The following is a 57,671-nucleotide window of genomic DNA, read 5'->3' as shown; positions in this document are numbered from 1 at the left end:
CCGGGCCGATGGCATCCGTCCCCACCCGCCGGGCGTTGGCGACGATGCCCTCGCTCTCCATCGCGTCGAGGGCGGCGACGATGGATGCCGCGGCCAGCGGATGACCCGAGTACGTGAGTCCGCCGGGGTAGACGTGGTCATCGAAGGTCGCCGCGATCGGCTCCGAGATGAGGACGCCGCCGACCGGCACGTAGCCGGAGTTGACGCCCTTCGCGAAGGTGATGAGGTCGGGCACGACGTCGTGGCCGTCGAACGCGAACCAGCGGCCGGTGCGCCCGAATCCGGCCATCACCTCATCGAGGATGAGCAGGATCCCGTAGCGGTCGGCGAGGGCGCGCACGCCGGCGAGGTAGCCGGGCGGCGGCACCAGGATGCCGGCGGTGCCGGGGATCGACTCCAGCAGCAGGGCGGCGATGGTCGACGGTCCTTCGGACTGGATCACCCGCTCGAGATGGTGCAGGGCCCGCTCGCACTCCTCTTCGGGCGTCGTGGCCCAGAACTCGGTGCGATACAGGTACGGCCCGAAGAAGTGCACGTGGCCGCGCGCGTACTGGTTGGGCATGCGCCGCCAGTCGCCGGTGGCGACGATGGCCGCCCCGGTGTTTCCGTGGTACGAGCGGTACGTCGAGAGGATCGTGTCGCGGCCGGTGTGGATCCTCGCCATGCGGATGGCGTTCTCGATCGCGTCGGCGCCGCCGTTGGTGAAGAAGACCTTCTGGAACCCCTCGGGGGCGTGCGACAGGATGCGCTCCGCGGCGCGGCCGCGCGTGAGGTTGGCCGTCGCGGGACCGATCGTCGCGAGCTCGGCCGCCTGCGCGCGGATCGCCTCGACGACGGCGGGATGCTGGTGCCCGATGTTGACGTTGACCAGCTGGCTCGAGAAGTCGAGCATGCGGCGGCCGGCGTGATCCCACACCACGGTGCCCGACCCGCCCGCGATGACGGGCAGGTCGAGACCGGCCTGCGCGGACCACGAGTGGAACACGTGCTCGCGGTCGAGCTGCTTCGCGAGGGCGTCGAGGTCTTCTGTCATGTCGCAACGTTCCCTGTTCTGCGTCGCCGGGTCAACCCCCGGTCGTTGAGCGAGCGGAGCGAGACGAAACCGTCTGGACACGAGGTTGTCCGTGCGTTCGGGGCGTTTCGTCTCGCTCCTTCGTCGCTCGCTCAACGACCGGAGGGCCCCGGCTACTGGCCGCCCTCGGTGAGGACGACGTCGATGGGCGTGTACTCGCCGCTCACCTCGACGCCCTCGTCCTTCAGCTGGTCGAGGGCCTCCTGGATGTACTCGTTCGAGTAGGCGGAGTCGGCGGGCTCGGTCGTGATGAGCTCGAGGTCGTCCTGGTTCTTCGCCGAGAGGGCTCCCTTGACGGTCTTGTCCCACGCGGCCTCGTCGACCAGACCGAAGTCGGCTCCGGTCCAGATGAGCTTGTTGACCTCGTTCATCATCCACTGCTGGTGCACCGGGCCGACCGGGAAGGCGGCCTCGGCGTTGGACGCGATGTCGTAGACGATGGACGCCGACTCCTCGGCGTTGTCGCGCGCGTACACCCAGCCCTTCGTGATGGCCTTGAGGAACCGCACCGCGGCGTCGGCGTACGCCGGGTCGTTCTTCAGGCGCTCGGTGTCGGCCCACACCGCGTCCTGCAGCATGGCGCCCTCGGTGTCTTCGTACGACACGACGTCGAAGTCCTCGGGCTGGTACAGCTGGCCGGTCTCGGGGTTCTTCACCTCGAGGATCTGCGCCCATTCGTTGTAGGTCATCGCCTGCGCGGCGTCGACGTCACGGTCGAGCAGGGCGTTCATGGAGAAGTCCTGGGTCGTGATCGACACCGTCGTGGAGTCGAGGTCTTCCGCGGCCATGGCGGCGAAGATCTCCCACTCGTTGCCGAAGCCCCACGAGCCGATGCGCTTGCCCTCGAAGTCGGCGACCGACGTGATGCCGTCGCCCTTCCACGACACCTGCAGCGTGCCCGACTTCTGGAACACCTGCGCGATGTCGGTGAGCTCGACGCCCGTGGCCTCCAGTGTTCCGAGCACCTTCGGCACCCACGCGATCGCGAAGTCGACGTCGCCGTCGACGAGGGCGTCCTGCGGCACGATGTCGCCGCCGGACGGGATGATCTCGACGTCGTCGAAGCCCTCCTCCTCGAAGAAGCCCTTCTCCTGCGCGACGTAGTAGCCGGCGAACTGGGCCTGCGGCAGCCACTGCAGCTGCAGCTTGAGAGAGGTGATCGGCTCGAAGTCGTCGCTGTCACCGGTGCCGGACGCATCGGGCGTCCCCGAGCACGCGGCGAGTGCGAGGGCGGCGACGGTGAGGGCGGATGCCGCGAACAGGCCTCGGCGCATGCCCGGGCCCCGCGAATGCTGCTGTGTCATTGCGTTCCTTTCGTTGGTGCTGCTTTTCCCCTTGAGGTCGGTGAGATCAGGCCGGCGACCTCCGCGTCGCCAGACGCTCCAGGAGCGAGGTCACGAGGTAGAACGCGAGGCCGATGAGGATGCCGCCCAGGACGTACGCCCAGGCGAGCGCGGCGCGGCCGGACTTGGCGTACGTCGCGATGGCGGTGCCGATGCCGTCGGCCGGGCCGCCGAAGTACTCGGCGACGAGCGCCGCGATGACGGCGAGGGAGCTCGCGATGCGCAGGCCGGTCAGCAGGTAGGGGAGGGCGGTGGGCAGGGTCAGGAAGCGGAAGGTCTGCCAGCCCGACGCGGCGGATGCGCGCAGCACGTCCCGGTGCACGGGCCGCGTCTGCCGAAGGCCTCGCAGCACGTTGACGAACACGGGGATGAACGCGGCGATGGTGGCGACGGCCTGGCGCCCGAACTGGCTCGACGCGCCGAACATCGTGTTCAGGATCGGCGTGATCGCCACGATCGGGATCACCGCGAGGGCGGCGACCAGCGGTGCCAGCATCCCGTCGATCGGACGTGCGGCGGCGGCGAGGCCCGCGAAGACCACCGCGATCGCCGATCCGACCACGAGGCCCACGAGCGCGTTGGTCGCAGTGATCGTCATGTCCTGCGCGATGATCGGCCACCGCTTGACGAACTCCGCGAGGATCGCGAACGGGCTCGGGAGCATGCGCGGCGCGGTGCCCAGGACGTCGACCCAGAACCACCAGACCACGACGATGAGCGCGCCGACGACGATCGGCGCGACCCAGCGCAGCCACCCGGGCAGGCGGCCCTCGCCGGGAGCCGCGGCCGGAGGGCGCCCGACGGGGTGCGTGGGACCGGGAAGAGTGGTGGTGACCGCGTCGGTCATGACTCGCTCGCCCTCGTGACCGGGGTGCCGTGCAGGGCCTCGCGCACGGCGGTGACCCGGTCGAAGAACTCGGGCGACTCGCGCAGCGCCTCGGACCGATCGTCGCCGAGGCCGACGTCGACGACCTGCGTGATGCGCCCGGGGCGCGGGCTCATCACGACGACGCGGTCCGACAGGAACACCGCCTCGGGGATGGAGTGGGTGACGAACACGACGGCGGCGGCCGTCTCGGCGGCGATGCGCGTGAGCTCGGTCTGCAGCCGTTCCCGCGTCATCTCGTCGAGCGCGCCGAACGGCTCGTCCATGAGCAGCAGCTTGGGCCGTGCCGCCAGCGCGCGGGCGATCGCGACGCGCTGCTGCATGCCGCCCGACAGCTGGTCGGGGTAGCGGTCGACGAAGTCCGTGAGCCCGACGAGCTCGGCGAGTTCAGCGACCCGCCCCGCCCGCTCGGCCTTGCCGGTGCCGTGCAGCTCCAGCGGCAGCGCCATGTTGGCGCCGACCGTGCGCCACGGGAGGAGCCCCGCCTGCTGGAACGCGATGCCGTAGTCCTGGTCGGCGCGGGCCCGCTTCGCAGGCTTGCCGAAGATCTCCAGCGTGCCCGCGCTCGCCTGGTCGAGGTCGGCGATGAGGCGCAGCAGCGTCGACTTGCCGCAGCCCGACGGGCCGATGAGCGCGACGAACTCGCCCGCCGCGACCTCGAGGTCGACCTCCGACAGCGCGGAGACATCGCCCGTCTTCGTCGCGAACACCTTGCTCACGCCGGCTGCCCGCACGGCCGGGGCGGCGGAGGCCGCCGGCGCGACGGCATCCGTCCGCTCGCTCTGATCCGGGGCGTCAGTCGTCATGCCGCCTCTCCTCTGCGGTAGTTCGCCAGCCCGAGCCCGATGAGGGCGACGGAGCCGGCGGCGATGAGTCCCAGTGCGATCGAGCCGAACGTCGGACCCCATGGCGCGGCGGGGTCACTGGAGGCTTGACCTGCGAGCTGGATGAGCATGCGGCCGATGCCTCCGCGCATGCCGATCGAGACCTCGGCGACGACGGCGCCGAGCACGGCGTTGGCGGCGGCGAGGCGCAGCGCGGGCAGGAGGTGCGGCACCGCGGCCGGAAGCCGCAGCCGCACGAGCGTCGGCCAGTAGCCGGCGGCATAGCTGCGCATGAGATCGAGATGGATGCGGTCGGGCGACGCCAGGCCGCGCAGCATGCCGATCGCCACGGGGAAGAAGGCGAGGTACGACGCGATGACCGCGACCGACAGCCACTGCGGCCACGTGCCGCCGCCGCGGTCGATCTGGTTGCCGATCGCGTTGACGACCGGCGCGAACGCGATGAGCGGCACGATCTGGCTGACGACGATCCAGGGGAGGAGGCCCCACTCCAGCAGCTGCCAGCGCTGCATGACGAGCCCGAGCGCCGCCCCGACGATCACGCCGATGAGCCAGCCGATCGCCGCGATGCCGAGGGTCACCAGGGCCGCGCCCGCGACCGACACCCACAGCGGCGGGGTGTCGCCGCCGCTCGTCGGGGCGAACAGGCGCGCCGCCATGTCCCAGACGTGCGGCATGGCGCGGTCGTGAGTGCGGGGCAGAAGCATGACGCCTGAGCCGGCCTCACCCGGCACCGAGCCGACCACGACGCCTTCGGCGGGGCCGAGGAACTTGTACAGCTCCCACAGCACGAGCACCGCCAGCACGCCGAGCGCGCCCCAGCCCGCCGCGACCCATCCCCGCAGCTCGCTCTGCCGCTTCGCCGACCAGCCGACCGCCCTCATGCGCGCGCCGCCGTCACCGGGTCAGGCCTTCGCCGTCAGGTGGGTCTGCAGGGCCGGGATGACGGTCTCGCCGTAGACCCGCAGCGTCTCTTCCTTATTGTCGTGCTGCAGGTAGCCGGCGAACTGCGTCACGCCGAGGTCGCGCAGCGCCTCGAGCTTGGCGATGTGATCGGATGTCGTCCCGAGGACGCAGAACCGGTCCACGATGTCGTCGGGCACGAAGTCCACGTGGTCGTTGTCGGCCTTGCCGTGCGTGTTGTAGTCGTAGCCGCTGCGGCGCTCGATGTAGTCCGTGAGCGACTCGGGCACGCCCTCGCCGTGGTGCCCGTACTTCGCGACGATGTCGGCGACGTGGTTGCCCACCATGCCGCCGAACCAGCGGCACTGGTCGCGCATGTGCTTCCAGTCGTCGCCGATGTACATCGGCGCGGCGACGCAGATCGCGAGCGACTCGGGGTCACGGCCGGCGGCGGCCGCGGCATCCTTCACCGTCTTGATCATCCACGCGGCGATGTCGAGGTCCGCCAGCTGCAGGATGTACCCGTCGGCGACCTCGCCGGTGAGCTGCAGCGCCATCGGCCCGTAGGCGGCCACCCACACGTCGAGCTCCGACCCGCGGCTCCACGGGAACTGCAACGTCGCGCCGTGGTACTCGACGGGGCGCGAGTTGGCGAGTTCGCGGATGACGTGGATCGACTCGCGCAGCTCGGCCATCGTCGTGGGCTTGCCGTTGGTCACCCGCACCGCCGAGTCGCCCCGGCCGATGCCGCAGATCGTGCGGTTGCCGTACATCTCGTTGAGCGTCGCGAAGACGGATGCCGTGACCGTCCAGTCCCGTGTCGCCGGGTTCGTCACGAACGGGCCGACGACGACGCGGTTCGTGGCGGCGAGGATCGCCGAGTGGATGACGTACGGCTCCTGCCACAGCAGATGCGAGTCGAACGTCCACACGTGGCTGAACCCGTGCGCCTCGGCCAGCGCGGCGAGCTGCACCGTGCGCGCCGCGGGCGGGTTGGTCTGCAGGACGACGCCGAAGTCCATGCTCACACCTTCCGGTCGTTGAGCCCGCGAGGAACGAGCCAGACGAAACGCAGCATCGGGATCACACCAGGTACTGCGACAGGCCGCGCTTGAGGAAGCGTCCGTCGCCCTTCGAGCCGAGGTAGGTGCCGCCGTCGACGACGACCTTGCCGCGTGAGATGACGGTGTCGACGTGGCCGTCGATCTCGTAGCCCTCCCACGCGGAGTGGTCCATGTTCATGTGGTGCGTGCGGCCCTCGCCGATGCCGATCGAGGTGTGCCCGTTCGGGTCGTACACGACGACGTCGCCGTCGGCGCCGGGCTGGATCACGCCCTTGCGTCCGTACAGGCCGAACATGCGGGCCGGGGTCGTCGACGTCAGCTCCACCCAGCGCTCGAGCGTGATCTTGCCGGTCACGACGCCCTGGTACATGAGGTCCATGCGGTGCTCGACCGAGCCGATGCCGTTGGGGATCGCCCGGAAGTCGTCGAGTCCGAGGTCCTTCTGGCCCTTCATGCAGAACGGGCAGTGGTCGGTCGAGACCATCTGGATGTCGTTGGTCCGCAGCGCCTGCCACATGTGGTGCTGGTGGCCCTCCTGACGAGAGCGCAGCGGTGTCGAGCACACCCACTTGGCGCCCTCGAACTGCCCCCACTCCTCGCTGAAGCCGCCGAGCTGCTCCTCGAGCGACAGGTACAGGTACTGCGGGCACGTCTCGCCGAACACGTTCCAGCCCTGGTCGCGCGCCCACGCGAGCTGATCCACCGCCTGCTTCGCCGACACGTGGACGACGTACAGCGGGGCGCCCGTGAGGTTGGCGAGCATGATGGCGCGGTGCGTGGCCTCCTCCTCCATCTGCCAGGCGCGCGCGATGCCGTGGTAGTACGGCGCCTTCTTGCCGGCATCCGCCAGCTGCTGGGCGAGCACGTCGATCGCGGGGCCGTTCTCGGCGTGCATCATCGTGAGCAGGCCGGTCTCGTTCGAGACCTGCATGGCCTTGAGCACCTGCGCATCGTCGGAGTAGAACACGCCGGGGTAGGCCATGAAGAGCTTGAAGCTCGTGATGCCCTCGTCGACGAGCCCGCGCATCGCGGCCAGCGAGTCCTCGTCGACGCCGCCGATGATCTGGTGGAAGCCGTAGTCGATCGCGCAGTTGCCGGCGGCCTTCTCGTGCCACGCGGCCAGGCCGTCCTGCACGCGCTCGCCGTAGCGCTGCACGGCGAAGTCGATGATGGACGTGGTGCCGCCCCACGCGGCCGCGCGGGTGCCGGTCTCGAACGTGTCGGAGGCCTCGGTGCCGCCGAAGGGCAGCTGCATGTGCGTGTGGGCGTCGATGCCGCCCGGGATCACGTACTTGCCGGTCGCGTCGATGACCGTGTCGACGGAGGACGCGATGTCGGTGCCGAGCAGCTGCGAGCCCGGCGCGAGCACCGCCGCGATGGTCTCGCCGTCGATGAGCACGTCGGCGTCGCCGCGGCCGGTCGCCGAGACGACGGTGCCGCCGGTGATGAGTGTGGTTGTCATTGCTTCTCCCTGGATCCCGGTCGTTGAGCGAGCGAAGCGAGACGAAACGTGTCGTCCGTGCGCTCGGGGCGTTTCGTCTCGCTCGTTCCTCGCTCGCTCAACGACCGCACTTCGGTCACGGCTTCGCGATCTTCGTGTACGAGTCCGGCCGGCGGTCGCGGTAGAACTGCCAGTCGTCGCGCATCTCGCGGACCATGTCGAGGTCGAGGTCGCGCACCAGCAGCTCCTCGTGAGTGCCCGAGCCGCGCTCGCCGACGAAGTTGCCGCGCGGGTCGATGATCTGGCTCGTGCCGTAGAAGTCGACCGCGAGGTCGCCGTACTCGTTGTCCTCCCGGCCGACGCGGTTGGGCTGCAGCACGAAGTAGCCGTTGGCCACGGCGGCGGCGGGCCCCTCGACCTCCCACAGCCGGTTCGAGAGCCCGGGCTTGGTGGCGTTCGGGTTGAACACGATGTGCGCGTCGTTCAGGCCCAGTTCGCGCCACCCCTCGGGGAAGTGACGGTCGTAGCAGATGTACATGCCGACGCGGCCGACGGCGGTCTCGAACACGGGGTACCCGAGGTTGCCGGGACGGAAGTAGAACTTCTCCCAGAACCGGTCGAGGTGTGGAAGGTGGTGCTTGCGGTACGAGCCGAGGACCGTCCCGTCGGCGTCGACCAGCACCGCCGTGTTGTAGTACACGCCGGTCTCGGCCTCTTCGTAGATCGGCAGCACCATCACGGTGCCGAGCTCCTTCGCGAGCGCGGCGAAGCGCTGCACGATCGGCCCGTCGACAGGCTCCGCGAAGCGGTAGTACTTCTTGTCCTGGGTGATCCCGAAGTACGGGCCGTAGAACAGCTCCTGGAAGCACACCACCTGCGCGCCCTGGCTTGCGGCATCCCGCGCGAAGCCCTCGTGCTTGTCGAGCATCGACTGCTTGTCGCCCGTCCAGGTGGTCTGCGAGATCGCCGCGCGTACCGTCGTCATTCGTCTCTCCGTTCCTGAGCGGGCCGTGCGCGCTCTGGTCCCTCGGGTGAAGGACCGACGGGTCCGATCGGGCGAGCACCCCTGCTGCCCGATCCTGTCGACTCGACGTTTCCCGTCGGTTTCGGTCTGTGACGCGACAGTAAAGCCTCACCGGGTGCGGCGCAATGGTGGGTCCAGCAGACCTTTCCGCGGGTTCGTCGTCGGCACGGATACATCCCACGAAGGATGCCGCGGCCGCGGGTTACAGCGTGCGACGGATGCCGCGGCGGCCGATCCTCCCGTAGCGTGAGACGGTGTTCCGCCGCCTGAAGACGTCCCAGCTCGTGGTCGACGTCACGCTCGCGGTCGTCTTCTTCCTGATCGCCTGGCCGGTCGAGACGGCCCTCGTCCAGACCGGCGCCTTCGGACTGGAGTACCTCCTCGGCCCGGCGGGCCAGGTGCTCGTCGGCGGCGTCATCGCCGCCCTGTTCTCGTGCGCGCTCGCCGTGCGACGCCTCTCGCCGCTGCTGGCGCTGGGCCTGGCGTGGGTGGGTGCCCTCGTGCAGATGGGCCTCGGGCGGCCGCCGAGCTTCAGCGACGTCGCGATCTTCGGTGTGCTGTTCGCCACCGCCGCCTACGGTTCACGGGCGGCCTACTGGGCGGGATTCGCCTCGGCCCTGGTGGGCGCGCTCGTGATCACGGTGTACCTCTTCGCCGGACCGTCGTTCGCCGGCGGCGGGCTCACATGGCAGACGCTCCCGCTGGCGCTCATGACGCTCGTGGCGGCGGCCTTCGCGCTCGGCCTGTCGTGGACGATCGGCGCGCTCGTGCGTTCCGCCATCCGCACCCGTGAGACGCGTGCGGCGCAGCAGCGGGCCGAGGCCGAGACCGCGGCCGAGCAGGAGCGCGTGCGCATCGCCCGCGACATGCACGACGTGGTGGCGCACTCGCTCGCGGTCGTGATCGCGCAGGCGGACGGGGCGCGCTACGCCGCGGCATCCGATCCCTCCGTCGCGACCGAGGCGCTCGCGACGATCTCGACCACGGCCCGCTCGGCGCTCGCCGACGTGCGCCTGCTGCTCGGCCAGCTGCGACATCGGCAGGGCGACGGGCCGCAGCCGACCATCGCCGACCTCGAGGAGCTCTACGCCCAGGTGCGGGCGGCGGGCGTCCCGCTGCGCGTCGACGTCGACCCCGTCCCGCCCGGCGAGCCGCCTGCCGCCGTGCAGCTCGCGGTGTACCGCATCCTGCAGGAGGCCCTCACCAACGCGCTGCGCCACGGCGCCACAGGAGGCGCCGTCGACGTCGGCCTGGCCTGGCTGCCCGACCGCGTCGAGCTGTCGGTGCGCAACCCGGCAGCGCCGCCGCCGCCCGGAGCCCGTCCGGGGCATGGCCTCATCGGCATGCGCGAACGCGCACAGCTCGCCGGCGGCCGTCTCGACGCCGCAGCCGAGGGCGGCGACTTCGTCGTCCGCGCCGCCATCCCCATCGGAGGACCCGCATGATCCGCGTCGCGCTCGTCGACGACCAGGCGCTGTTCCGCGCTGGCATCCGCATGCTCGTGGACTCGCAGCCCGACCTCGAGGTCGTCGGCGAGGCGTCTGACGGCCGGGAGGGCGTCACGATGGTGCGCGCGACCCGGCCGGACGTCGTGCTCATGGACATCCGCATGCCCGTCATGGACGGCCTCGCCGCGACCGGTGAGCTACTGTCGGACCCTGAGCCGCCGCGCATCGTCATGCTCACGACGTTCGACCTCGACGAGGCGGCCGCGCGTGCGATCCGTCAGGGCGCGAGCGGCTTCCTGTTGAAGGACGCCGACCCCGAGTTCCTGCTCGCGGCAATCCGCACTGTGCATTCCGGATCCGCCGTGATCGCGGCATCCGCCACTCGGGAGCTGTTCGAGAGATTCGCGGATGCCGCACCCCGGCCGGTGCCGCCCGCCTACGGCGAGCTCACCGACCGCGAGCGCGAGATCTTCGCGCTGGCCGCGCGGGGGCTGTCCAACGCCGAGATCGCGGCGCGCGAGTTCCTGTCGGAGGCCACGGTGAAGACGCACATCAGCCGCATCCTCACGAAGCTGGGGCTGCGCGATCGCGTGCAGCTCGTCGTGTTCGCTTTCGAGCACGACCTCGCCTAGCCGCGTGTCGGCGCCGGGCGGCAGAATCGGCGCCATGGAACTGCAGCTCAGCATGGTGGTGCTCGAAGTGGCCGACCTGGAGGCGTCCGTCCGCTTCTACCAACGCCTGGGGCTCGACATCCCCGATGTCGAGCCGGGCGGGCGTCCGGTCGTCGCGCACCGCATGGGCAGCGGCGTCACGCTGCTGATCACGACGGCGTTCGCGTCCGTGTACGACCCGACGTGGTCACGGCCGTCGGGCGGCGGATACTCGCAGATGCTCGAGTTCTATGTCGGAGAGGATGCCGTCGTCGACAGCCGCTGGGCGGAGCTCCTCGACGCCGGCTATGTCGGGCGCATGCCTCCCACGCAGACCGCCGGTCCGTACGCCGCGATCGTCGAGGACCCCGACGGCAACGTGGTCCTGTTGACCTCCGACGAGGCTGCGTCGCCCGAGGCCTGACACCGTGCTTGCGTGACGAAAGCCCGCGGGTCTGGTTTCCCGTCGCCTGCTCGTTGAGCGAGCGGAGCGAGTCGAAACGCAGTGAGCCGCTCGTCGGACCCGACCACGCGCCCGCAACGTCTGCGTCGGGCCGGGTTCTCGAATGCGTCGTGCGGCGTTTCGTCTCCGCTCGTTCCTCGCTCCGCTCAACGACCAGCCCGGCGACGGGGATCATCCTCGCGATGTAGCGGGATGCCTCTCCCGGCCGACGCGCGCGGCCCCGGGGCGTCCATACCGTCGGAGGCATGGAACTCTCATCGACCGACCTGGGCCTCGCTGCCCGGGTGCAGCAGCTCACCAAGACCTACGGCTCCGGCGAGAGCACCGTCCACGCGCTCGACGACGTGAGCGTCGGCATCCGTCGCGGCGAGTTCACCGCGATCATGGGCCCGTCGGGCTCGGGCAAGTCGACGCTCATGCACATCATGGCGGGCCTGGATGCGCCCACGTCGGGCCGCGCGTGGATCGGCGACACCGACATCACCGGCCTGTCGGACCTCGAGCTCACGATCCTTCGCCGGCGCCGGGTCGGCTTCGTCTTCCAGGCGTTCAACCTCGTCCCGACCCTCGATGCGCTGGGCAACATCATGCTGCCGTTCGACCTCGACGGCCGCCGGCCCACTGCGCTGGAGCGCGCCCGCATAGACGGTCTCGTCGAGCGGCTCGGGCTCTCCAGCCGTCTCGGCCACCGCCCGCACCAGCTGTCGGGCGGCCAGCAGCAGCGCGTCGCGATCGCCCGCGCGCTCGCGACGGCGCCGGACCTGCTGTTCGCCGACGAGCCCACCGGCAACCTCGACTCGCGCTCGGGTCGCGAGGTCCTGGCGCTCCTGGCTGCCGCTTCGCGCGAGCAAGGCCAGTCGATCGCGATGGTGACGCACGATCCCGTGGCGGCCTCGCACGCCGACCGGGTGCTGTTCCTGGGCGACGGCCGCATCGTGGCCGACAAGCCGCGCCAGAGCGCCGAAGAGATCTCGGCGTACATGCTCGCCTCCGAGCTCGGCACCGCGGCGCACACCACGGCCGTCCCGGTCGCTGCCGCCGCGACCGCGCAGGTGGCGTCATGACCACTATGGCGCAGACCCCGACCGGCCGGATGCCGGGGGCCGCGGCATCCACCCGTTCCCCGCGCACCGCGCGCCTGGCCTGGCTGCGCGAGCGCGGCATGGGGGCCAGCATCCTGGTCGCGGCGATCTCGAGCGCGTTCGGCGCGATTCTGCTGAGCGCGACCGGGTTCATCGGGGCGATGCTGAAGGCGAACCCGTACATCGGCGACAGCGAGACCCTCGCCGCCGTGACCGTGATCCTGAGTTTCCTGCTCATCGGCGTCGCGGTGTACGTGGCGTCGATCGTCACCGCCAACACCTTCGCCACCGTCATCGCCGGACGCACCCGTCGCATCGCGCTGCTGCGCCTCATCGGGGCGTCCGCGCGGTCGCAGCGCGAGGAGGTCGGGCGGCAGGGCCTTGTCGTCGGCGTGATCGGCGCGGCGATCGGACTCGTCGGCGGCACGCTCGTGTCGTGGGCGGGCGTGGTGCTGGCCACACAGCTGCTCGAGCTCGACGGCGTGGACTACGCCGTGCTGCAGCCGGTGCTCGTGCTTCCGGCGGTGGTGGTGGCGCTCACGACGTGGGCGGCCGCGTGGGCGGGATCGCGACGCGTGCTGACGGTGACGCCCCTGCAGGCGCTGGGCGGCTCGGTCGAGACCTCGCACGAGGCGGTCGCGCGCCGCGGCGGACGCAACGGCGTCGCGATCACGCTCTTCGTGATCGGCGCGGCGCTGCTGGCGCTCGGCATCCTGTTCGGCCTGATGTCTCCGCTCGGCGTGATCGTGGCGTTCTTCGGCGGCATCTTCTCGTTCACGGGACTCGCGCTCGGGGCGACGCTCGTCATGCCGCCGGTGCTGCGCCTGGTGGGCCGCGTGTTCGAGGGGTCGGCGACGGCGCGCCTGGCCGCCGAGAACGCGCTGCGCTACCCCGAGCGCTCCAGCCGCATGGCGATCGGCGTGGTCATGGGGGTCACCCTCGTCACGATGTTCGCCGTCGCACTGGAGACCGTGAAGGCCGTCATGGTCGCCTCGGGCGGCGGCGAGGCCCCGGCCGAGATGACGACCCTGGTCGACACGTTCGCCGCGATCATGATGGGCCTCGTCGCGGTCGCCGCCGTCATCGCGGCCGTGGGCCTGGTGAACCTGCTCACGATCGGCGTGGTGCAGCGCCGGCGGGAGCTCGGCCTGCTGCGCGCGCTGGGCGTGTCGACGGGCCAGGTGCGTCGCATGGTGCTCCTGGAGGCGGCGCACATCACGATCGCCGCGACCGTCACGGGCCTCGTGCTCGGCATCGCGTACGGCTGGGCCGGGGCGCAGTCGCTCCTCGGCTCGGTGGCGGTGCCGCCGTCATGGTCGTCGCCGACGCTCGTCGCCCCGGCGGTGCCGTGGCTGCCGGTCGTGATCATCGTCGCGGCCACCGCCGTGCTGACGCTGGTCGCCGCCGTCATCCCGACGCGCCTGGCGACGCGCGTTGCGCCCGTCGAGGCGCTCGCCGATTGAGACGAGGGATGCCGTCGTGCAGGCTTCGCGCGACGGCATCCCTTCTCTATCTCGTGCTCTATCTCGTGCGCCGTCCCCCGCTGGTCGTTGAGCGGAGCGAGGAACGAGCGAAGACGAAACGCGGCGAGACGCTCTCCAGGCGCGGCCCCGCGCATCCGCTGCGTCGATGGTCGGATGCCAGCAGCGCCTCGCGGCGTTTCGTCCCGCTTCGCTCGCTCAACGACCGGGCGGCGGCACGAAGCGGAACGGGCCGCCCTTCGCCACCTCGGCCTCGACCTCGAGGTAGGCGGCGTCGGCGTGCGCGTCGTCGTCGCTGGAGTAGAGGGTCGACACCTCCTTCAGCGCGCTCACGAGGTTGTCCTGCGGCACCGCGGTGTCGACGGCCTTGCCGTGCACGCCGCGGCGGGTCGACATGAGGGTCGTGAGCCGGGGCGTCCCGTCGGGGCGGTCCTTCCACAGGGCCCACAGCGTGCGCGGCGTCGCATTGCGGCTGCCGTGGTGGCCGACCTTGTACAGGTCGATGCCGGCGAGCCTCGCGCGCAGCGCGGGCTCCTTCGCGAAGCGCTTGAGCGTGTGCTGCCAGTTCTCGATCTGCGCGTCGCCGGGGAACAGCAGCGAGAGGCCGCCGATCTCGAACAGCAGCAGCAGGCTCGTGTTGTTGAGCGCGTCGTCGAGGTTGCGCACGAGGCGCAGCAGCGAGTGCGTGCGCTGCGCCGTGAGGTTGTCGATCAGCCACCGCACCGGTCCCGGGCCCACCGGCACCTCGTCGGCCGTCGTCTGCCCCGACTCCGATGCGGCGACCGCGGTCGACAGCGCGAGCGACGCGTCGAGCGCCGTCAGCCAGTACTCGCCGTCGTCCTCGGCCTGACGCGTGACGTCGGGTTCCTGGTCGGGCGTCGGCGGCCCCAGCACGGTCGTCACCAGTCCGGGCACCAGGTCGGCGAGGCCCGCGTCCGCGCCGGCGTACAGGTAGCGTCCGCGCCGGTCGGCCGACAGCTCGTCGAGCAGCGCGACGGCCTCGGCGTTCTTCAGCTGCTCCTCGGCGGCAGCCGCGACGAGCCTGTCGTGCGCGGCGAGTCCCGCCAGCGCTCCGGCATGCTCCTGCGCTGCGCCGAGCAGTCGTGCGAAACGGAGGGATGCCGGTCCCACGTGGCCGTCGCCGAGGGCCGGGGCCGCGGGTGCCGCGGCCAGGGCGGCCCCGCCCGCAGGGCCCCCGGCATCCGCCGCCAGAGCCGGGTCCTCGGTCCAGGACCGCAGCACGACCTTCGGCGCCAGGCGCCGCATGATCTCGGCGCCCGCGGCGACCTCGAACCCGCGCAGGTGGTCGCGGTGGCGATGGGTGACGGCCAGCACGTCGAGCACGCCGTGCGTGTGCTGCTCGATGAGCGCCGCGACATCGGCCATGCGACCGCGAACGAACCCCTGGCGCGGCGAATGACTCGTGCCGTAGTCGATGAGGATGTGGCGTTCGGCGCGGCCGTCGGCGAGCGGCTCGTCGTACTCGACCGAGATCAGGAGGCAGTCGCCGAACCCGACCTGGTACATGCGGACGCGGACGCAGACCGGCGTGCTCACCATGCCTCCCCCGAGCTGAGATCCGTGCTGTGGAGCGCGGCGAACGCCTGCCCGCGCGAGCGGCCCTCCGAGAACCCGAGCCGGCCCTGGGTGTCGCGCCGCCCCGTGCTGTCGAGGTACGTCAGTCGGCGCACCTGCCGGCGCCAGTCGTCGATGCGCTTGTAGACGTGCAGCTTGAGGCGGCCGAACTGGTCGAACACGAGCGTCCCGCCGCCGAAGAACTGGACGGGTGTGGCGTCGTCGATCCCGTCCGGCAGCGGCAGCTCGCACTCGCGGGCGAACTCGCCGGCCGACATGTCGACCATCTGCACGTACGTGGCGACCGACTCCGGCACGATGAGGCCGTCGGGTCCGATGCGCTGCGTCGGCAGCACCGACTCGACGATCGTGTAGAAGCGCGTGCTGACGCCCAGCCGCGGCGCGTTCTGCCACAAGAAGCGGAACACCTCGTCGCGGTCGCTGCGCAGGCTGGCGTAGTTGATGCCGAGGTAGCGGGGCGTGAGCTCCGCCTCCAGGACGTCCGCGTCGCGATCGGGACGATGGATGCCGGCGGCCTCGAACCGCCGGGCCAGCAGGTCGCGGTAGCCGAGGTCGTCGTCGGGCACGACCTCCGCGTCGGCCAGGAGGACGGCATCCAGCAGGTCCTCGAACTCGAACTCCACCGGCGGCAGGTAGTCCAGCCCGCGGATGAGCATCGTGAGCAGCTGGGATGCCGCCTTCACGCCCTCCTCGGCGGCGCGGGTGCGGTCGACCGTGACGTCCTTCGCCTTCGAGCCGGGTCGCGAGAACAGCGCCTGCAGGCGCATCGACCAGATGTCGATGAGCACGTCGAGCACGACGGCGACGAGCACCTCGCCGCGACGGTGCGGCTCGTCGTACTGGCGCAGCTCGGCCCAGTCTGCCGGCGGAGGCTTGAGCGCCGCGGCCCGCAGTGCGCCGCGGCCGTGCGTGAGCGTGCGGCCGATCTGCTCGGCCACACCGGTCAGCACGCCGTGCCGCAGGCGCCGGGGATCGACCCGGTCGCGCGAGATCCGGCCGTCCTTGTCGGCGCGGCCGAGGGCCTGTTCGACGACGGGCCGCATCGAGAACACCGACAGCAGCGCGACGATGTCGGCGAACCCCTCGTGGAAGGCCGCCTGGTCGGGCAGGCTCGGCTCGAGGAACCGGTGGCGCAGCCCGTCTAGCACGGCATGCGTGGTCTCGTGCACGACCACGTCGTGGCTGAGACACGTGTACACCGGCCGCCGGCCGGGAACGCTCGCCGGCACGTAGCCGAACAGCAGCGCGTGATCGTCGTCGGAGTAGAACGCGTTCGCCTCGGCGAAGGCATGGGGCACGAGGTAGAGGTGATGCCCTTCGAACCCCCACGACAGGCGGCGGCCGAGCGCCGACTCGAACGTCGCGAGCGTGCGCGCGGCGGTGGCGTACACGTGCTGCGCGTGGAACGCCTTGTCATCGAGCAGGTCGGCGTCCTCGGCATCGGCGAACAGGTCGTCGTCGGGGATGCCCGGGTGCTTGAGGTATTCGCCCGTCGCGGTGTCGAAGTCGACGACGTGCAGCCGCGCTCCGCGGGGTCCGTCCTCCATGCGCGACCAGGGCACCTTGACCCTCGCCGTCAGGATCTTCTTGTCATCGCCCTTCACGGACGGGTCCTGCGCGATGAGCCGCAGGGTCACGTGGGTGCGGGGCTGATCCTGCGACTCGTAGCCGGTGACCTCGGACACGTCATCGCTCCCACGCCACGCGGTACGGCCGCGCGCTCGCCGCGGTGGCGTCGACGCGTCTCTGCACCGACGGATGCAGTTGGTCCGCGCGGGCGGGGTGCCGCCGGCGCCAGCCGAGTCCGGCGATCGCCCAGTACCACTGGTGCCGGTGGATGCGACCCTCGGCCCGTTCGGCCGGGACCGGCGCCCCGCCGGTCACGCCGAGCAGCCTGTCGTACGCCCTCGGGTCGATGCGCAGCCCGGCGGCGACCGCCTCGGCCGTCATCCACTCCAGCGAGATGTCGGACAGCCCGTGGTCGTCCTCGTACTGCCCGCCGATGTCGCTGTGCACACCGGCGAACCACATCTCCTGCAGGTCGCGACGGGGATCGTCGACCACCCTCACGCCCTCCTTGTCCGCCCCGAACCGGTACTCGGTGAAGGCGCGGCGGTTCTCGTCGAGTGCGAGCGCGAGACGACCGGTCCGCACGCCGTCGACGTTGCGCGTGAAGGGCCAGCGCACCTGCTCGAACCGCGCGCGCAGGTTGAACCAGCCGACGGACTTGACGGTGTCCCACACGCCGAGGAACGTCACAGGCTTGCCGAACCGGCGGAAGGCGGGGTTGCCGAACCCGTCGTCGAACGACGACCGCGTGCGCCAGAAGGCCTGTTCCTCGGTCTCGGACGGCTTGTCGCCGCCGCCCGAGAGAGCCATCTTGAGCGCGTACGGCACGAGGTTCTCGGCCCCGGGCCGCAGCAGCCCGACGCTGCGCAGCACCCCCGCGAGCGCCACAGCCGTGTACGCGCCGCGGCTGAAGCCGAACAGCATGATGCGGTCGCCGTCGCGGTAGTGCGCCATCAGCCAGCTGTACGCGTCGGCGATGTTGTCGCGGATGCCGTACCCGACGATGAGCCCCGCGGTGCGCGTGAGCCACGCGCCGAACGGCGTGACCGCGCCGCGCGCACCCATCGTGCCGACGCCGGGGTCGTAGAACACGAGCTGCCGGTCGTCCTTGACGGCCATCGCATAGATGCGCGCGACGTTCGTGACCCCCGACTCGGGCTCGCTCCCGGTGCCGTCGAGGCACAGCACGAGCGTGCGCGGGCCGGGCTCCTGTGCGGCGGTGTCCATGCAGGGGAGAGGATGCCTCGGCCCACGGTGATACGGAGGGGGTGCGTTCGCGCCACGACGGGTGCAGGCTGGCGGCATGCAGATCGAGATCGTTGAACACGAACCGCCTTACCGCGTCGGCGTCATCATCGGCAGCCTGTCGCGCGAGTCCATCAACCGGCGCCTCGCCCTCGCACTGGAGAAGCTGGCGCCGCCCGAGCTCGAGTTCTTCGAGATCTCGTACGCCGACCTTCCGCTGTACAACCGCGACCTCGACGCGGACTACCCGCAGACCGCCCTCGACTTCAAGGACGCGATCCGCTCGGCCGATGCGCTGCTGTTCGTCACACCCGAGTACAACCGGTCGCTCCCCGGTGCCCTGAAGAACGCGATCGACTGGGGAAGCCGGCCGTGGGGGCAGAACGCGTGGTCCGACAAGCCGGTCGGGGTGATCGGGGCGTCCGCCGGGCAGATCGGAACGGCCGTCGGACAGCAGTCGCTGCGCAGCACCCTGAGCTTCCTCAACGCGCGTCAGATGACGACGCCCGAGGCGTACATCCACTTCACGCCGGGGCTCATCGAGGCCGACGGCGAGGTGACGGTTCCCGCGACCGAGGAGTTCCTGCGCATGTACATGGCGAAGTTCCTCGAGTACGTCGCCCGCGTGCTCACGGTGATCCCGCAGGCGTGAGGATCCGGGATGCCGGTGGCCCCGGCATCCCGTCACCCCGCGTCGGCGGGGTCGGGGCCGGGGTCGTGCGCCCAGCCCGGCGCGAGCGCCTTCACGCGCGCTTCGCGCCACTGCCACGCGCTCCACAGGACCGGCCACAGGATCGCTGCGGTCGGTCCGGCGAACACCAGCCGGTCGCGCCACAGCGTCTTGCCGGGCTCGCCCGGAGCGGGCGAGACGGCCATCTGGTGGTCCCAGACGTCGAGGCTCGACAGCGGACCGGTGAGCGGGATGCCGCTGTCGCGGAAGATCCGCACCTGCCCCGCCGGCTCGTCGACCACCCGCTCGCTGGCGTGGATGAGCTGGCGCCCCATCGGCACCATGCCGAACGCCGCCAGCTGCACCGGGACGTCGTCGCCCGGACTCCAGCTCGTCGGCAGACCGCTCGGCACGAGCGGCTCGAGGTCGAGCAGCGGGCCGTAGAGCTCGGCGACGGCCCGCGGCGAGTGCAGCGCCCGCCACGCCGCGTCGGGGTCGCAGTCGATCACGAACTTCAGCAGGATCCGCATGCTCCAGTGTCGCACCGCGGTGCGGCGCTCGCGGCTCCCGGTGCCTGCCGTCCGGCGCGTCCACAACGTACGTTCTCGCCGAGAACGCATGTCGTGTGCGCGCAGGACGTGCGGTCTCGGCGAGAACGTACGTTCCCGACGGGGGGCGTCAGCGCCGTAGGGTAGACCGGTGCCCGACACGCCTTTCGACCAGCACCGCTACCAGGTACGTCTCGACTGGGGTGCCGCCGGCCTCGCGCGGCTCGCTCCCGCCGATGTCGTCGTGGTCGTCGACGTGCTGCGGTTCTCGACGACGGTGACGGATGCCGTCGCCCGAGGCGATTCCGTGCCGCTGGACGCGGCGGCGCACGCCGTGTCGCTCAACGGCGTCGCGATCGCGGAGGCCGCCGGGGCCACGGACGCCACCGTGCTGCTCGGATGCCTGCGCAACGCCGCGGCCGTGGCGGACGCGGTGCTCGACGTGCAGCACCGACGCGGCGACAGGACCTCGATCGCCGTCATCGCGGCCGGTGAGCTCGCCGGTCGTGAGCCGGGTGCGCCGCTGCGATTCGCCGTCGAGGACCAGTTCGGCGCGGGCGCGATCGTCGACGCGCTCGGCGCCCGCGGCGTCGACCACACGTCCCCTGACGCGGCGGCCGCCGCCGAGGCCTTCCGCGGTCTGCGCGGCGCCCTGCGGCACCTGCTCACCGCGAGCGGATCGGGGCAGGAGCTCCTGGCCCGCGACGCCCGCGACGACGTGATCAACGCCGCCGCGGTGGATGCCGCATCCGTCGTCCCGGTGCTGCGCGACGGCGTCTTCGTCGCGTACTGACACCGCGGCTCACGGTCGCTGGGCGAGCGAGACGCGACGCTCCCATCGAACGGGCAATCCCGTGCCAGAACGCGTTTCGTCTGCGCGCGCCAGAGCGCGTCTCCGCTCAACGACCGGGGCCGTCGGTCGTTGAGAGAGCGAGGTACGAGCGAGACGAATCGCGCCTTCGCACGGACGACCCCGTGCCAGACCGCGTTTCGTCTGCGCGCGCTGGAGCGCGCTCCGCTCAACGACCGGTGTGTCGGTCGTTGAGCGAGCGAGGTACGAGGGAGACGAAACGCGCCATCGCACGGGCAACCCCGTGCCAGACCGCGTTTCGTCTGCGCGCGCTAGAGCGCGCACCGCTCAACGACCGGGGTGTCGGTCGTTGAGCGAGCGAGGTACGAGCGAGACGAAACGCGCCATCGGACGGGCAACCCCGTGCCAGACCGCGTTTCGTCTGCGCGCGCTAGAGCGCGCTCCGCTCAACGACCCATATCTGAGGTACGAGTGAGACGAAACGCCCCGACCACACGGACGACTCCGCGCCAGACCGCGCTTCGCGCGCCACGGCGCGCTCCGCTCAACGGCCGGGGTGTCGGTCGTTGAGCGAGCGAGGTACGAGCGAGACGAAACGCGCCATCGCACGAGCAACCCCGGGCCAGACCGCGCTTCGCGCGCTGGAGCGGTCTCCGCTCAGCGACCGCTACCGCGGCGTCAGCGCCGCGAGGCGGGCGGCCGGGGTGATCTCGCGGCGGGTCCAGGTGAACAGGAAGCGCTCGTCGAAGGTGCGCGCGCACTTGGCGCACGAGGTCGGCCGCGTGGCCTTGCGGTGGCGGTAGGCGACGTGACCGGCGGGGCACACCCCGATCCACGGCGCCAGGTCCGTCGCGGTCTCGCCCGCGTGGGTCGTGCCGCCGACGTAACCGAGTTCGCGGGCGACGGCCTTCCACCGCGGACCGTGACCGGCGCGCGGTCCGGCGAGCGCGTGCGCGACCTCGTGCAACAGGGTCTGGTGGTTGGTGTCGTCGTCATAGCGGGCCGCGAGGTAGCGCGAAACGCTGATGCGCTGGTGGGTGTAGTCGCAGAGTCCGGCGCGGCGCTTGGCGTTGTCGAACCCGAACGTCCACGACGGGTCGAGGTGGGCGGCGATCAGGGCTTCGGCCCACTGCCGCACGCGGTGCAATTCCGACATGTGCGCGAGGCTAGAACGTATCTCCGACACTCATGGCCGCGGCGTCCTCAGCTGGCGACGGATGCCGCAGCCCGGCGCCGATCCGCGGCGTCGATGGCCATGAGCACGGACTCGAGCTGGTCCTCCGTCGCCCCGGACTCCTGACGCAGGAAGAGTGCGCGCTTGAAGTCCTTGCGCGCGCCTTCGTAGTCGCCGTCGTCGTAGCTCACCTTGCCGCGGTGCATGTGGGCGAACGCGCCGATGCCGGCCCAGCCCTGCCCCTCGGCCTCTTCGGCGCACGCCGTCAGCTCCTGCCACGCGGCGGAGTACTTGCCGAGCGCCTGCAGCACCGTGGCGTGCAGGATGCGGGCGCGCAGCAGGTCCTTGCGGGTGCCGGCCATGCGGGCGACGCGCACCGACTGCTCCGACACGACGAGCGCCTCCTCGGCCCGGTCGAGCACCTTGAGCAGCCACACCCGCTCGAGGAGCGCCGGAAGGCTGCGCTGTTCGCCGATCTCTTCGAGGCGGTCACGGCACTGCGTGGGACTCACCTTCTCGCGGAGGGTGTCGGGGTCGTACCCGCTGATGTAGCTCACGTGTGACTCCCTTCGCTGCGCCCGATGCGGCTCGTTCCAGTGTGCCTGCCGCCGTCGCGCGGGCCGGCGTGCCACGCCGGGTCGCGGCATCCACTCGGCCGCGGTCTTGGCGAGTCGCCACGTTCGGCACCCCGCGCGCGGCGGTGGTGGCGAGTCGCCGGGGTCGGTCGGGGCGGGTGCGGGCAGCGGTTCTGGTGGCCGGTGCGGGGAGGTGCGGCGTCCTCTGCCCGGTCTTGGTGAGTCGCCACGTTCGGCACTCCGCACGCGGCGGTGGTGGCGACTCGCCAAGAACGCGAAACGGGATGCCGCCACGCAGCCTGATCCGGTGCGTACCTGCGCGGGACGACGCCGGGGCCTCAGCGGGTGAAGATCGAGGCCGAGGGCTTCGGCGAGGGCGTCGCATCGGCGTCGGTGGCGACGCGTGCGCCGCGTGCGAAGTCGTCGACCTCGCGGCCCTCGGCGACCTTCGCGGGGTGAGGTCCGGCGGCCATGAGCCGGGGGAGCCACTCGGTCGGAAGCGGCTGCCTGGATGCCGCGATCACGAGGTTCCCGAAGCGCCGGCCCTTCAGGGTCTGCACCTCGGCGAGCACGATCACGTGCTCGAGCACCGCCTGCACGGTCGCGACCTCGCGGCGGGCGAAGGCGAGCCCCGCGCCGTCGGCGACGTTGACGAGCAGCACGCCGTCGGGCGCGAGGAACCGCGCGGCCTCGGTGAAGAACTCCACCGTGGTCAGGTGCGCCGGGGTCTGTGCGCCCGAATACACGTCCGACACGACGAGGTCCGCCGCACCGACGAGGCCGGCGGGCAGGCGGCCGAGGGTCTCACGGGCGTCGCCGATCCGCACGCGGATCTGCGCGCCACGGGGGAGCGGCAGGTTCTCGCGCACGAGGTTCCACAGCGCCGGCTCCAGTTCGACGACCTGCTGCCGCGAACCCGGCCGTGTGGCCTCCACATACCGCGGGATCGTCAGCGCGCCGGCACCCAGGTGGATCGCGGTGAGCGGCTGGCCCGGCATCCGGAGCCGGTCGATCACGGCACCCATGCGCGCGACGTACTCGAAGTGCAGATGCGTCGGGTCGTCGAGGTCGACGTGCGACTGCGGCGTGCCGTCGACGTCGAGCTCCCACCCGCCGCCGAACGGAGACGGGACGACGCGGGCGAGGGTGCCGTCCGAGAGCCTCACCGAGGGCGCCGGCGCCTCGTCCCGCGTGCGTGCCATGCGTCCACGGTAGCCCGGCGAGGCGTGAATCGAGCGCGAACGCTGGCACGGCGGGACGACGAAGCCCGGGCTGCGGGTCGCCGGCGCGCAAGCCGCGCCGTGCTGCCTGCATTCACGCCCGTTCCGACGGGGCACGGAGCCGCTCGCGGTCGGGTCGCCCGCAGTACGTTGGAGACATGGCGGCCATCGACCTCAACGCGGACCTCGGCGAGACCGTCGACGGCGTGCCGACCGCCGACGACGAGGCGATGTTCGCGGTGATCTCCAGCGCCAACGTCGCCTGCGGTGGGCACGCGGGGGATGCCGCGTCCATGCGCCAGGCGGTGGCCCGGGCCGGGCGGTTCGGCGTGGCGATCGGCGCCCATCCGTCCTACCCCGACCGCGCGGGCTTCGGGCGCGTGGCGGTCGCCATGGCGCCTACCGACCTCGAAGCCGCCGTCGACAGTCAGCTCGGCGCTCTGGTGGACGCGGGCGCCGACATCCGCTACGTCAAGCCGCACGGCGCGCTGTACCACGCGGTGACCGCCGACCGCGCCCAGGCCGACGCCGTCGCCCGCGCCGTCGCCGCCCTTGCCGAGCGCCTCGGCCGGCCGCTTCCCGTGCTGGGCCTGCCGGGCGAGATCGAGGGGGCCGCGGCATCCCGGGGTCTTCCGTTCGTCCGCGAGGCGTTCCTCGACCGCGGGTACCTGCCCGACGGCTCGCTGGTGCCGCGGACGCAGCCCGGTGCGCTGCTCGACGATCCCGAGCGGGTCGCGGCCCGCGCCGTGCGGCTCGCACGCGAGGGCGTGGTGGAGGCGGTGGACGGCACGGTGGTGCGGGCGGATGCCGCGTCCCTGTGCGTGCACGGCGACTCGCCGTCGGCGGTGGCCATGGCTCGCGCCGTGCGCGCGGCGCTCGACGCCGCCGGCGTGGAGGTACGGGCGCCGTGGTGACCGCGCGGGCGCTGCCGATGGGGGACCGTGCGTTCCTCATCGAGGTCGACGGTCTCGACGAGGTGCTCGCGGTGCATGCGGCCCTCGCCGCGTCGCGGCCCGGCGGCGTGACCGATCTCGTTCCGGCCGCGCGCACCGTGCTGGTGCGCGTCGACCCGCGCGTGCTGCCTCCGGCGATCGCCACGACGTGGGCGCTGCGCACGGCGGCCGCGGCCCGGACGGGTGCGACCGCCGACGGACCGCTCGTCGAGCTCGACATCGCGTACGACGGCGCCGACCTCCACGACACGGCGGCGCTGCTCGGGATCAGCACCGATGAGCTCGTCCGCCGGCACGCGGCCGCGGCGTGGCGGGTGGCCTTCACCGGGTTCGCGCCGGGCTTCGGCTACCTCGTGAGCGACGACTGGCCGTACGACGTCCCCCGTCTGGAGTCCCCGCGCACCCGCGTCCCGGCCGGTTCGGTGGGCCTCGCCGGAGCGTTCTCCGGCGCGTACCCGCGCGACACCCCGGGCGGCTGGAGGCTGATCGGCACGACCAGTGCGCCGCTGTTCGATGCGGCTGCGGCATCCCCCGCTCTGCTCGCGCCCGGCGCCCGCGTCCGGTTCCGCCCCTCCACTGCGGGGCACACGGCCCCCTTGCCCTCACCGAGATCAGGAGATCTCGCCGACGCAGGACGTTCTGCGCCGGATCGTCCTGTCTCTGCGAGATCAGGAGATTCCGGCGAGACGGGACGTGCGGAAGACGACGGGCGTGCAGTGGATGCCGCGACCCGGCCACGAACGGCCGCCCTGCGCATCGTCGAACCGGGGCTGCTCGCGACCGTACAGGACCTGGGGCGTCCGGCGGCGGCATCCATCGGCGTCGCGGTGTCGGGTGCGCTGGACCGCACGGCGCTGCGGACGGCGAACCGGCTTCTCGGCAACCCTGAGGGAGCGGCGGGGATCGAGGTGACGATGGGCGGCCTGCGTGCGGTCGCCGAGACCGACATGTGGGTCGCCGTGACGGGCGCGTGGGGTCCGGTGAGACTCGACGGGCACGACATCGATCCCTACGAGGCCCATGCGTGGCCCGCCGGGGCCGAGCTGCACGTGGACTGGTTCGCGCACGGCGCGCGAGCCTACGTCGCCGTGCGCGGCGGAATCGAGGCGCCCGCGGCGCTCGGCTCGCGCGCGACGGATGTGCTCGCCGGGCTCGGCCCGCCGGCGCTGCGCGCGGGCGACCTCGTTCGTGTGGGTCCGTCACCGTCGACGCCCATCCCCGTCGCCCCGCCCCAGTCGTGGGGCGCACCGCATGACGACGAGCTCGAACTCGACGTGGCGCCCGGCCCGCGTGCGGAGTGGTTCGCCGCAGGAACGGCCCTCTTCGACGCGGTGTGGACCGTCACCGGCGACGCCGACCGCGTCGGCGTGCGGCTGGACGGACCGGCGCTCGTCCGCACGCGGGCCGGCGAGCTGCCCAGCGAGGGCATGGTGCCCGGCGCCCTCCAGGTGCCGCCGAGCGGGCGCCCAACGATCCTCCTGGCGGACGGCCCGGTCACCGGCGGCTATCCGGTCATCGCCGTCGTGACCGACGCCTCGCTGGACCTCGTCGCCCAGGCCAGGCCGGGGACGCGCATCCGCTTCCGCCACGCGTGAGCCGCGGCATCCCTCTCTCCGCCGGTTCCCCTGTCGCGTTCTGCGCCGCCGGGCCGCGATCCGTGACAGGGGAGCAGCCCGGGACGTGAGCAGCCCGGGACCCGCCCGGGGCGGGCGCGTCACCAGGCCTGCAGCGTCGCGGCCACTTCGTCGTGCTCGTGCTCGGGGAGCGCGAGCAGCACCGCTTCGGCCAGCGTCAGCTCGGCGCCGGCCGCCTCGCCCGCGGCCACGCTCGCGGGATCGCGTCCGCGCAGGATGTCGAGGTACGGCGTGTGCACGGTGAACGCCTCGACGTCGAAGATGCCGATGCGGCGGCGGATCTCGCCCGCCGCCACCGCCAGGGCCGCCGCACGCCAGGCCTCGCCGTGGGCCGCCGCGACGGCGCACACTCCCTCGAGGCCGTAGGCGATGCCCTCGTCGTAGTGCAGGCGCACCGACATGAGGAGCGTGCGCACGAACTCGTGCTCGGCGGTCTCGAGGCGTCCGAGCTGGAAGTTCAGGCGCGACCGCAGGTTTCCGGCGACCGACGTCGTGAAGAGGTCGCCGTGCTGCTCGGCGACGGCGCTGGCGCGGTCGAAGTGCGCCAGGGCATCGTCGGTCGCGCCGCGCACCCAGGCCAGGCGTCCGAGCGAGACCTCGGTGATCGCCTCGGCCCACGCGTTGCCCTGCTCGCGCAGGCGCACCACGGCGTCGCGCAGCTCGGTCTCGGCCTTGTCGGAGTCGAGGTCCGAGAACTGCACGCGCGCGGTCGCGCGCGCCGCGAGCGCCATGGCCGCGGCATCCGCGTCCCCCGACTCGGTGAACAGCCGCACGCACTCGCCGAGGCCGGCGACGACCTGCTCGCTCGGGCGCTGCCACATCTCGCCCCACAGGGCGAAGAACCACGCGATGGCCCGCGTGTGCGGCGTGATGGGCTGGTCGTGCTGCTTCTCGAGCAATTCCAGCATCCACACCCGCACCTCGGCGAAGAAGCCCGAGATCCACCAGTAGATGAGCAGGCTCCAGGCGAAGTCGCCCGCATCGTCGAGCCGGTCGGTGTGCACCAGGTGGCGGACGGCCGCGCGGAGGTTGGGCAGCTCCAGTCCGAGCCGGGCGACGGCGTCGGCCTGGCCGGGCCCGCCGAGGTCGGGCGCCACACGGCGCACCAGGGCGCAGTAGTAGTCGGCGTGCGCGCGGCGCACCCGCACCGCCTCGCCCTTCTCTTTCAGGCGCCCGAGCGCGTATTCGCGCACGATCGCCAGCAGCGAGAACACGCGGCGGCCGCCGAGCTCGTACTGCTTCACGAGCGACCCGTCCACGAGCGCCGCGAGGCCGTCGATCGCCTGCCCGTCCCACGGCCGGCCGCGCCCCAGCGCCTCGACGGCGTCGAGCGTGAACCGCGTCGCGAACACGCCGAGGTCCTCCAGCAGGTCGCGCTGCCCCTCGGGAAGCAAGCTCACGCTCCAGTCGATCGTCGCCCGCATCGTGCGGTGCCGCTCGGGCAGGTCGCGCACGGCGGCCGTCAGCAGCGGCAGGCTCTGCCCGAGCCGCTCCGCGATGCCCGACGGCGTGAGGATGCGCACCTTCGCCGCCGCCAGCTCGATCGCCAGCGGCAGCCCCTCCAGCGCGCGGCAGATCGCCGCGAGGTCGGCCGCGTTGCCGGGCGTGACGTCGAAGCCCGGGTCGATCGCCTTGGCGCGGTCGACGAACAGCGCCACCGCGGCCGTCCGCGTCGCGGGGTCGAGGCTCGCCGGCAGGTCGTCGCGCGGCGTCGGCAGCGCCGGCACCTCGTACACGCGCTCTCCGCGGATCCGCAGCACGATGCGGCTCGTCACGAGGAACGTCGCCGTTGGCGCCACGGTGTACAGCCGCACGAGGACGGGTGCGGCATCCACGATCTGCTCGAAGTTGTCGAGCACCAGCAGCACGCGGCGGTCTTCGAGCGCGTGCGCGATGCGCTCCTCCAGAGCCGCCTCGCCGTTGTCGCGGATGCCGAGGTGGTACGCGATCGTGGGCAGCAGCAGCCCCGGCTCGAGGACGCCCTCCAGCAGCACGAAGTACACGCCGTCGGCGAACAGGTCCTCGCACGCCCGCGCCGTCTCGATCGCCAGGCGGCTCTTGCCGATGCCGCCCGGGCCGATCAGGCTCACGACGCGGTCGGTGCCGCGGGCCAGCAGCGTCCGCACGGCCTCGATGTCGGCGTCGCGGCCGATGGTCGAGGTGTAGGGCACCGGCACGCGGCCGACGAGCGAGGCGCGCGGCGCATCGACGGTGTCTGCGATCCGCGACTCGTCGAACCGCTCGGCGAGCAGCATGGCGAGATCGGCCGCCACCTGCTCCTCCAGCTCGGCCGCCGAGCGGAAGTGCAGGTATGCCGCGGTGTCGTCGGCCTGGATGCGCGCGATGAGCGCGGACAGGCGCTCGTCGCGGGCGTCGCCGTCCTTGACGTAGATGAGCTTCGGCATCGCCGGGGGAGCGAGGTTGTACTCGTCCTCCAGCCCCGACACCTCCTCGTCAGGGGCCACCCAGCCGTAGCTCGCGCCGTAGATGCCGACGAACACGTCGCTCTGCGCCAGGTAGGAGCGGTACAGCTCCCGCGGCGGGTGCGGCCGAGCCCCCAGCTCGAACATCACCGGCGCGAGCCGCAGTCGCTCCACGGCGGCCTTGACCGCCTCGCGCTCCTCCGCGAGCTCGCGCAGGGTCGAGCTCACGAACACCCGGATCCGCTGGTCGGGAGTGCGGATCACGGGGGATCGTCCCCCAGTCATGTGCACATCATGGCCCTGTGAGGGCGTTCGCGCCACGGGTCCGGTACACCGCTGTATCGGCGCCATGCGGCGAGAGAGACGAGTGGATGCCGCCACTCTGGCCGCCATCGTGCACGCGAGGGGTCTTCCGACGGCGGCCGCAGAGGCGTAGCTTGTGCGCCGGGGAGGGGCGCGTGGGGCGCCCCCGTTCTGGGAAGCAGGGGAACCATGAAGCGATTGGTCGCGGGCTGTGCGCTCGCAGTCGGGCTGGTGTTGGCGGGCGCCGGCGTGGCGAACGCCGGAGAGGTGAACGGCAACGGGGACGAGGTCCACGCACCGGACCACGCGTCGTCCGAGTGCGTGTTCTCGGGCCTGGACACGGCGGACGACATCGAGGGCACCGGGCCGGAGGGGATGGGGGACGACGTCTTCGCGGAGCGCGGCAACCAGAGCCCCGGCGGAAAGGACCGCTACCACGGCGTGCAGAACTTCGGCATGTTCAAGAGCGACCCCGTCGCGAAGCAATTCGTCGAGGGGTTCAACCCCGGAATGGCCTGCCGCGGCAACATGGGGGAGTAGACCGCACGAGTCGTGCAGGGCCGTCGCGCACACCGCGCGGCGGCCCCGTTGCTGTGAAGGGTCTGCGAGAATCGGGCTTATACCGCAGCATCCGAAAGTCGTCAACATTTCGACTGGACACGGCGCGTCGTCCGACGTATAGTGGGTCTTTGCGCTCTTGGATTCCCCCTGCCCTCATATGGTGGTCGGCTGTGCCTGCGCCCCCTCGCTCGTCGCGAGGCGTGGTGCGCGGGTTTCGGGGATGAGGAGCACTCCACCTGACGACAAGGAAACGAGCCCTACGGGCCCACGGAGGTAATCCCCTTGGCTGCTGCGCGCAACGCATCCAATCCCACCACCACCCCCAAGAACGGACGCGGAGCTTCCCGCCTCTCGTTCGCCAAGATCTCCGACACGCTGACGGTCCCCGACCTTCTCGCGCTGCAGACCGAGTCGTTCGACTGGCTCGTCGGCAACGAGGCATGGAAGGCGCGCGTCGCCGACGCGAAGGCCGCCGGTCGCACCGACGTGCCCGAGGTCTCGGGCCTCGAGGAGATCTTCGAGGAGATCTCGCCCATCGAGGACCTGAGCGAGACGATGCAGCTCTCGTTCACGAACCCGTACCTCGAGCCTGAGAAGTACTCCATCGAGGAGTGCAAGGAGCGCGGCAAGACGTACGCGGCCCCGCTCTACGTCGAGGCCGAGTTCATGAACCACCAGACCGGTGAGATCAAGACCCAGACGGTCTTCATGGGCGACTTCCCGCTCCAGACCGACAAGGGCACGTTCATCATCAACGGCACCGAGCGCGTCGTCGTGTCGCAGCTCGTCCGTTCGCCCGGCGTCTACTTCGACAAGACCCCCGACAAGACGTCCGACAAGGACATCGTGTCGGCGCGCGTCATCCCGTCGCGCGGTGCGTGGCTCGAGTTCGAGATCGACAAGCGCGACCAGGTCGGCGTGCGCATCGACCGCAAGCGCAAGCAGTCGGTCACGGTCTTCCTCAAGGCCCTCGGCCTGACGTCCGAGGACATCCTCAACGAGTTCGCCGGCTTCGAGTCGATCGAAGAGACGCTGTCGAAGGACACGATCCTCACCAAGGAGGACGCGCTCCGCGACATCTACCGCAAGCTCCGTCCGGGCGAGCAGGTCGCCGCCGAGGCCGCCCGCGCGCTGCTCGACAACTTCTACTTCAACCCGAAGCGCTACGACCTCGCCAAGGTCGGCCGGTACAAGATCAACCACAAGCTCGGTCTCGACAAGCCGCTCACCGACTCGGTGCTGACGGTCGACGACATCGTCGCGACGATCAAGTACCTGGTGCGCCTGCACCGCGGCGACGTCGTCTTCGACGGCGTGCGCGGCGGCAAGCCCGCCGAGATCCGCCTGGACGTCGACGACATCGACAACTTCGGCAACCGTCGCATCCGCGCGGTCGGCGAGCTCATCCAGAACCAGGTCCGCACCGGTCTGTCGCGCATGGAGCGCGTCGTCCGCGAGCGCATGACCACGCAGGACATCGAGGCGATCACGCCGCAGACCCTGATCAACGTCCGTCCCGTCGTGGCGGCGATCAAGGAGTTCTTCGGCACGTCGCAGCTGTCGCAGTTCATGGACCAGAACAACCCGCTCGCGGGTCTGACCCACAAGCGCCGCCTGTCGGCCCTGGGCCCCGGCGGTCTGTCGCGTGAGCGCGCCGGCGTCGAGGTCCGCGACGTCCACCCGTCGCACTACGGCCGCATGTGCCCGATCGAGACGCCGGAAGGCCCGAACATCGGTCTGATCGGCTCGCTCGCCTCGTTCGCCCGCATCAACGCGTTCGGCTTCATCGAGACGCCGTACCGTCGTGTGGTCGAGGGCAAGGTCACCGACCAGATCGACTACCTGACCGCCTCGGAAGAGAGCGACTACATCGTCGCGCAGGCCGGTGTCGAGCTGAAGTCGGACGGCAGCTTCGCGCAGGACCGCGTCCTGGCCCGCCGCGGAAACGGCGGCGAGGTCGACCTCTTCCACTCCGACGAGATCGGCTACATGGACGTCTCGCCGCGCCAGATGGTGTCGGTCGCGACCTCGCTCATCCCGTTCCTCGAGCACGACGACGCCAACCGCGCCCTCATGGGTGCGAACATGCAGCGTCAGGCCGTCCCGCTCCTGCGTTCGGAGTCGCCGGTGGTCGGCACGGGCATGGAGGGCTTCGCAGCCATCGACGCCGGTGACGTGGTCACCGCCCAGAAGCCCGGTGTCGTGGTCGAGGTCTCGGCCGACGTCGTCACCGTGCAGCTGGACGAGGGCGGCACGCAGGACTACTTCCTGCGCAAGTTCGACCGCTCGAACCAGGGCACGTCGTACAACCAGCGCGTGGTCGTCTCGGCCGGCGAGCGTGTCGAGGCCGGCGAGGTCATCGCCGACGGCCCCGCCACCGAGAACGGCGAGCTGGCCCTCGGCAAGAACCTCCTCGTCGCCTTCATGACGTGGGAGGGCCACAACTTCGAGGACGCCATCATCCTGAGCCAGAACCTGGTGAAGGACGACACCCTCTCGTCGATCCACATCGAGGAGTACGAGGTCGACGCGCGTGACACGAAGCTCGGCAAGGAGGAGATCACCCGTGACCTCCCCAACGTCAGCCCCGACCTGCTGAAGGACCTCGACGAGCGCGGCATCATCCGCATCGGCGCCGAGGTGCGCCCCGGCGACATCCTCGTCGGCAAGGTCACGCCCAAGGGCGAGACCGAGCTCTCGGCCGAGGAGCGCCTGCTCCGCGCGATCTTCAACGAGAAGAGCCGCGAGGTCCGCGACACGTCGCTGAAGGTGCCCCACGGTGAGCAGGGCACGATCATCGCGGTCAAGGAGTTCAACGCCGAGGACGGCGACGACGAGCTCGGCTCGGGCGTCAACCGCCGAGTCGTGGTCTACATCGCCCAGAAGCGCAAGATCACCGAGGGCGACAAGCTCGCCGGCCGCCACGGCAACAAGGGCGTCATCGCGAAGATCCTTCCGGTCGAAGACATGCCCTTCCTCGCCGACGGCACGCCGGTCGACGTGATCCTCAACCCGCTCGGCATCCCCGGTCGAATGAACTTCGGCCAGGTCCTCGAGCTGCACCTGGGCTGGATCGCCAAGCAGGGCTGGAAGGTCGAGGGCACTCCCGAGTGGGCCGCGCACCTGCCCGAGCAGGCGTTCGAGGCCCCGGCGGGCACCAAGGTCGCCACGCCGGTGTTCGACGGCGCCTTCGAGGACGAGATCGCGGGTCTGCTCGACTCGACGACCCCGAACCGCGACGGCGTGCGCCTCATCGACTCGACGGGCAAGACGCAGCTGTTCGACGGCCGCTCCGGCGAGCCGTTCCCGGCTCCGATCTCGGTCGGCTACATGTACATCCTGAAGCTGCACCACCTCGTGGACGACAAGATCCACGCGCGCTCGACGGGCCCGTACTCGATGATCACCCAGCAGCCGCTCGGTGGTAAGGCGCAGTTCGGCGGTCAGCGCTTCGGTGAGATGGAGGTGTGGGCCCTCGAGGCCTACGGCGCCGCGTACGCGCTGCAGGAGCTCCTCACGATCAAGTCCGACGACATCCTCGGCCGCGTCAAGGTCTATGAGGCGATCGTCAAGGGCGAGAACATCCAGGAGCCCGGCATCCCCGAGTCGTTCAAGGTGCTCATGAAGGAGATGCAGTCGCTCTGCCTGAACGTCGAGGTGCTCTCGGCCGACGGCACGGCGGTCAACCTCCGCGACACCGACGACGACGCCTTCCGCGCCGCTGAGGAGCTCGGCATCAACATCTCCAGCCGCTTCGAGTCGTCGTCCATCGACGAGATCTAAGCGCGCCAGGTAACGAACGAATTTCCGACACAGGAGAACCAGTGCTCGAATCAACCACTTTCGATCAGCTTCGCATCGGCCTGGCCACCGCTGACGACATCCGTCGTTGGTCCTACGGCGAGGTCAAGAAGCCCGAGACCATCAACTACCGCACCCTGAAGCCCGAGAAGGACGGTCTGTTCGGCGAGCAGATCTTCGGACCCTCGCGCGACTGGGAGTGCGCGTGCGGCAAGTACAAGCGCGTCCGCTTCAAGGGCATCGTCTGCGAGCGCTGCGGCGTCGAGGTCACCAAGTCCTCGGTCCGCCGTGAGCGCATGGGCCACATCGAGCTCGCCGCGCCCGTCACGCACATCTGGTACTTCAAGGGCGTTCCCTCGCGCCTCGGGTACCTGCTCGACATGGCGCCGAAGGACCTCGAGAAGGTCATCTACTTCGCCGCCTACATGGTGATCTCGGTCGACGAGGAGGCGCGCCACCGCGACCTCTCGACGCAGGAGAACAACATCCGCCTCGAGCTCAAGACGCTCGCGGACCGCCGCGACGCGCGTGTCGCCGCTCGCCTCCAGAAGCTGGAGGAGGAGCTCGCCGCGCTCGAGGAGGAGGGTGCCAAGGCCGACCAGAAGAAGAAGGTCAAGGACGCCGCCGAGAAGGAGATGGCCTCGATCCGCAAGAACGCGGACGACCAGGTCACGCGCCTCGAGAAGGTGTGGGAGGACTTCCGCAACCTCGAGGTCGGCCAGCTCAAGGGCGAGGACGAGATCTTCCACGAGCTGCAGGACCGCTTCGGTCAGTACTTCGAGGCCCACATGGGCGCGGAGTCGATCAAGCGCCGCCTGGAGAGCTTCGACCTGCAGGCCGAGGCCGACAGCCTGCACCTGCAGATCTCGGAGGGCAAGGGCCAGCGCAAGATCCGTGCGATCAAGCGCCTGAAGGTCGTCAACTCGTTCCTCGCGACCGGCATGAGCCCGGCCTCGATGGTGCTCGACGTCGTCCCGGTGATCCCGCCGGAGCTGCGTCCGATGGTGCAGCTGGACGGTGGCCGCTTCGCGACCTCCGACCTCAACGACCTGTACCGTCGCGTGATCAACCGCAACAACCGCCTCCGTCGCCTGATCGACCTCGGTGCGCCCGAGATCATCGTCAACAACGAGAAGCGCATGCTGCAGGAGGCCGTCGACGCGCTGTTCGACAACGGCCGCCGCGGTCGTCCCGTCACCGGCACCGGCAACCGCGCCCTGAAGTCCCTGAGCGACATGCTCAAGGGAAAGCAGGGTCGCTTCCGCCAGAACCTGCTCGGCAAGCGCGTGGACTACTCGGGCCGTTCGGTCATCATCGTCGGTCCGCAGCTGAAGCTGCACCAGTGCGGTCTGCCCAAGCAGATGGCGCTGGAGCTGTTCAAGCCGTTCGTGATCAAGCGCCTCATCGACCTCGGTCACTCGCAGAACATCAAGGCCGCAAAGCGCGCCGTCGAGCGCACGCGCCCCGAGGTCTGGGACGTGCTCGAAGAGATCATCCGCGAGCGCCCCGTGCTGCTGAACCGTGCGCCCACGCTCCACCGTCTCGGCATCCAGGCGTTCGAGCCGCAGCTCGTCGAGGGCAAGGCGATCCAGCTGCACCCGCTCGTCTGCGCGGCGTTCAACGCCGACTTCGACGGTGACCAGATGGCCGTCCACCTGCCGCTGTCGGTCGAGGCCCAGGCCGAGGCCCGCATCCTGATGCTGGCGTCGAACAACATCCTGAAGCCGTCGGACGGCCGCCCGGTGACCCTGCCCTCGCAGGACATGATCATCGGTCTGCACCACCTGACCACGGTCAAGGAGGGCGCCGCCGGTGAGGGTCGTGTGTTCGGCTCGGTGGGCGAGGCGATCCTGGCGAAGGACGAGGGCACCCTCGACCTGCAGGCCAAGGTCCGCATCCGCATCCCCGGTCTGGCCTTCCTGGAGGGCGAGGCTCCCGAGGGCTACGAGCGCCACGGCCTCGTGGACGCGTCGCTCGGCCAGGCGATCTTCAACGACACGCTCCCCAAGGGCTACCCGTTCGTGCGCGAGCAGGCCGACAAGGGCAAGCTGTCGCAGATCGTGAACAAGCTCGCCGAGGAGTACCCGAAGGTGGAGGTCGCGGCATCCCTCGACCGCATCAAGGACGCCGGCTTCTACTGGGCCACCCGTTCAGGTGTCACGGTGGCGCTCAGCGACATCCTCACGCCCCCGAACAAGGGCGAGATCGTCGCCGGCTACGAGAAGCAGGCCGCGAAGGTCCAGGCGCAGTTCGAGAAGGGTCTCACCACCGACGCCGAGCGTCGTCAGGAGCTCATCAAGATCTGGACCGAGGCGACCGACGAGGTCCAGAAGGCGATGCGCGACCACTTCCCGGCCGACAACACCATCAACCGCATGGTCTCGTCGGGCGCCCGTGGTAACTGGCTGCAGATCCGCAACATCGCGGGTATGCGAGGCCTGGTGAACAACCCGAAGGGTGAGATCATCCCGCGTCCGATCATCTCGTCGTACCGCGAGGGTCTGTCGGTGGCGGAGTACTTCATCGCGACGCACGGTGCCCGCAAGGGTCTGGCCGACACGGCCCTCCGTACGGCCGACTCGGGCTACCTCACCCGTCGTCTCGTGGACGTCTCGCAGGATGTCATCATCCGCGAGGAGGACTGCGGCACCACCAAGGGCCTCGAGTTCACCATCGCCGCGCCCAACAGCGAAGGCGTCCTGGTGCGCGACGCGAACGTCGAGAACTCGGTGTTCGCCCGCACGCTCGCTGCCGACGCCGTCTCGCCCTCGGGCGAGGTCGTCGCCTCGGCCGGTGAGGACGTCGGCGACGTGCTCATCGACAAGCTGGTCGAGGCGGGTGTCGAGTCCATCAAGGTGCGCTCGGTGCTCACGTGCGACTCGGCGGTCGGCGTCTGCGCGAAGTGCTACGGCCGTTCGCTCGCGACCGGCAAGATCGTCGACATCGGCGAGGCCGTCGGCATCATCGCGGCCCAGTCGATCGGTGAGCCCGGCACGCAGCTGACGATGCGTACCTTCCACACCGGTGGTTCGGCCTCGGCCGACGACATCACGCAGGGTCTTCCCCGCGTGCAGGAGCTCTTCGAGGCCCGCACCCCCAAGGGCGCGTCGCCGATCGCGGAGGCCGACGGCCGCATCACGATCGACGAGACCGAGAAGTCGAAGAAGGTCATCCTCACGCCCGACAACGGCGACGAGCCGCACGTCTACCCGGTCCTGAAGCGCGCGACGCTCCTGGTCGAGGACGGTCAGCACGTCACCGTCGGTCAGCCCCTTCAGGTCGGCACGCTCGACCCCAAGGAGGTCATGCGCGTGCAGGGTGCCCGCGAGGTGCAGAAGTACCTCGTGAACGGCGTCCAGGGCGTGTACCGCTCGCAGGGTGTGCCGATCCACGACAAGCACATCGAGGTCATCGTCCGTCAGATGCTGCGCAAGGTCACCGTGGTCGACCACGGCGACACCACGCTGCTGCCGGGTGAGCTGGTGGACTTCAAGCGCTACCAGCAGATCAACCGCGAGGCGGTCGGCGAGGGCAAGCGTCCCGCGTCGGGTCGTCCCGAGCTGATGGGTATCACGAAGGCGTCGCTCGCGACGGAGTCGTGGCTGTCGGCCGCGTCGTTCCAGGAGACCACCCGCGTCCTCACGCAGGCGGCCATGGAGGGCAAGAGCGACCCGCTCGTCGGCCTCAAGGAGAACGTCATCATCGGTAAGCTCATCCCCGCCGGAACCGGACTTGCGAAGTACCGCAACGTCACGGTCGAGGCGACGGAAGAGGCCAAGAGCGAGCGGTACCCCAACCGCATCTTCGCCTCGGACGGCGCGTACACCGACGCCGACCTGAGCTACGTCGACTTCGACAGCTTCTCGACGGACGGCTTCTCGACCGACTACAACTGAGTCCAGAACTCACGAAGGGCCCCGGTTCGCCGGGGCCCTTCGCCGTTCCACGGGGAGAGTGGATGCCTCACCCCAGCCGGTCGGGTCGCTCCGGGCCGGCGGCGTCGGGCATCGACATGCCGGGTGACGTGGTCCCCGCCTGCGCCGCGTCACCGGCCGGGGAGTCGCCGCCCGCCGTGGCGGAGACGTTGTCCTTCACGCGCTCGGCGGTGTGCTGCGCCTCGTCCTTCACGGTCTGCGCCGATGCCATCGCGGACTCCTTGACCTCTTCGACGGCGTCCTGCGCAGGGCCCTTGAGCTCGTCGGCGACGTCCTGTGCGGCATCCTTCGCGACGTCCATCGCCTTGTCGACGAGAGGCTGGGCGCGGTCGCGCAGCGAGACGCTGAGGCGCTTCTCGGCGTCGGTGGCGGGGATGAGGCTCGCCACGAGGAAGCCCACCCCGGCGGCGAGCAGGCCGACGACGATCGGAGCGCCCTGCGTGGCGCGGCGCGCCTTGTGCGGCAGGTCCTGGATCGCGTCGCCGGCGGTGTCGAGGGCGCCCGCCGCGGTGTCGCCGACGTCGTCGGCGACCCCCATGACGTGGTCTCTGACGTCGCCGAGCGCCTGGCGCACCCGCGTGCGCTGGCGCTCCATGATCTTCGGGGGCGAGACCTTGTCGGCGAGTGCGTCGACGTCGCGCCCCAGCTCGCCGCGCGTCGCCTCGATGTCGGCGCGGATCTGGTCGGGGTTGCTCATGATCGGTTCTCCTGGTTCCTTCTGAGTGCTTCGGGTATCTCCTTGACGGTCTCGACGGTCTGCGGGGCTCCCCGCACCGACGCCAGGCGGCGGCGGCCGACGGCGTACATGATGCCCGCGATGATCGCCCACAGGACGGCGACGATGACGCCGGACCAGCCGAGGCCCACGAGGGTGCCGAGCGCCCACCACAGGGCGAGGCTCAGGAAGAGCACCGCCATCATGGCCGCGTACCCTGCCACGCCCATGAGCCCCGCTCCTGCGCCGGCCCGCTTCGCGGACTGCGACAGCTCGGCCTTGGCCAGCTCGAGCTCCTGGCGCATGAGCGCGGACAGGTCGCGCGAGACCTCGCCGACGAGCTCGCCCAGCGACGTCTCGGACGCCTTCTGCTGAGACGGCGTGGGCATGTCGGTCATGGCCGTGCCCCGCCGCTCGGCGACCACGCGTCGCCCGTGTCGCCCGTCCGCGCGTCGTGCCCGAGGGCGTCGGCGATCGGGGTGTCGCCGCCCGGGCCCATGCCGGCGTCCGCCTGCATGCCGAGGTCGGGCGACGAGCCCTGGCCGCCGGCGCCGGTGCGGGGTGTGGATGCCGGAGCCGCCGCCGCGGGGGCGGTGCCCGTTCCTGTACCCGCTCCCGTGACGTTGCGCGTGCCGCCGCCCGCGGGGAGCGCAGCGTCATGCGAGCCGCCGGAGTCGTGGGCGTCCGAGACGAGCGCCCGCGTGAGGCGGCCGGCGACGATTCCCACGGCGAACGACGTGATGACGAACGCGACGGTGTGCCGTCGTGCGTACCGCCGCACCTCGCCGACGACGTCGGCCGGCTGGCGCTGCTCGAGCCAGTCGGCCGCGCGGCGGGTCTGCTGCCCGATCATCCGCACGGCGTCGGTGGCCGCACCGCCGGAGGTCGCGCCGTTCGCCAGCCCTTCCAGCTCATCGCCGGTGCCGCGCAGCGCGTCGGCGGCTCGGCGCTGCTGCACCGCGGCCTGATCGGCCAGCTGCGTCCGCGTCTCTTCGAAGAACCCGCGCGCCGCCTCTTTCGCATCGCGCGCCGTGTCGACCGCTTCGTCGACCGCGACACCCGCGACGTACATCGCGCCGGCGTCGACTTCGGCGACGTCTCGATGGCGCGTTCCTTCAAGTCTTCGCCCGTCGCGGCCGTGCCGTCGCGGGGCGATTGCTCGAATGTGGACATCCTGCTCCTCCTGTCGCTCGCGGCGTCGCGGGGGAGGTCCGTCGCGTCGCTGCGGGAGACAAACGTGCGTCACGCTCGCGGTCGTGCGGAGGGACTGGATCCGGCGGCGTGCAGCGAGTATCATCGCGGACCCGCGCGGGGGAGGTGCTCGGAGCGCCCGCCGCGCGCCGTGTCGCGGCATCCCGTTCTCCGACTTACCGTGGGGGTGACGGTCGGGGGGACCATGGCACGGATCGGCGGGCGCAACTCGTGGATCGCCGTGCCCGCGGGGATGCTGTGCGCCACGGTCGTGGCGGCGCTCGTGTGGCTGGCGCTGCCGATGGTGCCCGTGTCGATCGGATGGCTCGGCGACACCCTGCGCAACGCGACCGCGCCGCGTGCCGCCCCTTCCGCCGTGCCGTCGCCGGCCCAGGACGCGGCGGCCGGTGCGGCCGTCGACTGCCGGTCGATGTACTCCGACGATCTGTGGAACGAGCTGACGTGGCACACCGGGTCGCTGCTGAGCCAGTCGCTCGCGGCGCCCGCGACCGACGCCCGTGCCTTCGCCGACGCGGTGACCGCCGACGTCGCGGTGACATGCGTGTGGCGGTTCGACGGCGGCGGCATCGTCACGACCCTGGCGCGCGTGGACGCGGACGCGTCGGCGGTCGCCGAGCCGTCGCTCGCGTCGGACGGCTTCGCATGCACGTCGTCGGCCGAGGCCGTGGAGTGCACCCGCACGCGGGGGAGCGTGGTCGAGCAGCACACGCTGCGCAGCGGGCTGTGGCTGGTCAGCGTCGAGACGGGATGGCACCCCGACGACTTCGGCGCCCGCCTGGAGCGGCACGTGTTCGGCGACGCCGGCGGCGGGATCAGCTGAAGATCGCGGTCACCACGGCGGTGGTGTAGCCCGTCGGGGCGAGGTTGGAGTACCTGGTGTCGATCAGCACGCCGTCGCGCCAGTACAGTGTGCGCCCCGACGTGACGGGGTAGTTCGGGTCCTGCCACGTCTTCTCGCAGCGCGTGCCGCTGTCGGGCGTGTAGCAGGTGAACCCGTCTTCGTCGGCGAGCTTGTTGAGCTGTTCCAGTGCAGGACCGCGCGACACGTAGGTGATCGAGGTGACGAGGTTGGTGGCATCGGCGGCGGGGTCGCCCCACACGCAGATGAGACTGCCGTCGGGCTGCGGTCCCGAGGCGCCGAAGGCGGGGTCGTTCAGCGGCACGCCCTCGAGCTGCGCGAGCACGTCGGCGTTGAGGATCGCGCGGCAGTCGGTGGGGATCTCGGCCTGCGCGGTCGGCGTCGGCGTGGGCGTCGGGGTGGGCGACGAGGACGCCGACGGCGTCGGCGTGAAGGTGAAGCCGCCCTCGGGGGTGTCGTCGGGAGCGCACGCGGTGAGCGCGGCGAGCGCGAAGAGGGCGGATGCCGCCGCCGCGGCCATCCGGAACGCTGTGGATGCCATCGCCCCAGGCTAATGGGCGGCGTCCGTCCGCGCCGCGCCCGGCACGCCTCCGCGGCATGGGAGCGTGCACGGGATACTGTCGCTCTGCAGGGCGCTCGCCCTGCGTGAGGAGTGCTGACGATGAGTGACCCCAAGTCGTCCTACGGCGAGCCCGTCGAAGAGCCTGGCGGCGTCGACGACGTCGTCGGTCGCGCGAACGAAGGTCTCGCCGAGGCGGAGGCCGCGGGACGCGGCGCCGACACCGCCGACACGTCGCAGTCCGGCACGCCGGCGGTCGCCCCATCCGAGCCCGCCGCGGCCGACGCCGAGCCCGCGTCGGCGTCTGGTGCCGCACCCGCGGCAGCGGCCCCCGCAGAGCCCGACCCGTGGGACTCCGAGGAGGCGGCATCCCTCGACGTCCCCGCCACTCCCGCGGCCGACACCGCCGTGTACACGTCGGCCGCCGACGACTCTCCGACCGTCGTCGCCGCGCCCGCCATCACTCCGAGCGAACCCGTCGTCCCCGAGACGACGGTCGTCGCCGCGCCCGCCGCGCAGCCGATCTTCGTGCAGGCGCCCGAGGCGCCGCGTCCGCGCGGCAACCGTGCCGCGGCGGGTGCCATCGGCCTGCTGGCGGCCCTGTCGTTCGGCGTGCTGTACCTCGCGCTGTGGATCGGCGTTCGCGCGATCGAGGGCGACGTGACCGGCGACACCATCGGCACGACCGTGCTGGACGCGCTGCGCACGTGGTCGCTGTGGGTTCCGGTGGTCGTCTTCTTCCTGGCCTTCTGGCTGCTGGGCGCGATCATCAACCGCGGCCGCTGGGGCGCGTGGGTGGTCTTCGGCCTGCTCGTGGGCGCCGCCGCGTACGGCGGGCACATCCTGGGCGCGCTGTTCCAGGCGCCGTTCTGGGAGCTGACCGCCAGTGAGGGCGCCGCGCTCGTCGAGAGCCAGCTGCTCACCCCGCTCGCGTTCGGGGCGTTCGTGATCGGTCGCGAGCTGACCATCTGGTTCGGGGCGTGGGCCGCGGCACGTGGCAGGCGCGTCACCGAGCTGAACATCGAGGCGCAGCGCGAGTACGAGCGCACGCTCGAGGCGGGCCCACAGCTCGTCCGTCCGTAGCGCTGACGCGCACCGCTTCTTGGATCCCCGGTCTCTCCGAGACCGGGGATCCGTGCTGAGACGGGGGCGCCGGACGTACGCTGGAGGCATGGCCGCTCACGGTTCCGCAGGAGCGTCGGGTGGGCCCGTGCGCCCACCGGTGGCCCTGGCGTTCGCGACGATCGGGTTCGCGGCGCTGACGATCTTCGGTCTCGGCATGGTGAGCCTCTTCACCGGCGAAGACGTCATCGCGACCCCGGGCCTCGGGCAGATCCCCGGCATCGTCGGCGTGATCCTCGCCATCCTCGCCTTCGCGGGCGGCCTGTGGGCCGCGATCGGCCGGTCGGGCGAGAGAGGGGATGCCGCCGCACCCTCCGGCGCTGCCGGCGCACGCGCCGCGACGCGGGGCCCGTCCTTCTGGGGCGTGGTGTGGACCACCGCGGCCGCGTTCCTCGCCTACATCGGCGGAGTGTGGATCGCGGCTCTGGTGACGGGGGCCGACCTCGGCGTGGCCACGGGTGTCGCCGGCCGCCTGGCGACCTCCTGGTTCGGGGCCGTCGTCGCCGCGGCGGCGTTCGTGAGCGCCTGGGCCGGCATCGCCCTGGTCCGCACGCGCGCGCGTCGCCCGCGGTGGCCGTGGGAGGACCCCTCGGAGCCCTGACCCGCCCCACCGCGGCTGTGCCGGCGCGCGGGCCGCCGGCATCCACCCCCCCGCGCCTCTCCGTGACTTGGCGTATATGTACGCGACACGCCGGCGTGTCGCGTACATATACGCCAAGTCACGGGATCCGGGCGATCCGGGATGCCGCGTACTACCGTTGACCGCGTGGAGCGGTCGCTCGAGACACAGGTCAGCCAGGCGGTGGACGCCTGGCTCGCGTGGCTGCCCCGCTGGGAGCCGGCCACCCACCGCGGACGCACCGCGCCGTGTCGCCGGTGCTTCGGGTCTCCCGTGCTCTCGGCGGCGGGGCTGGGCGCCGACGTGCCGCACGGCGTGCAGCACGGCCTGTCGACCCGCGTGAAGACGATCGTCGACCGCTCGGTGGCCGAGTACACGGCGCTGAACCTGCCGATGCTCCAGGCCGAGCTCGATCAGCAGGCCACCCGCAACCGGGCGCGAAGCTATCGGCCGAGCGAAGGCCTCGACCCCGAGTTCGAGGGTCTTCCGCTCGATCCCGATCCTGTGCCGGGCGCACCCTTCCTCTTCACGATCGCGGGGCTCGCCGAAGAGGCCGACGCCGATGTGCCGGCGCTGCCGCCCCTCACCGACGAGGCGAAGGCCGCCCTGCGTCAGGAGGTCGGGCTGGCCGACGACTACGCCAACATGGTCGGCCGCGAGGTCTGCACGATCCTTCTGCACCACCGCCTGCGGATCCAGGCCGCCGTCGCGGAGTACGTCGAGCCGCAGATCGAGGCGATGCTCGCCGATCTCACGAAGTCCCTGGACGCGCCGTTCGATCCGCGCGACCAGGACGAGTTGGACTGAATCCAGCAATACCGGGGGGACGCACGCTTTCCCGTCAGGACCCACCTGGCGGCGTGGTGAGGCCGGTCACCGACTTTTGTTAGGCTGGCCAGGTTTGTTGCCGCAGCGTCGGCGCGCACGCAGACGTCTGGCTCGGGGAAGGGGGAGGTGCGGTGGCAACGCGGCTTCCTTCTGCGCCCCCGATCGTGCCCGGGCTCGCCTACATCCGCCCGTTGGGATCGGGCGGGTTCGCCGACGTCTTCCTGTACGAGCAGGACATGCCGCGCCGCAACGTCGCCGTCAAGGTCATGCCCAGCGACGTGCGCGACCCCGAGCTGCGGCGCATGTTCAACGCCGAGGCGGATGTGCTCGCGCACCTGTCGGCGCACCCCTCGATCGTCACCGTCTACCAGGCGAGCATCTCGGCCGACGGCCGCCCGTACATCGTGATGGAGTTCTGCCCCGGCTCGCTGTCGCAGCGCTATCGGGTGGAGCGGATGCCGGTCGACGAGGTGCTGGCGATCGGCGTGCGCATGGCCAGCGCGCTGGAGTCCGCCCACCGTGCCGGCCTGATCCATCGCGATGTGAAGCCGAGCAACATCCTCATCACCACCTTCGGCACCCCGGTGCTCGCCGACTTCGGCATCTCGGCATCGCTGCAGCGCAAGAGCGGCGGCGAGGTGCTGGCGATGTCGATCCCGTGGAGCGCGCCGGAGGTCGTCGCCGAGCAGACGAGTGGCACGGTCGCCAGCGAGGTGTGGAGCCTCGGTGCGACCGTGTACTCGCTGCTGGCCGGCCACAGCCCGTTCGAGCGCCGTGAGCGCGGCCAGAACACGAAGGACCTCCTGCGCCGGCGCATCGCGCGTGCGTCGTACGTCGAGATCCCGCGGCACGACGTGCCGGTCGCGCTGCAGACGGTCCTCGCCACGGCGATGAACCGCGACCCGGCCCGCCGTCACGACTCCGCCCGGGCCTTCGGCGAAGCCCTGCGTTCGGTGCAGGCCGAGCTCGGCCTCTCGCCCACGCCCCTGGAGATCCCGGACGCGGAATGGTCGCCGGCATCCGCCCCCGTCGACTTCGCCGACTCCGGCCTGCGCGGTCCTGCGCGCTCGCGCGTGGAGCGCGACGTGACCCGCAAGTCGCGCGGCGGCACGGGTGTCGCGGCCCTCGCCCGTGATGAGGACACCGAGATCTCGGCGCCGGCCCGCCGCCGCGGCGCAGGAGGCTTCCGACGTGCGCTGCCCTGGGTGATCGGCATCGGCGCCGGGCTCGTCGTGGGCGCGGGCGCAGTGGTCGTCACGCTCGTCTCGACGGGGGCGCTCTGATGGCCGAGGGGCGGCGCATGCGCCGCGGCACCCTAATCGGGCTGGTGGCGGCCGGAGCCGTCGTGGCGACGGTCATCGGCGTCAGCGTCGTCTGGCCGGGCCTGGATGCGCAGGAGACGCCAGACGTCGACACCGCCGTCTGGGCGCTGCAGACCGGCGAGGGACGCCGCTACGCGCGCGTGAACACCTCGGTGGGCGAGCTCGACACCGTCCGCAGCATCAGCAACCCCGACCAGGTCGTGCAGACCGGCGACGGGGCGTACCTCTTCAGCGACAGCTACAGCACGGTCACGCGCATCGACGAGTCCATGCCCGCCGATCTCGACGAAGAGGCGCTGCAGTCGTCGCAGAAGACCCCGGCGGGCACGACCGAGGTCGTGACGGCAGGGGACTACGCCGCCTACCTGACCGATTCGGGCGCCGTGTACGCCGGACGCCTGTCGGGCGGCCCGGCGGCCAAGCTCGATCCGTTCCCGTCCGACGCCGAGGATGCGCCGCAGTACACCGCGGACGCGATCGCCGTCGACACGCGCGGCAGGCTGTTCGCCTACTCCCGCGCCGACGGCTCGGTGCTGCGCTACGACATCGACGCCGCCGACGTCCGCGGCCGCGACCCGCTCGACCCGGAGGGTCTGTCGACGCCCGCCATCACGGCGGCCGGCGACACGTGGGCGCTGGTCGACACCGAGGACGGCGACGTGTGGCTGCGGGGTCAGGATGCCGCCACGCAGGCGCCGATGACGAGCACCGTGGTGGTCGGCGCTCCCGACGCGCGCGGCTCGGACATCTACCTCGCCGACGACACGACCCTCGTGCGGGTGCCGGTCGACGGCTCCGACATGCAGGTCGAGGTCGGCGGCGGCAACGGCGCCGTCCTGGGCACGCCCGCGCAGCCGGTCACGCACGACGACGTCACGTACGCGGCGTGGCTCGGGCAGGGCGACACCGGTGGCCTGCTGTGGCGCTCGGGCGAGGGCACGGTGCCTCTCGACTACAACGGCGACAGCATGGGCGACGCCCGGCGACCGACGTTCGTGCTGGGCGCCTCGGCCATGATCCTCAATGAGACCCGGTCGGGCTGGGCGTGGTCGGTGCCCGACGGCGCGCTGATCTCGTCGAGCCAGGACTGGACGCTCGACGACCGCACCGATCCCGACGCGGTGCCGAGCGACGAGCAGCTGCAGGTCGTGCTCGATCCGAAGCCGCCCATCGCCGAGCCGGACGCCTTCGGCGTGCGCCCGGGCGCGCTGGCGACGCTGCCGGTGCTGCTCAACGACCACGACCCCAACGAGGACGTGCTGACGATCGACCCCGCGTCGGTCACCGGGCTCGACCCGGGCTTCGGCAGCGTCACGGTCACCGACGACGGGCAGCGGTTCGCCGTGCAGGTCGCCGCGGATGCGACCGGCTCGGCGACCTTCTCGTACGCCGTCACCGACGGCACGGCCGAGAGCGGGCTGAACTCCGAGCCCACGACCGTCACGCTCAACGCCGTCGGATCCGGCGCCGAATCGGCGCCCGAATGGTGCGGCGTCGAGCGGTGCCTCGTCGAGTGGCCGCAGCCCGAGGTCGCCCTGGGCGGAACCGTGACGGTGCCGGTCCTCAACGGCTGGGTCGACCCCGAGGGCGACCCGCTGCTGCTGCTGTCGGTCGAGAACGTCAACGGGGTCGGCAGCGTCGCGGCCACGCCCGGCGGCGATGTCGTCTACCAGCACAGCGACGACGGCCAGACCGGCGAGCAGATGATCGAGCTCGCGGTGACCGTCGCAGACACACAGGGGCAGACCGCCGTCAAGTCCCTCGTGGTGCGGGTCTCGCCGCAGCCGAAGCTCGCCGTGCAGTCGTTCGCGGTCACCGACACGGTCGCCTCGAGCATCACCGTCGACGTCGCCGATCATGTCACCGGCACCGCCGGCACGCTGTCGCTCGACTCCGTCCGCGTGCTGGACGACGCCGCCGCGACGGCGACCGTCGTCGGCGGCTCGACGTCGTTCGACTTCACCGCCCGGGATCCGGGCACCTATCGGGTGGACTTCACCGTGACCGACGGCACGAGCGAGGCGACCGGGACGGCGCGGGTGACGCTGCTGCCCGCCGATGCGCCCGCTCAGCTCGCCACGTCGCCGGTGGTGGCGTTCGTCCACCCGCAGGAGGACGCCACGCTCGAGGTGTTCGACGCGGTGTCGAATCCGACGCGTCGCGTGCTGCTGCTCAGCGACGTGGTCGCGCGCGCCGACGACGGCGCCACGCTGTCTGTGGACGCCGTGGGGCAGAACCACCTGCGCGTGTCGGGGACGACGGCCGACGGCAGCCCGGGCCGCCTCGGCACGGTGACATACCTCGTGAGCGACGGCACCGAGGATGCGGGCTCGAGCGTGCAGGGACAGGCGACGGTGTACCTGCTGCCGCCGGCTCCCGAACTGGCGCCCATCGCCGTCGACGACACGGTGGTCGTGCGCGCCGGGGCGCAGATCGACATCCCGGTCCTCGACAACGACATCTCGCCGGCAGGCGGGCGCCCGACCCTCAACCCGGCATCTGTCGCGTCGTCGACGCCGGATGCCCTCGCGTTCGCCTCGGGGGACGTGCTCCGCTACCTCGCTCCCGACGCGCCCGGCGAGTACGGCGTCGACTACTCGGTGTTCACCACCGGGTCGCCGTCGCTCGCCGACAACGCGACGGTCCGCATCCAGGTGATCGACGACGACGCCAACCGGGCTCCGACGGCCGACACGATGGAGGGCCGCGTGCTCAGCGGCCAGGCCGCGCAGATCGAGTTCGACGGATTCGGCATGGATCCCGACGGCGACGTCGTGACCCTCGACCGCATCGTCGAGCAGCCGCAGCGCGGTGCCGCGACGATCGCCGCGGACGGGGCATCCATCATCTACACCAGCGTTCCGGGCGACAAGGGCCAGGTCTCGTTCCGCTACCGCGTGGTCGACTCGTTCGGCGAGAGCGCCGAGGGCACCGTGCGCGTCGGCGTGCTCGACAGCGAGGCGAACCCCAGCCCCATCACCTACACCGACTACGTGCAGGTGCAGGCGGGCGAGGGCAACACGATCAGGGTGAGCCCGCTGTCGAACGACGTCGATCCGACGATGGGCACCCTGACGGTCACCGACATCCGGCCCGACGCGCCGACGACCCTCATGGACGGCAGCGAGAACCCCGAGTACGCGCGCCTGAACGACCGCATCCTCGACGTCGACGACGCCACCGTCGTGATCGCCGCGGGGGACGAGCCGGCGACGATGTCGTTCCTGTACGACGTCGAGTCGTCGTCGGGCAACACCGGCCGCGGCCTCGTGGTGGTGCGGGTCGTGCGCGAGAGCGTGCCCGACTTCCCCGTCGTCGCCGACACGAACCTCACGGTCGAGACGCGCGACGACTTCCCGCGCGGCGTCGATGTTCTGGACGGCAAGGTGACGTGGTCGGGCGGCGACGTGGGCGATCTGACGCTGTCGCTGTGGGGCGAGCCCGAGGGCATCTCGGTGCAGGGCTCCGAGCTGCGCGGCGAACTGCCCGAGAAGACCCGGCTGATCCCGTTCGCGGTCACCGGCACGAACTCCGCGGGCGAGGAGGTCACCTCGTACGGGTTCCTCCGGGTGCCCGGCGACGACGACCTCGCGCTGACGCTGCGCGCCGGTGCGAAGACGCCCGAGGTGACCGAGCAGGAGTCGACGACGTTCGACATGGCCGAGCTCGTGGCGCGGCCCAAGGGCACGCGGCTTGAGGTCGGCGCCGAGATCCAGGCGTCCGGAGCGCGCCCCGAGGCGGTGTGCGTCATCGAGTCCGGCACCACCGTGCGCTACGACGCGGGCACGGGCGCCCCGTGGGTGGACGCGTGCCGCGTGCAGGTGCGCATCGACGGCAAGAGCGAGTGGACGTACCTGTCGGTGCCGATCACGGTGAAGCCGCGCGACCCCCAGCCCGAGCTGCGTCCCGCCTCGATCACGGTCGGCCCGGGCGAGACGGCGACGTACGACCTCAAGACGATGACGACGTGGCAGCTGCGGGCCGACTGGGAGGGGATCGTCTACGCCACGGATCACTCCGGCGGCGCGTTCGAGGTGTCGCAGAGCGGGTCCACCCTCACCGTCACCGGCGCCGACCGCGCCGTGCCCGGGTCCGAAGAGGTCGTGATGGTCTCGGTGACGAGCCACCCGGCGGTGGCGCCGGCGCGACTCATCCTGCGCGTGGGCGCGGCGCCCTCGACGCTGCCGCAGGGCGGCTCGGTCGTGAAGCAGTGCACGCAGGCGTCGGGCTCGTCGTGCGGCATCCCGGTCATCGGCGCGAGCGGCGAGGTCAACCCGCTGCCCGGGACGCCTCTCGAGCTCGTCAGCGTGCAGCCCACCGGCGCGTGCGCGGGCGTCAGCTTCGCCGTGGCGTCGGCGACCTCGATCACCGCGTCGTGGACGGGCGACACCCCGGGCGCGACCTGCACGGCGTCGTTCTCGGTGCGCGACGCGCAGGGCCGCGTCACCAACTCCGAGCGCGACGGCCGCGTGCTGCTCGACCTGCTGGGCTACCCCAAGGCACCCGCGAGCGTGTCGCAGGCGTCGTACGCCAACGGGTCGGCGACGCTCCGGGTCGACCCGGGCGAGGCCCGGCTGGCCTATCCGTCGCTGACGGGCTTCGTCATCCGCTGGAACGGGCAGGAGGTCGCCCGCTGCACCGCCAACGGCGCGTGCCCGGCGATCCCGGCCCCCAACGGCGAGCAGCGCACCTACGAGGCGTGGGCGGTCAACTCGGTCGGCGAGTCCAAGTCGAGCGTGCGCACCGTCGCGTGGGCGTACGACGCTCCGCCGGCGCCGCAGCGCGTGACGGCCGAGCCGGTCGTGACGGGCGACGGCCAGGGCAACATCGTGTCGCTGGTGATCGACGGCATCGACACCGGTTCCACCGGCAGCCTCGAGATCAAGAGCGACACCGGCGAGACGGTGCGGGTGCCGGTGAACGGCAACCGCCCGAGCGTCGAGGTGCCCTGGTACCGCGTCGGCAGCAACCAGGCGCGCCTGGTGTCGGTCACGGCGTATTCGCGCTTCGACCTTCCTCCAGGCCTGGGCGGCAGCGCCTCCGGCGGCACGGTCACCACGATGGCGAACGGGATCGGGAATCCGCAGACGCCCGCATTGTCGCTCACCTCGAAGCCAGGTGCCGATGGCACGGCCACGATCACGGCGACGGCTTCGGCCAGCCTGAACGGCGACGGCTCGACGCTGCTGTTCGGCGTCGTTCAAGAGGGCCAGCGCTGCGTCGCGGATCAGCCCGCGAACGGCGCCACCGACACTTCGTTCCACGCTGACTTCACTGTCGATGACGGCAGGGACTACACGTACCGTCTGTGCGTCGAGTCGTACTGGGACGGCCGCTCCTACGGTCGAGCGGAATCGTCGGCGAGCACCCGAGCGGAGCAGAGCCGCGACGCTCCGAAGGGCTACACCTTCGTCGTCGGATCTCAGCCACGCGACGCGGGCAACCGAGCCGAATGGGTGATCACGGACACCCCGACGTCGACTGAGCGCGTCCCGCGCAACAACGAGGTCCGCTTCTCGAACTTCCCGAACAGCCCGATCTTCGACAACGACCCGCAGATCCAGGTCTGGTACCACCACCAGTTCTGGCAGACCGACTCCGCACGGGCTACCGTCGCTCCCGCTGCAGGCAGCGCCCCGTATCAGGTGTGGGCGAACTGGAGCATCGGCCGATGCGAGGGCGGCCAGGTGCTGGTGCTCGGGGGGAACTCGTCGACCGCCGGCGGGAAGAAGGCGACCATCACCTGGAGCGACGCGAACGTCGTCTTCCGAGCCAAGAACGGGCGTCAGTTGACGTACGAAGGCGGGTGGAAGGTGCCGGCTGGCACGGCCAGCATCGAAGGGCTCAGGTGGACGGCGTCATGGGGTGCCTTCGGCCTCGGCAACGCGACGAAGACGTTCAGCGTCGCGAACTGCACGCCGAACGAGCCACTCCCGACGGGTGTCGTCGCCGGCTCGCCGGGCTACTTCACGCCCGACTACGCGCGGGTGCCCGGCAACATCAGCGAACTGCGCTCTCTCGGCAGTCTTGGGCAGACCACGACACCCTGGGCGCGCGGGCAGTACGTGGTGCTCGGCGATTCGTCCGAGGCCTACTGGACAGGCACGGCCTGGCTGAGCGATCGGGCCCCGTAGGCACCGGCTCCAGCCCCCTGAACCCGGACCGCCGCGCGCCCGCGGGGCGCGGCATCCACTCTCCCTCCCCGAACCAAGGACGACAACGACATGACCATCACGCAGGAGCAGGCCGACTGGTTCGCGCAGACGTTCGGCCAGATCGCCGACAACGTCGAGCGCGCGGTGCTGGGCAAGCGTCACGTGGTCGAGCTGGTGCTGACGGCGATGCTGAGCGACGGGCACGTGCTGCTGGAGGACGTCCCCGGCACCGGCAAGACGTCGCTCGCGCGCGCCATGGGGCAGTCGGTGCAGGGCACCAACACGCGCATCCAGTTCACGCCCGACCTGCTGCCGAGCGACATCACGGGCCTCAGCGTCTACGACCAGAAGGAGGGCGTCTTCGAGTTCCACGCCGGACCGATCTTCGCCAACATCGTGCTGGCCGACGAGATCAACCGCGCGAGCCCGAAGACGCAGTCGGCGCTGCTGGAGGTCATGGAGGAGGGGCGCGTCACCATCGACGGCGTCTCGCGTCCGGTGGGCGTGCCGTTCCTCGTGCTGGCGACGCAGAACCCCGTCGAGCAGGCGGGCACCTATCGGCTCCCCGAGGCGCAGCTCGACCGCTTCATGATGCGCACGTCGCTGGGGTACCCGGACCACGCCGCGACCGTGCGGATCCTCGACGGCGCGGCCGTCGCGACCGCCGAGCTCACGCCGATCATCACGCCCCAGGCGCTCGTGGGCATGGCCGACCTGGGTGCGCAGGTGTACGTCGACGCGCTCGTGCTGGACTACATCGCGCGTCTCGTCGACAGCACCCGCACCGCCGACGAGGTGCGCCTGGGCGTCAGCATCCGCGGTGCGCTCGCGCTCACGCGCGCCGTGCGCACGCGCGCCGCGTCGCAGGGCCGCACGTACGCGACGCCCGACGACGTCAAGGCGCTGGCCGTGCCGGTGCTGTCGCACCGCCTGATCCTGCACCCCGAGGCCGAGTTCGACGGCGTCACGCAAGAGACCGTGGTCGGGCAGGTGCTGCTCGACGTGGCACCGCCCTCCCGACGCGAGACCGCATGACCCTCGAAGAGTCGCGGCTCACCCGCACCGTCCACTCCACCGGCACCGCCGGTCGCACCGGCGCGTCCGGACGCACGCACGTCACCGCGACGAGCACGGCGTTCGGCTCCACGGGCCGGTCACGGCGGTCGCGCGCGTTCGTGCGCGCCGCCGTGTGGTGGACCGGCGTGTGGCGCGCCGCCGGCTCGGGCATCCGGACGGCGGCCGAGTGGTCCGCCGAGACCATCCGCCCTGCCGGCGCGCTCGTCGCGTTCGCCGCGACCGTCGGTCTCGTGCTCGGGATGCTGTTCGGCTGGGTCGAGTGGATGGTCGCGGGGGCGGCATCCGTTCTTCTGCTCCTCGCGGCGATCCCGTTCCTGTTCGGCGCGCGCTCGTACGACGTCGACCTGACGCTCACGCACGAGCGGGTCGTCGCGGGAGACGACGTGGCCGGCGAGATCGTGGTGCGCAACGACGGCCACCGCCTGTCGCTGCCGGGACGCATCGACATCCCGGTGGGTGCGGGACTCGTGGAGTTCGGCGTGCCGCTCCTGCGGCCCGGGCACCACATCGCGCAGCAGCTCGACATCCCCGGCATGCGCCGCGGGATCGTGACGGTGGGACCGGCGACGACGGTGCGCAGCGACCCGATCGGGCTGCTGCGCCGCGAGCACGCGTTCGAGGACGTGCACGAGGTCTACGTCCACCCGCGCACGACGTCGCTGCCGTCGACGAGCGCCGGACTCATCCGCGACCTCGAGGGCAGCCCGACGCGACGGCTCGTGGACGCCGACATGTCGTTCCACGCGATCCGCGAGTACGCGCCGGGGGATTCGCGACGGCAGATCCACTGGAAGTCGACGGCTAAGACCGGCCGCCTGATGGTGCGGCAGTACGAGGAATCGCGGCGTTCCCGCATGGCCGTCGTGCTGGCGGTCTCGGAGGCCGAGTACGCCGACGCCGACGAGTTCGAGCTCGCCGTCTCGTGCGCCGCGTCGCTGGGGCTGCGCGCCGTGCATGACGCGCGTGACGTGCAGATCGTCGTCGGCTCCGAGATCCCGCGCGTGGTGCGCGGCCGGCTGCGCGCCATCCGCCACATCCCGTCGGCGGCGCCGCGTCCGATGCTCGACGGGTTCAGCGGCGTGGATCTGCTCGAGAGCACGATGCCGGTGGGCGACGTGTGCCGCCTGACGGCCGAGTCGGCCGAGCGCCTGTCCATCGCGTTCGTCGTGGTCGGCTCGGGCGTCCCGCTGACGCGCCTGCAGCAGGCCGCGCTCGCCTTCCCGGCCGACACCGAGGTCGTCGGCCTCATCTGCGACGAGCGCGCGCACCCGCGCATGCAGCCCGTCTCGGGCATGACGGTGCTCACGGTCGGCACGCTCGAAGACCTGGCCGGCCTGCTCCTGAGGGGAGCGACGTCGTGAGCGCGGGCAAGGCGCCGGGTGCCCCCGGCACGGGCAAGGTCCCCGTCGTGGGCGCGAGAGTGGATGCCGCCGCCCCGGGTGCGCCGTCGGACCGCCGCGCCGCTCCCCGGCGCTTCGTGCCGCGTATCGCTGCCGGCGCCGTGTTCGCGCTGCTGATCGTGGTCGTCGCCGCCGTCGCGGCATGGCCGATTTACCGCTCGGGGAGCTTCCTGCTGCTCGTCGGCGTCGGCTCTGTCGTGGGCGGCGCCATCGCCGCCGTCGCGTGGTGGCGCCGCTGGAACGCCGCGATCGTCGCCGGCGTGCTGGCCGTCACACTCGTGCTCGTCGGCGTGCCGCTCGCGGTGCCCGCGCGCCTGGGCGGCGTGCCCGAACTGGTGCGCGGTCTCGCCGAGCTCGCGAACGGTCTCGTGTTCGCGTGGAAGGACCTCGTGACGGTCGAGCTTCCCGTCGGCTCGTACCGCAATCTGCTGGTGCCTGCGCTCGTGGTGTTCCTGATCGGCACGTGCCTGGTGCTGCTGCTGGCGTGGCGAGACGACCGCGCCGCGTACCTCGCCGTGCCGGTGGCGCTCGCGATGGTGTCGTTCGGCCTGTTCTTCGGCCGCACGTCGGTGAGCGCGCCTTTCGTGCTCGGGCCCGTCACCCTGTACGCGCCGGTCGAGACCGCCATCGGTGTCGCCGGGCTGCTCACCTGCCTGCTGTGGCTCGCGTGGCGCACGCACGACCAGCGCGTGCGGGCGCTGCAGCGGGCCGCGGCATCCAGCGGCGTGCGCATCTCGCGGCGCCCCACCGGCGCTGACCGCCGGCGCACGGTGCTCGGCACCGGCATGGTCGCGGGCGCGCTCATCATCGCGATCGCCGTCGTGCCGTACGCCGCGCGCGGTGCCGACCGAGACGTGCTGCGCTCCGCCGTCGGACCCGACATCGACCTCTCGGCAGAGGTCAGCCCGCTCGCGCAGTACCGATCGCTGTTCGCCGACGACCGCGCGGGCGACGTGCTGTTCAGAGTCGAAGCGGCCTCGGGCGCCCTGCCCGAACGCGTGCGCATCGCGACCCTCGACGCCTACGACGGCGAGGTGTTCCGCTCCGGCGGCGAGGGCGCCGTCGACGCCGGCCGCTTCGTCCGCGTGCCCTCGGCGCTCGACGCGGGTGAGGGCGACGAGGTCGCGCTCACGGTCGAGATCGGCACGTGGGACGAGATCTGGATGCCGACGGCGGGCCGCCTGCGCTCCGTCGACTTCGCCGGCGACCGTGCCGCGTCGCTGTCGGACCGGTTCTACTACAACGCCTCGGCGGCCGCCGGGGTTCAGACCGCGGGCGGCGGGCTGGCGGCCGGCGACTCCTACGTGGTGCACGCGGTGACGCCCGCGGCCTCCGAGCTCGAGAGTCTCAAGGCGCCAGGGAGCCAGGAGGGCGTCGCCGCGCCCGACAGCCTGCGCGCGTGGATGGATCAGCACGCGACGGGCTCGGACGGCGCGGAGCTCGCGGGTCTGGTGAAGCTGCTTCGCGAGCGCGGCTACCTCAGCCACGGACTCAGCGAGGGCGAGAGCGCTCCGGTGTGGACGCAGGCGCTGGGCGACTACTCGTTCCAGCCGAGCGCGTCGGGCCACTCGCTCGCGCGCATCGACACGATGTTCTCCCGCCTGCTGGAGCGCGAGAGCGATCCGCGCGCGGAGGCGTCGGGCAACTACGTCGCGGCCATCGGCGACGACGAGCAGTTCGCTGTGGCGGTCGCCCTCATGGCGCGCGAGCTCGGCTTCCCGTCGCGCGTCGTGCTGGGCGCGCGCCTGACGACGGCCGAGCCCGAGCTGTCGGTCTGCGACGACGGCGCGTGCCGCGCCGAGGACCTCACCGCGTGGACCGAGGTGCAGGCCGCCGACGGCAGCTGGACCGCCATCGACGTCACACCGCAGTATCGCCAGAGCCCGAGCCTCGACGTCACCGAGCAGCGCGACCCCGAGAACGTCACCGAGGTGCGCCCCGACACCGTCGAGGAGGTAGTGCCGCCCGACCCGACGCAGGAGGACTCCGCGTCCGACGACCAGGACGAGCAGCAGACGGCGCTGGATCTTGCCTGGCTGTGGCCCTTCCTGAGGCTCGGCGGCATCGCCCTGCTCGTCCTGCTGATCGCGTTCGGCCCGTTCCTCGCGATCGTGTGGGCCAAGGCCGCCCGCCGCCGTCGTCGCCGGCGCACCGGCACGCCTGCCACGCAGGTGGCCGGGGGATGGGACGAGTACGTCGACGCGGCGATCGACAGCCGCCGCCCCGCGGGCCGCACGCTCACCCGCAGCGAGCTCGCCGCCTCATTCCACACGCCCGCCGGCGCCGATCTCGCCCGTGAGGCGGACCGGGCGGTGTTCTCGCCGGCAGCGATGTCGGCCGACGACGCCGAGCGCTATTGGCGGGCGGTCGACGCGGAGCGCCGTGAGCTCCGCCGCGAAGCCGGTTTCTGGCGCGCCGCCGGTGCGGCAATATCGTTGAGGTCGTTGCTCCGCCCGCTCAAGCCCGAAGCGGGCGTCCGCGCCCGATCCGCCGATCAGGTCCGACTTGCCGAAAGGGGGAGACGACGGGCCGAGCCCGTGCGTCCCACGCCATGAACGCCACCGATGCCACCGCCGCCCTCGTCGGGTCGCTGATCAGCCTGCTGCTGTCCGCGGCTGTGTACGTCTGGATCGCGCTCGCCCTGTCCGCGGTGTTCCGCAAGTCCGGGGTCGAGTCGTGGAAGGCGTGGGTGCCGATCCTCAACTCCGTCGTGCTCCTGCAGCTCGCGGGATTCTCCGGCTGGTGGCTGCTCATCGCCTTCGTCCCGGTGCTGGGTGCCCTGGTGCTCGTGGTGGTGTTCGTGTTCGTCGTGTACCGCCTGAGCGTCGCGTTCGGCTTCGGCGTCGGCATGACCGTGCTGGGCATCCTGGTCTTCCCCGTGTGGGCATCCGTCATCGGCTGGGGGAGCGCCCGCTGGGTGGGACGAGAGGTCGTCCCCGCGCCGTCGCCGCGAGCCGCAGAGGCGGCCGCCGGGCTTCCGCCGCTGCCGCCGTTCCCCTCGCCCGTGTCGCGTTCGGGCGCACCGGCCGCCTTCCCCGCCCCGGGTGCGTCCGACCCCGCCGTGAGCGGATTCGCGCCGCCGCCCGCGTACACGCCCCCGGCCCCCGCGGCCGCTCCGGCGGCGGCCGCTCCAGCGGCTGCCGCGACCCCGGCGACCCCCGAGACGATGCCGGCACCCGTGCTGCCTCCTCAGGCCGCAGCGCCGGCACCGGCAGCACCGGCCTCCGCCCCCGCGGCCGGCCAGGGCGCCACCGCGCAGACTCCCGCTCCGGTCGTCGTCCCGCCGCCCGGCGGGTGGACTCCGCCGCCGCTGCCTGGACGCCCCGTCTCGGCGGCCGCCGCCGAGGCTGCGCTGGACGGGGAGCCGCTGCCGGCGGCATCCTCTGCTCCGACGGGCGAAGCCGACCCCTGGCAGGGATTCGGTCTCGACACCACCGACCACAGCGCCGAGGTGACCGGTGCGTTCCCGGGTGCACCGGCGCCGATCTCGGCCGTGCCGTCGACCGGCCCGGAGGCCATCCCGGCCGTGCCCGCCGCCTACGAGGCTCCCGAGCGATACGCGCCCAAGCAGTCGGCGCCGGCCGCTCCCGGCGAGGGCATCCTGCGCCCGCCGGTGACGGACGTGCCGCTCCCCGCGATCACGGGCGAGGACCGCGAGCCGTGGGCGCCCGCGCGCTCGCCGATGGCCGACGCCGACGCGTTCCCGGAGGCATCGGGACCGGTCTCGGCCGTCTCGGGGGTCGACGCGGGCATCCCGTTCTCGGCGCGCTCGTCGGTGTCGGCGCAGCACGGCCGCCCCGAGGTCCCGGGCGAGGACGACCAGGACGTGTTCGACGAGACCGTCATCGCGCGCCGCAAGCGCACCGAGTGGACGCTCCTGCCTCCGACGGGCGACCCGGTCGCCCTCACGTCCGACGTCGTGATCCTCGGGCGCCGCCCGTCGGCGGACGCCGCGTTCCCGAGCGCTCAGCTCGTGCCGATCCAGGACGGCACGGTGTCGAAGACGCACGCGCGGCTGCAGCTGCGGGACGACCGCTGGTACGTCGTCGATCTCGACTCGACGAACGGCGTCCTGTTCGCGACGGTCATGGGCACGGAAGTCGAGGCGACCCCCGGCGTCGAGGTCGAGGCGGGTGACCGCTTCCTGCTCGGCGACGCCGAGATCCGGCTGCAGCGGAGCGACGGGTGATCGTGCCCGAGCCCCCTCGACCCGCCGCCGGCGCATCGAGCGGAGCCTCCGGGCACGGGGGCCCAGCGGACGACGAGCCCACGCACCCCGGGGCGCCCGACGTGGACGAGGCCACCGTGCTGTCGACGCGTCGGCGGCCACCCGGCGCGCCGGCGGACGACGGTCTCGACGACCGCACGGTGCTCTCGACGCGCCACGGCGCAGCGGCCGACGACGCGCTCGACGAGCACACGGTGCTGTCGACGCGCCGCGGCGTGCCCGACGACGCCACGGTGCTGTCTGCGCGCAGAACGCCGGTGCCGCAGACCGACGAGCTCGACGATCGCACGGTGATCGCGCCGCGACGGGCTCCTGCGCCGGTCGAGCCCGACGACATCGACGACGGCACCGTGATCGCCCCCCGCCGTTCCCTGGCGGCCGCAGATCCCGACGACCTCGACGCGACCTCGATCGCCGGACGCCGCCCCACGGCGCCCGAGCCGTTCCCGGGCACCTCGGCGCCGTCCGGCCGTACCACCGGCGGGACGACGATGGAGGACCGCACGGACGAGACCGTGCTGCGCTCCGTGCGTCGCGCATCGCCCGCCGCCCCGCCCGCGGGGGACCCCGCCTCGACGCCCATCGCGCGCCGGGCGGCGTACGTGCCCGGCGACGAGGCTCCGGACCGCCGTGCGCCGCGGTCCGTCGGCCCGGTGGTCGCGACGCGCGCCGTGGTCGCCCCGCCGTCTTCTGTCACCCCTCCGCCGGCCCTGGACGGCACGGCGTCGCGTCGTCGTCGCCGACGTCTGCTGATCGCGGTCGCGGTGTCGATCGTGGTGCTCGCCGCCGCCGTCGTGGCGCTCGTGCTGCTGCTGACCTGAACCGAGGATTCCGATGACCCTCCCCGCATCCGCC

General features: G+C 71.7%; 43 protein-coding genes (1 of these 43 running past the window's edge). 23 read left to right on the top strand and 20 right to left on the bottom strand.

Going from position 1 to position 57,671, the window contains the following annotated elements:
• The 8 genes from JNB62_RS16865 to JNB62_RS16830 form a co-directional block, all read right to left on the bottom strand.
• Nucleotides 1-1,033, bottom strand: the 5' portion of a protein-coding gene (locus JNB62_RS16865; RefSeq protein ID WP_220302061.1) for an aspartate aminotransferase family protein. The gene continues 284 nt to the left of window position 1, outside the view; 1,033 of the gene's 1,317 nt are visible here — the first part of the coding sequence; the start codon lies at nucleotides 1,031-1,033; its stop codon lies beyond the left edge, outside the window.
• A gap of 152 nt (nucleotides 1,034-1,185) precedes the next feature.
• Nucleotides 1,186-2,376: an ABC transporter substrate-binding protein gene (locus tag JNB62_RS16860; RefSeq protein WP_220302060.1), complete on the bottom strand. Its 1,191-nt coding sequence runs from the start codon at nucleotides 2,374-2,376 to the stop codon at nucleotides 1,186-1,188.
• A gap of 46 nt (nucleotides 2,377-2,422) precedes the next feature.
• A complete protein-coding gene (locus JNB62_RS16855; protein WP_220302059.1) occupies nucleotides 2,423-3,262 on the bottom strand; it encodes an ABC transporter permease in 840 nt (279 codons plus the stop codon).
• A complete protein-coding gene (locus tag JNB62_RS16850) occupies nucleotides 3,259-4,107 on the bottom strand; it encodes an ABC transporter ATP-binding protein (protein WP_220302058.1) in 849 nt (282 codons plus the stop codon). Before JNB62_RS16850 ends, JNB62_RS16855 begins: the two co-directional genes overlap by 4 nt.
• Nucleotides 4,104-5,030, bottom strand: coding sequence for an ABC transporter permease (locus JNB62_RS16845; RefSeq protein ID WP_220302057.1), 927 nt, complete (start codon nucleotides 5,028-5,030; stop codon nucleotides 4,104-4,106). Before JNB62_RS16845 ends, JNB62_RS16850 begins: the two co-directional genes overlap by 4 nt.
• 21 nt (nucleotides 5,031-5,051) lie before the next feature.
• The gene (locus tag JNB62_RS16840) at nucleotides 5,052-6,071 is read right to left on the bottom strand and encodes a TIGR03842 family LLM class F420-dependent oxidoreductase (RefSeq protein ID WP_220302056.1); all 1,020 of its coding nucleotides are present in this window, start codon (nucleotides 6,069-6,071) and stop codon (nucleotides 5,052-5,054) included.
• Nucleotides 6,072-6,132: 61 nt separating this feature from the next.
• Nucleotides 6,133-7,575 (bottom strand): dihydropyrimidinase, encoded by a 1,443-nt coding sequence (gene hydA, locus JNB62_RS16835; RefSeq protein ID WP_220302055.1) that lies wholly within the window; start codon nucleotides 7,573-7,575, stop codon nucleotides 6,133-6,135.
• Nucleotides 7,576-7,690: 115 nt separating this feature from the next.
• Complete coding sequence (locus JNB62_RS16830) at nucleotides 7,691-8,539, bottom strand: nitrilase-related carbon-nitrogen hydrolase (protein WP_220302054.1); 849 nt, start codon at nucleotides 8,537-8,539, stop codon at nucleotides 7,691-7,693.
• Nucleotides 8,540-8,832: 293 nt separating this feature from the next.
• On the opposite strand from JNB62_RS16830, the gene JNB62_RS16825 reads away from it, so the two are divergent.
• The 5 genes from JNB62_RS16825 (at nucleotide 8,833) to JNB62_RS16805 (ending at nucleotide 13,684) form a co-directional block, all read left to right on the top strand.
• The gene (locus JNB62_RS16825; protein WP_220302053.1) at nucleotides 8,833-10,023 is read left to right on the top strand and encodes a sensor histidine kinase; all 1,191 of its coding nucleotides are present in this window, start codon (nucleotides 8,833-8,835) and stop codon (nucleotides 10,021-10,023) included.
• Entirely contained in the window at nucleotides 10,020-10,658 is a 639-nt protein-coding gene (locus JNB62_RS16820; RefSeq protein ID WP_220302052.1) for a response regulator, read from the top strand. The genes JNB62_RS16825 and JNB62_RS16820 overlap by 4 nt, the downstream gene beginning before the upstream one ends.
• Nucleotides 10,659-10,692: 34 nt before the next feature.
• Complete coding sequence (locus JNB62_RS16815) at nucleotides 10,693-11,100, top strand: VOC family protein (protein ID WP_220302051.1); 408 nt, start codon at nucleotides 10,693-10,695, stop codon at nucleotides 11,098-11,100.
• Between the two features lie 284 nt (nucleotides 11,101-11,384).
• Nucleotides 11,385-12,203 (top strand): ABC transporter ATP-binding protein, encoded by an 819-nt coding sequence (locus JNB62_RS16810; protein WP_220302050.1) that lies wholly within the window; start codon nucleotides 11,385-11,387, stop codon nucleotides 12,201-12,203.
• A 5-nt stretch (nucleotides 12,204-12,208) separates the two neighbouring features.
• Nucleotides 12,209-13,684 carry an ABC transporter permease gene (locus tag JNB62_RS16805; RefSeq protein ID WP_374451145.1) on the top strand — a complete coding sequence of 492 codons (1,476 nt, stop codon included), beginning with the start codon at nucleotides 12,209-12,211 and terminating at the stop codon, nucleotides 13,682-13,684.
• A 216-nt stretch (nucleotides 13,685-13,900) separates the two neighbouring features.
• Here JNB62_RS16805 and JNB62_RS16800 read toward each other — a convergent pair whose 3' ends face one another.
• Genes JNB62_RS16800 through JNB62_RS16790 form a run of 3 tightly spaced genes read right to left on the bottom strand, consistent with a single transcriptional unit; the run spans nucleotide 13,901 to nucleotide 18,094 of the window.
• Complete coding sequence (locus tag JNB62_RS16800) at nucleotides 13,901-15,262, bottom strand: hypothetical protein (RefSeq protein WP_220302049.1); 1,362 nt, start codon at nucleotides 15,260-15,262, stop codon at nucleotides 13,901-13,903.
• Entirely contained in the window at nucleotides 15,256-16,983 is a 1,728-nt protein-coding gene (locus JNB62_RS16795) for a hypothetical protein (protein ID WP_220302048.1), read from the bottom strand. Before JNB62_RS16795 ends, JNB62_RS16800 begins: the two co-directional genes overlap by 7 nt.
• Before the next feature lies 1 nt (nucleotide 16,984).
• Complete coding sequence (locus JNB62_RS16790; RefSeq protein WP_220302047.1) at nucleotides 16,985-18,094, bottom strand: DUF2235 domain-containing protein; 1,110 nt, start codon at nucleotides 18,092-18,094, stop codon at nucleotides 16,985-16,987.
• A 76-nt stretch (nucleotides 18,095-18,170) separates the two neighbouring features.
• On the opposite strand from JNB62_RS16790, the gene JNB62_RS16785 reads away from it, so the two are divergent.
• A complete protein-coding gene (locus tag JNB62_RS16785) occupies nucleotides 18,171-18,764 on the top strand; it encodes an NADPH-dependent FMN reductase (protein WP_220302046.1) in 594 nt (197 codons plus the stop codon).
• A 32-nt stretch (nucleotides 18,765-18,796) separates the two neighbouring features.
• Here JNB62_RS16785 and JNB62_RS16780 read toward each other — a convergent pair whose 3' ends face one another.
• Nucleotides 18,797-19,312: a hypothetical protein gene (locus tag JNB62_RS16780; protein ID WP_220302045.1), complete on the bottom strand. Its 516-nt coding sequence runs from the start codon at nucleotides 19,310-19,312 to the stop codon at nucleotides 18,797-18,799.
• Between the two features lie 169 nt (nucleotides 19,313-19,481).
• On the opposite strand from JNB62_RS16780, the gene JNB62_RS16775 reads away from it, so the two are divergent.
• Nucleotides 19,482-20,123, top strand: coding sequence for a 2-phosphosulfolactate phosphatase (locus JNB62_RS16775; protein WP_220302044.1), 642 nt, complete (start codon nucleotides 19,482-19,484; stop codon nucleotides 20,121-20,123).
• 685 nt (nucleotides 20,124-20,808) lie between these two features.
• Here JNB62_RS16775 and JNB62_RS16770 read toward each other — a convergent pair.
• The 3 genes from JNB62_RS16770 to JNB62_RS16760 form a co-directional block, all read right to left on the bottom strand.
• Complete coding sequence (locus JNB62_RS16770; protein WP_220302043.1) at nucleotides 20,809-21,297, bottom strand: SprT-like domain-containing protein; 489 nt, start codon at nucleotides 21,295-21,297, stop codon at nucleotides 20,809-20,811.
• A gap of 47 nt (nucleotides 21,298-21,344) precedes the next feature.
• Nucleotides 21,345-21,872, bottom strand: coding sequence for a hypothetical protein (locus JNB62_RS16765; RefSeq protein ID WP_220302042.1), 528 nt, complete (start codon nucleotides 21,870-21,872; stop codon nucleotides 21,345-21,347).
• A gap of 356 nt (nucleotides 21,873-22,228) precedes the next feature.
• Nucleotides 22,229-23,092, bottom strand: a complete 864-nt coding sequence (locus tag JNB62_RS16760; protein ID WP_220302041.1) for a spermidine synthase — start codon at nucleotides 23,090-23,092, stop codon at nucleotides 22,229-22,231.
• A gap of 176 nt (nucleotides 23,093-23,268) precedes the next feature.
• Here JNB62_RS16760 and JNB62_RS16755 point away from each other — a divergent pair, with 176 nt between their 5' ends.
• Together JNB62_RS16755 and JNB62_RS16750 are read left to right on the top strand one after the other, a co-directional pair.
• Complete coding sequence (locus tag JNB62_RS16755) at nucleotides 23,269-24,024, top strand: 5-oxoprolinase subunit PxpA (RefSeq protein ID WP_220302040.1); 756 nt, start codon at nucleotides 23,269-23,271, stop codon at nucleotides 24,022-24,024.
• On the top strand, nucleotides 24,018-25,658 hold the full coding sequence (locus JNB62_RS16750; protein ID WP_220302039.1) for a 5-oxoprolinase subunit B/C family protein: 1,641 nt from the start codon (nucleotides 24,018-24,020) through the stop codon (nucleotides 25,656-25,658). Before JNB62_RS16755 ends, JNB62_RS16750 begins: the two co-directional genes overlap by 7 nt.
• 119 nt (nucleotides 25,659-25,777) lie before the next feature.
• On the opposite strand, the gene JNB62_RS16745 is transcribed toward JNB62_RS16750, so the two are convergent.
• On the bottom strand, nucleotides 25,778-28,384 hold the full coding sequence (locus JNB62_RS16745) for an ATP-binding protein (protein ID WP_220302038.1): 2,607 nt from the start codon (nucleotides 28,382-28,384) through the stop codon (nucleotides 25,778-25,780).
• 228 nt (nucleotides 28,385-28,612) lie between these two features.
• On the opposite strand from JNB62_RS16745, the gene JNB62_RS16740 reads away from it, so the two are divergent.
• The 3 genes from JNB62_RS16740 to rpoC all read left to right on the top strand — a co-directional run bounded on the left by JNB62_RS16740 (nucleotide 28,613) and on the right by rpoC (nucleotide 36,681).
• Complete coding sequence (locus tag JNB62_RS16740) at nucleotides 28,613-28,963, top strand: hypothetical protein (RefSeq protein WP_223231218.1); 351 nt, start codon at nucleotides 28,613-28,615, stop codon at nucleotides 28,961-28,963.
• Nucleotides 28,964-29,266: 303 nt separating this feature from the next.
• Nucleotides 29,267-32,767, top strand: a complete 3,501-nt coding sequence (rpoB, locus tag JNB62_RS16735; protein WP_220302037.1) for a DNA-directed RNA polymerase subunit beta — start codon at nucleotides 29,267-29,269, stop codon at nucleotides 32,765-32,767.
• Between the two features lie 41 nt (nucleotides 32,768-32,808).
• Entirely contained in the window at nucleotides 32,809-36,681 is a 3,873-nt protein-coding gene (rpoC, locus tag JNB62_RS16730; RefSeq protein WP_220302036.1) for a DNA-directed RNA polymerase subunit beta', read from the top strand.
• Nucleotides 36,682-36,748: 67 nt separating this feature from the next.
• On the opposite strand, the gene JNB62_RS16725 is transcribed toward rpoC, so the two are convergent.
• Genes JNB62_RS16725 through JNB62_RS16715 form a run of 3 tightly spaced genes read right to left on the bottom strand, consistent with a single transcriptional unit; the run spans nucleotide 36,749 to nucleotide 38,507 of the window.
• A complete protein-coding gene (locus tag JNB62_RS16725; protein WP_220302035.1) occupies nucleotides 36,749-37,417 on the bottom strand; it encodes a DUF3618 domain-containing protein in 669 nt (222 codons plus the stop codon).
• On the bottom strand, nucleotides 37,414-37,833 hold the full coding sequence (locus JNB62_RS16720; RefSeq protein ID WP_220302034.1) for a phage holin family protein: 420 nt from the start codon (nucleotides 37,831-37,833) through the stop codon (nucleotides 37,414-37,416). Before JNB62_RS16720 ends, JNB62_RS16725 begins: the two co-directional genes overlap by 4 nt.
• On the bottom strand, nucleotides 37,830-38,507 hold the full coding sequence (locus JNB62_RS16715; RefSeq protein WP_220302033.1) for a hypothetical protein: 678 nt from the start codon (nucleotides 38,505-38,507) through the stop codon (nucleotides 37,830-37,832). Before JNB62_RS16715 ends, JNB62_RS16720 begins: the two co-directional genes overlap by 4 nt.
• A 324-nt stretch (nucleotides 38,508-38,831) precedes the next feature.
• Between JNB62_RS16715 and JNB62_RS16710 the strand changes: the two genes are divergently transcribed.
• On the top strand, nucleotides 38,832-39,467 hold the full coding sequence (locus JNB62_RS16710; RefSeq protein ID WP_220302032.1) for a hypothetical protein: 636 nt from the start codon (nucleotides 38,832-38,834) through the stop codon (nucleotides 39,465-39,467).
• On the opposite strand, the gene JNB62_RS16705 is transcribed toward JNB62_RS16710, so the two are convergent.
• Nucleotides 39,460-40,047 (bottom strand): hypothetical protein, encoded by a 588-nt coding sequence (locus JNB62_RS16705; RefSeq protein WP_223231217.1) that lies wholly within the window; start codon nucleotides 40,045-40,047, stop codon nucleotides 39,460-39,462. The two genes, JNB62_RS16710 and JNB62_RS16705, sit on opposite strands and share 8 nt — an antisense overlap.
• A 120-nt stretch (nucleotides 40,048-40,167) precedes the next feature.
• On the opposite strand from JNB62_RS16705, the gene JNB62_RS16700 reads away from it, so the two are divergent.
• From JNB62_RS16700 to JNB62_RS16655, 10 genes are all read left to right on the top strand, one after another.
• Entirely contained in the window at nucleotides 40,168-41,148 is a 981-nt protein-coding gene (locus tag JNB62_RS16700) for an ABC transporter (protein ID WP_220302031.1), read from the top strand.
• An 88-nt stretch (nucleotides 41,149-41,236) separates the two neighbouring features.
• Nucleotides 41,237-41,788: a hypothetical protein gene (locus JNB62_RS16695; protein WP_220302030.1), complete on the top strand. Its 552-nt coding sequence runs from the start codon at nucleotides 41,237-41,239 to the stop codon at nucleotides 41,786-41,788.
• A gap of 165 nt (nucleotides 41,789-41,953) precedes the next feature.
• Nucleotides 41,954-42,613 (top strand): spermidine/putrescine ABC transporter substrate-binding protein, encoded by a 660-nt coding sequence (locus tag JNB62_RS16690; protein WP_220302029.1) that lies wholly within the window; start codon nucleotides 41,954-41,956, stop codon nucleotides 42,611-42,613.
• A gap of 152 nt (nucleotides 42,614-42,765) precedes the next feature.
• Entirely contained in the window at nucleotides 42,766-43,917 is a 1,152-nt protein-coding gene (locus tag JNB62_RS16685; protein WP_220302028.1) for a serine/threonine-protein kinase, read from the top strand.
• Between the two features lie 17 nt (nucleotides 43,918-43,934).
• On the top strand, nucleotides 43,935-50,090 hold the full coding sequence (locus tag JNB62_RS16680; protein ID WP_223231216.1) for an Ig-like domain-containing protein: 6,156 nt from the start codon (nucleotides 43,935-43,937) through the stop codon (nucleotides 50,088-50,090).
• Between the two features lie 90 nt (nucleotides 50,091-50,180).
• The gene (locus tag JNB62_RS16675) at nucleotides 50,181-51,146 is read left to right on the top strand and encodes an AAA family ATPase (RefSeq protein WP_220302027.1); all 966 of its coding nucleotides are present in this window, start codon (nucleotides 50,181-50,183) and stop codon (nucleotides 51,144-51,146) included.
• On the top strand, nucleotides 51,143-52,549 hold the full coding sequence (locus JNB62_RS16670; RefSeq protein WP_220302026.1) for a DUF58 domain-containing protein: 1,407 nt from the start codon (nucleotides 51,143-51,145) through the stop codon (nucleotides 52,547-52,549). Before JNB62_RS16675 ends, JNB62_RS16670 begins: the two co-directional genes overlap by 4 nt.
• Complete coding sequence (locus JNB62_RS16665) at nucleotides 52,546-55,143, top strand: transglutaminaseTgpA domain-containing protein (RefSeq protein WP_308291836.1); 2,598 nt, start codon at nucleotides 52,546-52,548, stop codon at nucleotides 55,141-55,143. Before JNB62_RS16670 ends, JNB62_RS16665 begins: the two co-directional genes overlap by 4 nt.
• Nucleotides 55,140-56,777 carry a DUF5684 domain-containing protein gene (locus JNB62_RS16660; protein WP_220302025.1) on the top strand — a complete coding sequence of 546 codons (1,638 nt, stop codon included), beginning with the start codon at nucleotides 55,140-55,142 and terminating at the stop codon, nucleotides 56,775-56,777. The genes JNB62_RS16665 and JNB62_RS16660 overlap by 4 nt, the downstream gene beginning before the upstream one ends.
• 101 nt (nucleotides 56,778-56,878) lie before the next feature.
• The gene (locus JNB62_RS16655) at nucleotides 56,879-57,637 is read left to right on the top strand and encodes a hypothetical protein (protein ID WP_220302024.1); all 759 of its coding nucleotides are present in this window, start codon (nucleotides 56,879-56,881) and stop codon (nucleotides 57,635-57,637) included.
• Nucleotides 57,638-57,671 lie beyond the last annotated feature (34 nt).

Source organism: Microbacterium jejuense (genome assembly GCF_019511665.1).
Taxonomy (GTDB): Bacteria; Actinomycetota; Actinomycetes; order Actinomycetales; family Microbacteriaceae; genus Microbacterium; species Microbacterium jejuense_A.
This window is presented reverse-complemented; position numbering and strand designations above follow the sequence as displayed.

Bases quoted from the DNA above. Each gene is read 5' to 3' on its own strand.
- JNB62_RS16860 (WP_220302060.1), bottom strand. From the start codon at position 2,376: ATGACACAGCAGCATTCGCGGGGCCCGGGCATGCGCCGAGGCCTGTTC.
- JNB62_RS16855 (WP_220302059.1), bottom strand. From the start codon at position 3,262: ATGACCGACGCGGTCACCACCACTCTTCCCGGTCCCACGCACCCCGTC.
- JNB62_RS16850 (WP_220302058.1), bottom strand. From the start codon at position 4,107: ATGACGACTGACGCCCCGGATCAGAGCGAGCGGACGGATGCCGTCGCG.
- JNB62_RS16845 (WP_220302057.1), bottom strand. From the start codon at position 5,030: ATGAGGGCGGTCGGCTGGTCGGCGAAGCGGCAGAGCGAGCTGCGGGGA.
- JNB62_RS16840 (WP_220302056.1), bottom strand. From the start codon at position 6,071: ATGGACTTCGGCGTCGTCCTGCAGACCAACCCGCCCGCGGCGCGCACG.
- hydA (WP_220302055.1), bottom strand. From the start codon at position 7,575: ATGACAACCACACTCATCACCGGCGGCACCGTCGTCTCGGCGACCGGC.
- JNB62_RS16830 (WP_220302054.1), bottom strand. From the start codon at position 8,539: ATGACGACGGTACGCGCGGCGATCTCGCAGACCACCTGGACGGGCGAC.
- JNB62_RS16820 (WP_220302052.1), top strand. From the start codon at position 10,020: ATGATCCGCGTCGCGCTCGTCGACGACCAGGCGCTGTTCCGCGCTGGC.
- JNB62_RS16815 (WP_220302051.1), top strand. From the start codon at position 10,693: ATGGAACTGCAGCTCAGCATGGTGGTGCTCGAAGTGGCCGACCTGGAG.
- JNB62_RS16810 (WP_220302050.1), top strand. From the start codon at position 11,385: ATGGAACTCTCATCGACCGACCTGGGCCTCGCTGCCCGGGTGCAGCAG.
- JNB62_RS16805 (WP_374451145.1), top strand. From the start codon at position 12,209: ATGGCGCAGACCCCGACCGGCCGGATGCCGGGGGCCGCGGCATCCACC.
- JNB62_RS16800 (WP_220302049.1), bottom strand. From the start codon at position 15,262: ATGGTGAGCACGCCGGTCTGCGTCCGCGTCCGCATGTACCAGGTCGGG.
- JNB62_RS16790 (WP_220302047.1), bottom strand. From the start codon at position 18,094: ATGGACACCGCCGCACAGGAGCCCGGCCCGCGCACGCTCGTGCTGTGC.
- JNB62_RS16785 (WP_220302046.1), top strand. From the start codon at position 18,171: ATGCAGATCGAGATCGTTGAACACGAACCGCCTTACCGCGTCGGCGTC.
- JNB62_RS16780 (WP_220302045.1), bottom strand. From the start codon at position 19,312: ATGCGGATCCTGCTGAAGTTCGTGATCGACTGCGACCCCGACGCGGCG.
- JNB62_RS16770 (WP_220302043.1), bottom strand. From the start codon at position 21,297: ATGTCGGAATTGCACCGCGTGCGGCAGTGGGCCGAAGCCCTGATCGCC.
- JNB62_RS16760 (WP_220302041.1), bottom strand. From the start codon at position 23,092: ATGGCACGCACGCGGGACGAGGCGCCGGCGCCCTCGGTGAGGCTCTCG.
- JNB62_RS16755 (WP_220302040.1), top strand. From the start codon at position 23,269: ATGGCGGCCATCGACCTCAACGCGGACCTCGGCGAGACCGTCGACGGC.
- JNB62_RS16740 (WP_223231218.1), top strand. From the start codon at position 28,613: ATGAAGCGATTGGTCGCGGGCTGTGCGCTCGCAGTCGGGCTGGTGTTG.
- JNB62_RS16725 (WP_220302035.1), bottom strand. From the start codon at position 37,417: ATGAGCAACCCCGACCAGATCCGCGCCGACATCGAGGCGACGCGCGGC.
- JNB62_RS16720 (WP_220302034.1), bottom strand. From the start codon at position 37,833: ATGACCGACATGCCCACGCCGTCTCAGCAGAAGGCGTCCGAGACGTCG.
- JNB62_RS16715 (WP_220302033.1), bottom strand. From the start codon at position 38,507: ATGTACGTCGCGGGTGTCGCGGTCGACGAAGCGGTCGACACGGCGCGC.
- JNB62_RS16710 (WP_220302032.1), top strand. From the start codon at position 38,832: ATGGCACGGATCGGCGGGCGCAACTCGTGGATCGCCGTGCCCGCGGGG.
- JNB62_RS16705 (WP_223231217.1), bottom strand. From the start codon at position 40,047: ATGGCATCCACAGCGTTCCGGATGGCCGCGGCGGCGGCATCCGCCCTC.
- JNB62_RS16700 (WP_220302031.1), top strand. From the start codon at position 40,168: ATGAGTGACCCCAAGTCGTCCTACGGCGAGCCCGTCGAAGAGCCTGGC.
- JNB62_RS16695 (WP_220302030.1), top strand. From the start codon at position 41,237: ATGGCCGCTCACGGTTCCGCAGGAGCGTCGGGTGGGCCCGTGCGCCCA.
- JNB62_RS16680 (WP_223231216.1), top strand. From the start codon at position 43,935: ATGCGCCGCGGCACCCTAATCGGGCTGGTGGCGGCCGGAGCCGTCGTG.
- JNB62_RS16675 (WP_220302027.1), top strand. From the start codon at position 50,181: ATGACCATCACGCAGGAGCAGGCCGACTGGTTCGCGCAGACGTTCGGC.
- JNB62_RS16670 (WP_220302026.1), top strand. From the start codon at position 51,143: ATGACCCTCGAAGAGTCGCGGCTCACCCGCACCGTCCACTCCACCGGC.
- JNB62_RS16660 (WP_220302025.1), top strand. From the start codon at position 55,140: ATGAACGCCACCGATGCCACCGCCGCCCTCGTCGGGTCGCTGATCAGC.